The sequence below is a fragment of the Streptomyces griseocarneus genome, assembly GCF_014655595.1.
Classification (GTDB): Bacteria; Actinomycetota; Actinomycetes; order Streptomycetales; family Streptomycetaceae; genus Streptomyces; species Streptomyces griseocarneus.
The window spans coordinates 458,958-515,285 of sequence record NZ_BNBL01000003.1; the positions used below are offsets into that span (position 1 = coordinate 458,958).

Below are 56,328 nucleotides of genomic sequence, written 5' to 3' on the forward strand. Positions count from 1 at the left end.
TGGTGATCACCACGCGCCCCCGGCCGGTCGAGCTCACTCGGCCGGGCTCACTCGGCCGAGGTCACTGCTTCTGGCCGAGGCGCTTGTTCATGTCGGCCTCGACCTGCTTGGCGGCCTCTTCGGGCGACTTGCCGTTCAGAACGGCCGTCATGTACGCCTTGACCGGGTTGGGGGCGTTCTCCACCGCGGCCCACTCGGCGATCAGCGGGGTGGTGCCGCCGCCCTTGGCGGCGGGGGCCGCGGCCTCGGCGGCGGCCTGGCCCTTGAGGTTGCCGAGCAGCGAGTCCTTGTTGGGGATCGAGCCGACCTCCTTGGCCAGCGCGCCCTCGTGCTTGTCGGACAGCGCGATCTTCAGGAACTCCTTGGCGAGGTCCTTCTTCTTGCTGCCCTCGGAGACGGCGAGGTTGGAGCCGCCGAGGAAGACGCCCTCGGGCTTGCCCGCGCTCTCGCCGGGGATGGTGAAGTAGCCCAGGTCCTTCTCGATCTCCGGGTTCGCCTTGATCGCGGTGTTGGCCTCCCAGCCCATGCCGATGAACGCGCCGGTCTTCCCCTTGGCGAAGACGTCGGCCTGCTGCGGGGTGGCCTCGTCCTTGTCCTTGGGGGCCTTGGAGAAGGACTGGTACTTCTTGTAGGTCTCCATGGCCTTGGCGACCTTGGGGTCGGCCAGGTTGGAGACCCACTTCTTGCCGTCCTTCTTCACCAGGTCGGCACCGGTGCCGATGGTCAGGCCGTCGAAGAAGTACCAGTTCTGGCCGGGCAGGTAGAGCGGCTCGGCGTCGCCCTTGCTCTGAATGGCCTCGAGGTCCTTGAAGAACTCGTCCCGGGTCTTGGGGGTGTCCTTGATGCCCGCGTCCGCCCAGATCTTCTTGTTGTAGATGACCACGCGGTTGGCCGCGTACCAGGGGGCGGCGTACTGCTTGCCCTCGAAGACGGCCGGCTTGTTCAGGGACTCGGTCCAGTCCCCGCCGATCTCCTTCTTCAGGTCCTCGAGCTCGGCGAGGCCGCCGGTCTGGGCGTAGGAGGGCGTCTGGGTGTTGCCGATCTCGACGACGTCCGGCGGGCTGGACTCGGAGAGGGCGGTGGTGAGCTTCTGCTGGATGCCGTCCCACTTCTGGATCTGGATGTTGAGCTTGGCCCCGGTCTTCTGTTCGAACTCGGCCTGGACGGCCTTCGTCCAACCGGGCGGATTCGAGCCATCCATGAACCAGACGGTCAGACTCTTGGCCCCGGAACCGCCGTCGCCGGATTCCTTGTCACTGTCGCTGGACCCACAGGCAGCAACACTCACCAGCATGGCCGCGACACCCGTCGCCGCTATGAGCCCTCGCTTCACAGCACTCTCCTCAAGGACCGAATGTGGTCTTTAATGGTTTAGACCAGTGCCCGCAGCTTGGCCTAGACCTTTTGGGGTGTCAAGGGTGTATAAGAGTCGCTGTCGGCTCCGTTACCGGACCGACACCTCGAGGTCGACCCGGGTATCTCCGGGCCCCTCGGGCTCGGCCCGTGCCACCATGTGACCGCTATAGACGGAGGAGCCGGTGACGGCAGCAGGATCATCGGAGTCGGGAAGGCACGCCATGGCGACCGAGGGCGGTACGGAGAGCGGCGGCGCCGCGGGCGGGGCGCGGACCGCGCGCGTGCCCAAGTATTACCGGCTCAAACGGCACTTGCTGGAAATGACCGAAACCATGCCTCCCGGCACTCCGGTGCCCCCGGAGCGGACGCTGGCGGCCGAGTTCGACACCTCGCGCACCACGGTGCGCCAGGCCCTGCAGGAGCTGGTCGTCGAGGGCCGCCTGGAACGCATCCAGGGCAAGGGGACGTTCGTCGCCAAACCCAAGGTCTCCCAGGCACTGCAACTCACCTCCTACACGGAGGACATGCGGGCCCAGGGCCTCGAGCCCACCTCCCAGCTGCTGGACATCGGCTACGTCACCGCCGACGACCGGCTCGCCGGGCTCCTCGACATCGCGACGGGCGGGCGCGTCCTGCGCATCGAGCGGCTGCGGCTGGCCAGCGGCGAGCCGATGGCGATCGAGACCACCCACCTGTCGGCGAAGCGCTTCCCCGCCCTGCGCCGGAGCCTGGCGAAGTACACCTCGCTCTACACCGCCCTGGCCGAGGTCTACGACGTCCGCCTGGCCGAGGCGGAGGAGACCATCGAGACCTCCCTGGCCACCCCCCGCGAGGCCGGTCTGCTCGGTACGGACGTGGGCCTGCCGATGCTGATGCTCTCCCGCCACTCACTGGACGCACAGGGCAACCCGGTCGAATGGGTGCGCTCGGTGTACCGGGGGGACCGCTACAAGTTCGTGGCGAGGCTGCGGCGGCCGGCGGACTGAGACGGCCGGAGCCAGGCCCGGCCGGGGGTCCGGGGGTTGCCCCCGGAACAGCACAGTGTGGCAAGGCTGCGGCGGCCGGCGGACTGACGGCGTCGGCCTGCGGATCGGGCCCTGGTCCCGGGCGGATTGAAGGCCCTGGCACCCCCGCTGACCAGGGGTCACGTACGGTGGCGGGATGAGCCAAGCTGTCGATGCGGTCGAGGCCGCCGCCATCGCCCTGACCGAGGGTTCCTGGATTCCGTCCGACTACGAACTGGGCCTCGCCCAGGAGTTCCTCACCCGTCGTGAGCAGCTGGAACAACGTCTGCTGCCGGGCATGCCCGCCTGCCCCCAGGCCCAGGGCTGGGTGTCCCAGCACGTGCTGTGGCTGGAGGACGTGGCCCACCTCGCCGACGAGCTGCTGGCGACCTGGCGGGACTGGCTGCCGGGCAGCCCCATGCTCGCGGTGATCGGCGCCTACAGCGGCCTGGCCCGCTCGGTGGCCCCCCTCTCGGCCCAGCTCGGGCGGGCGTGGGAGGAGGAGTGGTCGGGCCCCTGTTCGCAGGAGGAGGCCGTGTGGTGGGAGGACTGGCACCTGCCGCCGGAGCAGCGCCGGCAGCTCGACGCGCTGACGGAACGGCTGGTGATCGTGGGGTCGGTCGTGGTCATGGCCCTCAACCGGGGCCAGGGCGCCCGCTGACCGTCCGCCGACGGGCCGGCCGGGGCCGGACGTACGAAACGGCCGCACCCGGGGTTGCCGGGTGCGGCCGTCGTCGTCAGGCGGGGCCGGCTAGGCCACGGTGGTCAGCCGGTCGTGCCGCAGCCGCACCGGTTCGGTGTCCGCGTCGTTGTGACGGGCGGCCCAGGTCTCCAGGGCCGTGCGGCACGCGTGGTCCACGTGGCGCAGGGGGGACAGGTCGAGCTCGATGGGCCGGTCCTGCGGGAGCGCCTCCAGGGTCTCCAGGATGCGGGGCAGCCGCAGGAACGTGGCGTTGCCGGTGAGGGTCACCGTCATCCGGCCGTCGTCCTCGCGGACCTCGAGGTTGACCTTCGAGGTCTCCCACGCCGACTTCACCACCGCCAGCAGGAGCCCGAGCACCACGCCCTCGAACATGCTGGTCGTCACGATGGCGACGGCCGTGACCGCGAGGATCACCGCCTCGCCCCGGTGGTCGCGCCACAGCGGGACGATCTCCTTCACCGGGACCAGCTTGCAGCCGGCGTGCACCAGCACGCCCGCCAGCGCGGCGAGCGGGATGATGCCGATCGCCGCGGGCAGCAGCACGGCGAACAGCAGCAGCCACGCGCCGTGCAGCACCCGGGAGAGCGGGGTCCTCGCGCCCGCCTGGACGTTGGCCGCGCTGCGGACGATGACGGCCGTCATCGGCAGGGCGCCGAGCACGCCGCACACCGTGTTGCCCACGCCCTGGGCGAGCAGTTCCTTGTCGTAGTGGGTGCGCGGGCCGTCGTGCATCCGGTCCACGGCGGCCGCGCTGAACAGGGATTCGGCCGAGGCGATGAGGGTGAAGGCGAGGACCGTGCCGAGCACGGCGACGCTGGCGAGCGAGGTGAGGTCGTTCAGTCCGGGCGGCTGGATGGCGTCCAGCAGTCCCTTGACCTCGACGTTGGCGATGTCCAGGCCGCCCGCGGCGGTGACGGCCGTGGCGAGCGCGACGGCGACCAGCGGCGCGGGCACCAGCTGGGCCTTGCCCGGGAGCTTCTTCCACAGGACCAGCACCGCGATGGTCGCCGCGCCGACCGCGAAGGCGGTCAGGGCGTCGCCGTCGGTGACGATGTCCACGGCGAGCCCGGGGACGCCCGCTATCTTCTCCACGCCCGACCGCGGCTGCTTGACACCGGCCATGGTGTAGAGCTGGCCGAAGAGCAGGACGAGTCCGATGCCGGCGAGCATGCCGTGGACGACGGCGACGGAGATCGCCCGGAACCACCTGCCGAAGCGCAGCGCGCCCAGGGCGAGTTGGAGCAGTCCGGTGACCAGGACGATGGCGCCGAGCATGCCGAGGCCGAACTCGCGGACGGCCTCGAACACCAGCACCGTCAGGCCTGCGGCGGGGCCGCTGACCTGGAAGGTGCTGCCGGGCATGGCGCCGACGACGAGGCCGCCGACTATGCCCGTGATCAGGCCGAGTTCGGCCGGTACCCCGGATGCCACGGCCACGCCGACGCACAACGGCAGGGCCACGAGGAAGACGACGAGCGAGGCGAGCGCGTCCTGGCGCAGGACGGCCGGTTTCTTGACGGAGAACATGGGTGAGGGCCCCTCGGGTGGTGCGGCCGGGTGGTTCACAGAGGTCCGAACGGCCCGTGGCCGTTCTCGGGCCGGTGCACGGTGACCGAGCCGGTGTGCACCTCGTAGTACCAGGCGTGCAGGGTGAGCAGCCCTTCCTCGAGGCGCTCGCGGACGCAGGGGTAGTCCCGCAGGGTCTGGAGCTGGGTGACGGCGTGGGCCTGTACGGCCGCGGCCATGTCGGGGGAGTCCGCGGGGGCGGTCCGGGTGTTCGCGTCCGCGGGCACGGCGCGGTCGAGCCAGCCCTGGACGGCGGGTGCGGAGGAGAGGTCGTCGCCCCGGACGACGGCGCTCACGGCGCCGCAGTGGGAGTGTCCGCAGACGATGATGTCGCGGACGCCCAGCACGCGGACCGCGTACTCGATGGTGGCGGTCTCACCGGAGGGGTGGTCGCTGCGGTACTCGGGGACGATGTTGCCCGCGGTACGGAGCTCGAAGAGTTCGCCTGGTTGCGCGCCGGTGATGAGGGACGGCACCACGCGCGAGTCGGAGCATGTGATGAACAGGGTCTCCGGCGACTGGCCGGCTTCGAAAGCGCGGAAGCTCTCGGCGTTCTCGGCCACGTGGGTTGCGAACGATCGGGCGTTGTCGATGAGCGACTTCATGTTGGCCTGCCTCCTGCGCCCCGTGGGTTCCCGTTGGGGGCGCGGTGTGTTCAAGTCAGCATTACGGGTGTGAGCGCGCCAGTGCATGGCTGCGCCGGCCGTCGTGCAGTCAATCCTGCACGGCGGACGAGACCATTACTTTACCTGCACGTTACCCTTCGATGACAGGTAAATATTTCATCAAATAGGGCTCGCGGTTGGGCACTTGGGGCGCACACTCCGCACATCACCACCGTGACTACGCCCACATACGCCCCAAGCGTCAAGTGGACTCTTTACTTCCTATTGATGCGCCCGTTGCGCCCACAGCAGGGGTTCCCACAAGGGTTTCTGACGAACCGTCGGGGCGTTGCCATTCCGATATGCGGATAGGGGGTGACGTCCGGAGGCGGCCTCCCTTAGATTTCCCCGACATTACGCATGTGATCGCACAGGGGACGGAGCCACCGATGTCGGAACCACCGGAGCAGCCCGCAAAGGGATCGAGAAGGCCGGTCGTCACCGTGCCGTTGATCGTCGCCGGGGTGTGCCTGGCCGTACCCTTCGCGGCGATGCTGTGGGTCGGCTCCTATTCCCGGCTCACGCCCGCCCTCGCCGGCGTCCCGTTCTTCTACTGGTACCAGATGCTGTGGGTCCTCATCTCGACGATGCTCACCGTCGTCGCCTACGTCATCGTCCGCCGCCACGAGCGGAAGCACCGGGGCGGTGAGGTCCGGTGAAGGACGGCGTGAACGGCGTGGCACTCGCCGTGTTCGTGTTCTTCTTCCTCGCCGTGACCGTCATGGGCTTCATGGCGTCGAAGTGGCGGCGGGCGGAGAACGCCAACAACCTCGACGAATGGGGACTGGGCGGCCGCTCGTTCGGCACCTGGGTCACCTGGTTCCTGCTCGGCGGCGACCTCTACACCGCCTACACCTTCGTCGCCGTCCCGGCGGCCATCTACGCGGGCGGCGCGGCGGGCTTCTTCGCGGTGCCCTACACCATCCTCTGCTACCCGCTGGTCTTCACCTTCCTGCCGCGCCTGTGGTCGGTGTCGCACAAGCACGGGTACGTGACCTCGTCGGACTTCGTCCGGGGCCGGTTCGGCTCCCGGGGCCTGTCCCTGGCGCTCGCGCTGACCGGCATCCTCGCCACCATGCCGTACATCGCCCTGCAGCTGGTCGGCATACAGGCCGTCCTCGACGTGCTGGGCGTCGGCGGCGGCGAGGGCACCAACTGGTTCGTCAAGGACCTGCCGCTGCTGATCGCCTTCGGCGTGCTCGCGGCCTACACCTACTCCTCGGGCCTGCGGGCGCCGGCGATGATCGCCTTCGTCAAGGACGCACTGGTCTACATCGTCATCATCGTGGCGATCATCTACATCCCGATCAGGCTCGGCGGCTTCGACGACATCTTCGCCAAGGCCGGTCACGCGTTCGCTGCCGAAAACCCGGCAACGGGCAAGCCGCGCGGCGCGCTCGTCACCGGCCCGCAGGCGCAGTGGTCGTACGCGACGCTCGCGCTGGGTTCGGCGATGGCGCTGTTCCTCTATCCCCACTCGGTGACGGCGGTGCTCTCCAGCAAGGGCCGCAACGTCATCCGCCGCAACACCACCATCCTTCCCCTCTACTCCCTGATGCTGGGCCTGCTGGCGATGCTGGGCTTCATGGCGCTGGCCGCCGGGGTGAAGGTCAAGAACGGCCAGCTGGCGATCCCGCAGCTGTTCGAGGACATGTTCCCGGACTGGTTCACGGGCGTGGCCTTCGCCGCGATCGGCATCGGGGCGCTCGTCCCGGCGGCCATCATGTCGATCGCCGCCGCAAATCTGTTCACCCGGAACATCTACAAGGACTTCCTCAAGCCGGACGCCTCGCCCGAACACGAGGCGAAGGTGTCCAAGCTCGCCTCCCTGCTCGTCAAGGTCGGAGCGCTCGTTTTCGTCCTCACCATGGACAAAACGGTCGCCATCAACTTCCAGCTGCTCGGCGGCATCTGGATCCTGCAGACGGTCCCGGCGCTCGTCGGCGGGCTCTTCACCCGCTGGTTCCACCGCTGGGCGCTGCTGGCCGGCTGGGCGGCCGGCATGGGGTACGGGACCTGGCGGGCGTACGCCACGCCGAGCGCCACCCAGTCCCACTTCGGGAACACCAACCTCATCCCCCTCATCGGGGAGAAGGGCTACATCGGCCTCACCGCGTTCGCCCTCAATGTGATCGTCGTCATCGTGGCGACCGTCATCCTGAAGGCGGTCAAGGCTCCCGACGGGATCGACCGGACGAAGCCGTCGGACTACACCGCCGACGCCGGCGACCCGGGCGTCGCGGCGGAGCTCCCCCCGGCCACGGCGGGGGCCCCTGGCGGCCACTGACCGCGCCCTGAAGGGCCCGCCGGACCCACCCCGGCACCCAGGGCCGCCACACCCCCGTCCAGGGGGCGTGGCGGCCCTTTCGCATGCGCTTCCGTAACCTTGTGGAGCCCTTGCGCGGCCCGTCCGTTAGCACATTCCGCGACCGCGTCATGACGCGACGACACAACATGTGGGGGCGCGTACGAGGGGCGGCACTAGATGTATGCTCGTCCTCGCTGACGTCGCAGGGGAATCCGGTGAAAGTCCGGAACTGTCCCGCAACGGTGTATGTGTGCGCATATACCCAGCGCACCTGTAGTCCGAGGACCTGCCGCCAGCACGCCCACCACCGAGTCCTGCCATGGGCTCGGCTTTAGGCGTTGAATTCGTCCGGGCCCCGCGGGTTGGGCCGACGGACGCCTACGAGGCATGCCCCGGTGCATTCGGCATGTCCGCGTACGCGACCGTCGCGCGCTCCCGCCCGGCCCACCCAGCCGAGCGAGGGAGAGCCACACGTGACCATCGCGCCCGCAGATCCGGTCTCAGCGAACGCGGAAGCGACCGGCGGCCCCGGGACCGCGCTGCTGCGCACCCTGACCGATCTCACCGCCGATCTGCCCGCCACCGACCCGGGCAAGGTCGCCGCCGCCGCGCTGCGCGGCCGGCACCCCGGCTCGGACGAGGCAGAGCTGCGCTCCCTCGCCACCGAGGCCGCCGCCGGCCTGATCGCCGAGGAGCCGGAGTACTCCCGCCTCGCCGCCCGGCTGCTCACCCGCGCCATCGCCGACGAGGCGGCCGGCGAGGGTGCGACCTCCTTCTCCGCCTCGGTGGCCGTCGGCCACCGCGAGGGCCTGATCGCGGACGAGACCGCCGCGTTCGTCAAGGAGCACGCCGAGCGCCTGGACGCGCTGGTCGAGGGCGCGCTGTCCGACGGCGCCGACGACCGCTTCGGCTACTTCGGCCTCCGCACCCTGCACAGCCGCTACCTGCTGCGCCACCCGATCACCCGCAACGTGATCGAGACCCCGCAGCACTTCCTGCTGCGCGTGGCCTGCGGCCTGGCCGAGGACCACTCCGTGCGGGCCCTGGAGGACGTCGCCGAGCTCTACGCGCTCACCAGCACGCTCTCCTACCTGCCGTCCTCCCCCACGCTCTTCAACTCCGGCACCCGCCACCCGCAGATGTCGTCCTGCTACCTGCTGGACTCGCCGCTGGACGAGCTGGACTCGATCTACGACCGCTACCACCAGGTGGCGCGCCTGTCGAAGCACGCGGGCGGCATCGGCCTGTCGTACTCGCGCATCCGCTCCCGCGGCTCGCTGATCCGCGGCACCAACGGCCACTCCAACGGCATCGTGCCGTTCCTGCGCACCCTCGACGCCTCCGTCGCCGCCGTGAACCAGGGCGGCCGCCGCAAGGGCGCGGCCTGCGTCTACCTCGAGACGTGGCACGCCGACATCGAGGAGTTCCTGGAGCTCCGCGACAACACCGGTGAGGAGGCCCGCCGCACCCACAACCTCAACATCGCGCACTGGATCCCGGACGAGTTCATGCGTCGCGTCGAGGCCGACGCCGACTGGTCGCTCTTCTCCCCCGCCGACACGCCGGACCTGGTCGACCTCTACGGCGACGAGTTCGACGCCGCGTACCGCCGGTACGAGGCCGAGGGCAAGGCCGTCAAGCAGATCCCGGCCCGCGTGCTGTACGCCCGCATGATGCGCACCCTCGCGCAGACCGGCAACGGCTGGATGACGTTCAAGGACGCCGCCAACCGCACCGCCAACCAGACGGCCGAAAAGGGCAAGGTCGTCCACTCCTCGAACCTCTGCACCGAGATCCTCGAGGTCACCGACGACGGCGAGACCGCGGTCTGCAACCTGGGCTCGGTCAACCTCGCGCAGCACCTCGGTGCCGACGGCGAGATGGACTGGGAGAAGCTCGACCGTACGGTCCGTACGGCCGTGACGTTCCTCGACCGCGTCGTGGACATCAACTTCTACCCGACCGAGCAGGCCGGCAACTCCAACAGCCGCTGGCGCCCGGTGGGCCTGGGCCTGATGGGTCTGCAGGACGTCTTCTTCCGCCTGCGCCTGTCCTTCGACTCGGCCGAGGCGAAGGCGCTGTCCACCAAGATCTCCGAGCGGATCATGCTCGCGGCGTACGAGGCCTCGGCCGACCTCGCCGAGCGGCACGGCCCGCACCCGGCCTGGTCCGCGACCCGCACCGCCCGCGGCGTGCTGCACCCGGACCACTACCCCAACGCCGTCGCCGCGTGGGAGGACCGCTGGGAGGCGCTGCGCGCCCGCATCGCCGCGGTCGGCATGCGCAACTCGCTGCTGCTGGCGATCGCCCCGACGGCCACCATCGCCTCCATCGCGGGCGTCTACGAGTGCATCGAGCCGCAGGTCTCCAACCTGTTCAAGCGCGAGACGCTCTCCGGTGAGTTCCTGCAGGTCAACACCTACCTGGTGGAGGACCTCAAGAAGCTCGGCGTGTGGGACCGCACGACCCGCGACGCCATGACGGACGCCAACGGCTCGATCCAGGACATGAAGTGGATCCCGCAGGAGGTGCGCGACCTCTACCGCACCGCCTGGGAGATCCCGCAGCGCGCCCTGATCGACATGGCCGCGGCCCGTACGCCGTACCTGGACCAGAGCCAGTCGCTGAACCTCTTCATGGCCTCGCCCACCATCGGCAAGCTCAGCTCGATGTACGCGTACGCCTGGAAGCAGGGCATCAAGACGACGTACTACCTGCGCTCCCGCCCGGCGACCCGCATCGCCCGCGCCGCCTCCGGCGGTGCCGCGGCCCCCGCCACCATCCCCGTGCAGCAGGCCGCGCCCGACGCGGACGCCATCGCCTGCTCCCTTGAGAACCCCGAGTCCTGCGAGGCATGCCAGTGACCGCCCCCGTCCAGAAGAACCTGCTCGACCCGGGCTTCGAGCTGACCCTGCGTCCCATGCGGTACCCGGACTTCTACGACCGCTACCGCGACGCGATCAAGAACACCTGGACCGTCGAGGAGGTCGACCTCCACTCGGACGTCGCCGACCTCGCCAAGCTGTCCCCGGGCGAGCAGCACATGATCGGCCGCCTGGTCGCGTTCTTCGCGACCGGCGACTCGATCGTGGCCAACAACCTCGTGCTGACGCTGTACAAGCACATCAACTCCCCCGAGGCGCGGCTGTACCTGTCGCGGCAGCTCTTCGAGGAGGCCGTGCACGTCCAGTTCTACTTGACGCTGCTCGACACCTACCTGCCCGACCCGGAGGAGCGCTCCGCCGCGTTCGCGGCCGTGGAGAACATCCCCTCCATCCGTGACAAGGCGCAGTTCTGCTTCAAGTGGATCAACGAGGTCGAGAAGCTCGACCGGCTGGAGACGAAGGCCGACCGCCGTCGCTTCCTGCTCAACCTGATCTGCTTCGCCGCCTGCATCGAGGGCCTGTTCTTCTACGGCGCCTTCGCCTACGTGTACTGGTTCCGCAGCCGCGGCCTGCTGCACGGCCTGGCGACCGGCACCAACTGGGTCTTCCGCGACGAGACCATGCACATGAACTTCGCGTTCGAGGTCGTGGACACGGTCCGCCAGGAGGAGCCCGACCTCTTCGACGACGAGCTCCAGCAGCAGGTCACCGACATGCTGAAGGAGGCCGTGGAGGCGGAGCTGCAGTTCGGCCGCGACCTGTGCGGCGAGGGCCTGCCGGGCATGAACACCGAGTCCATGCGCGAGTACCTGCAGTGCGTCGCCGACCAGCGGCTCCAGCGCCTGGGCTTCAAGCCGGTCTTCGGCTCGGAGAACCCTTTCTCCTTCATGGAGCTGCAGAACGTCCAGGAGCTGACCAACTTCTTCGAGCGCCGCGCGTCCGCGTACCAGGTGGCGGTCGAGGGCACGGTCGCCTTCGACGACGAGTTCTAGGCCTCTGACCCGGCCGGAGGGCCCGCACGGAATACTTCCTTCCGTGCGGGCCCTCCGTCGTTCCGCTCAGTACCCGTCGCCGTCCTCGTCGTCGTGGTCCTCCTCGTACGCGTTCGCGTCCTCGTAGGCCTCCTCGTCCTCCTGCCCAGGCGCCTCCGGCGCATGGTTGAACAGGATGTTCTGCACCTCGATCGCCGTGGTGTGGAGCTTCGTCCAGTCCTCGTAGGTCCCCATGGGGTGCCAGGTCCCCGCGTCGGCCCCCAGCGCCACCAGCCGGTCCAGGCTCTGCCGGGCCAGGTCCAGCCGGGTGGCGAGCGAGCGGCGCTCGTCCGCCAGCTGCTCCGGCAGCGACTTCTGCGCCTCGGCCTCGGGGTCCGAAGCCTTGCGCTGGTCCTCCTCCAGGGCCGCGCGTACGGGATCCGAGACGAACACGACCTCGTACTGGCTCAGGAGCACGGGCGCGTTGGCGCCGTCCCGGCTGACGCGGTCCGGCGCGGCCAGGTCCACGGCCACCACCTCGTAGCGGTCGCCGGAGGCCGAGTCGTCGGTTCGCCTCTCGAACTGCTTGTCCGTCAGGGCGTTGAGCGGCAGACGCCCGGCGTCGAAGCGGTTGGCCGCCAGCGCCAGGGTCCACAACCCCTTCTCGTTGTCCGCTGCGGCCAGACCACCCACGACCTTGTGGACATCGGCACGGAAGGGGACCGTGACGCCGACGGCCGAGCCGACGTTGCGGGTGATCAACTTGTCGGCGATCAGCGCCACTCCGCCGGCCACCGCCAGCGTGTTGAGCGCGTCGGCGTCACCTGCCGCCGCGGGGCCGACGAGCGTGGTGAAGTCCTCCGTCGGCAGAGGCTCCCATTCGCGCTCCAGCACGTCGGGGCAGAGCACTCCGCCGTTGGCCCAGGCGTTCCTGGCCTGCTTGAGCACGCGTTGCTTGGCGGCACGCCACGGCAGGTCGACCATGGGGCCCAGGAGCCCGGCGAACCCGGGCACGCCCATGCGCTTGTCCCCCTTGATCTCCTTGGCGTGGTGCTTGAGCGCCGCGAAGAATCCGGGCCGGGTCAGGGCGTGAACGAGGTACACGGCCCGCCACAGCGATGTTCCCGGGATCCGGTCGTCGCGGAAGACATCGGGCGTGGCCGACGGGCGCTTGCGGCCCACCGCCAGATCGTAGAGATCCTGCAGCTCCGCTCCTGGCCAGCCGCCGACGCCGCCCTGGACCACGCGCTTGAGCGCCCTGGTGCCGACCTCGACGTTCTGCGCGGCGGGATCCCAGGCCTTGAACTCGACGTGGACGGAGGCCAGGATGCTGCGCACCGCGTCGTCGAACAGGTCCGGACCGCGGAGCGCTCCGCCGTGGTGCGCGGCTATGCCCACCGCGATCTGGGCCGGCAGGACACAGGCCTGCGCGATCTGGATGGCCTTCAGCGACACCTGGTCGCCGGCCACGCCCTTGAGGAACTCGCCCCGCAGCTCCGCCAGGGCCTCCTCCCTCCCCTGCGCCAGCCGCTGGCTCAAGGGGCGCTCGGCCGCCCCCCGGCGCTGCGGGCGCTCGGCGAACAGCAGGCGCACCGCCTCCCGCGCCACCTCCTCGTGGCCGGCCTCGGGGCCCGCGAGCACCTTCCAGGCGCTGGCGAGCCGGGTGATGCCGTCGCGCACGGCCAAGGCGTGAACCGGCTCGCTCCCGTCCGCGAACTCGAAGATCACGGGGTGGGCTATGACCGCCCTGGTCACCCTCCGGGCCAGGATCGACTCGTCGTACCTGTTGAGCTTCAGGGTCGCCGCGATCGTCTGCAGGACGTGATCACGCAGGTGACCACGGTCGCGGTAGCGATAGCGGACCGCCGCCTGGGGCCCCTGTTCGGTCTCGACCCCGATGACCTCGGGGTCTTGGGTGGGATGGTCCTCCTGGCCGGTACGGGGCTGCAGTCCGGGGAAGAGCTCGGTGAGCCACACCCGGGCGTGCACGGACCTGAGCGTCGCCCCGTCGACGTGCTCCTCGACGAGCATGCTCGCGGCCGCGCCGGACTGCTGCTGGCGCAGCTGGGACGCGAGCGCCTCGGGGTGGACCACGGCCCGTGCCACCGCGTGCCAGGCGTCTTCGGACAGGGCGGTGTAGGGGTTGTTCAGCCCCGCGCGGATCGCCTTGGAGCGCTCTCCGGCACTGGACTGGTCCGGGATGAACCGCTCGAAGCCGGTGACGGTGATCTCGGCGTCACCCCACTCGACCTTGAGCGTCTCTCCGGGGGCTCGCTCCGGCGTGGACGGGCGCGCGGGCGTCGCACCGCCGTCCCGGGCGTGCGAGAAGCGTGGCTCGCGCGATCCCTGGAAGTCCTCCTGCACCTCAGTATCCCCCTCTTATGATCACTGTGTGTAGCTGAGTACGGGCTTGTTGCGCACAGATTGTTGATCTGGGAGACTGGTGAAGCGGTCCCGGCCCGAGTATTCGGGGTTCCGGGTCCAGCTTCTCCGAGCCCCGGCCATCGGCCGGGGCTCTGCGTTTGCTCCAGGCCTCCCTCACAGCGCCGCCGGCCCCTGGGCCAGGGGCAGCCTGGAACCGAACCAATCCCACATGAACCGCTTGCCCGGGTGCCTGACCACGCTCTGGTAGGCGGTGTAGGCGACCAGGTCCGCGCACTGCAGGAAGTGGCTCTCTCCAGCCGGCTGGAAGAGCGAGTCCTCGATGACGCGTCGACCGGCCCCGGCGAGCTCCCGGTGGACGCGGCGGTAGGCGTGCTCCGTACCGTCCCCGTCGACGATCACCAACGCGTAGGAATCCGATGCCCTGAGCTCGTCGTTGAGGCGGCGGAGCCACGTCCGGTACAGGTCGATCCGGTCGTGCGCGTAGTCGCCGGTCCTGCGGTAGACGGCCCCCGCCCGCGTGCCGGGCATGCCCGCGATCACCTCGAGCGCCCTGAGTGCCACGGGACCGCGGTGGCGCTTCTGCCGGTTCCAGGACTCCAGCAGCGACGGGTTCCCGCGGCCGGGGATGAACTTCACCGCGTGGAACTCGTAGTCCACCGGAATCCGCGTCTTCTCGTCCTCGTACAGATCGGTGCGGAACCGTCTCCAGTCCTCCATGGCGGCGTTCCACCGGCGCACGTCGACCTCGAGCCAGCCCAGGGCCGCGACGTCACGGGCGTTGCCCGAGTCATCGACGTAGAAGACCCGTAAGTTCCCTCGTTCGGCGATCAGTTCGATCAGCCCCCAGCGGAGACCTGTTCCGGCCGCACTCGGCAGGGATGCCGGGCCGTTCCCCGCTCACCGGCAGGGCGCTGGAGTCTCCATCACCACGCGCAACGGCACATGGACGGCACGCGCGCGGATACCGCTCAACCGGCGATTCCGCCCCCTATGAGCTTCCTCGCCCCGCCAGCAGCAGCTCTCCATGGAGAGCCTCCAGGACAATTCCCGACCCCTACGACACACCACCACCACGTGGCACGTACGCAACCACGGTAAGCGGAAGAGGAATTGACGGACAAGCGGATGATGCAAAAAAGCCGCCCGTGGCCTGAAAGATCGCACGACACGGCTCCCGGACCCATGGGCCGCCCCGGGCCCGGCGAGAGGCTGGACGCACGGTCCGGCGGCGAGGAGAGGCATGCCATGCGTTTCATGATGATCGTCAAGGCGAGCGAGGACTCCGAGGCCGGCGTGATGCCGACCAGGGAGATGATCGCCGAGATGGGGCAGTACAACGACCGGCTGGCCGAGGCCGGCATGATGCTCGCCGGCGACGGGCTGCACCCGACCTCCAGGGGCGCCCGCGTGACGTACTCGGACGGCCCGCCCGTCGTCACGGAAGGGCCCTTCGGGGGGAGGGCGAAGGACCTGATCGCCGGCTTCTGGATCATCCGGGCCGGCTCGATGGACGAGGCCCTCGAGTGGGCCCGGAAGATCCCCTTCCAGGAGGGCGAGGTCGAGGTGCGCCCGCTCTTCGAGGCCTCCGACTTCCCGGCGGAGTAACAGCAGGAACGCGTGTGGCGGGCACTCCCCCGAGGGGAGCGCCCGCCACACGTGCGTCGTGCGCGAGGTCAGTCGTTGGCGACGACGGGGTAGCGCGGGGTGCCCTCGGCCATCTGCCGCAGCGCGTCCTTGCGGTCACGCTTGGAGAGGCGGTCGATGTACAGGTAGCCGTTCAGGTGGTCCGTCTCGTGCTGCAGGCAGCGGGCGAAGTAGCCGGTGCCCTCGATGGCGATCGGGTTGCCGTGCATGTCCTGGCCGCGGACGACCGCGTAGTCGGGGCGGGCCAGGGCGGCGTAGGCCGTCGGGACGGACAGGCAGCCCTCGTTGGAGTCGTCGAGGATGCGGCGGTCGGCCGGCAGCTCGTCGAGGACGGGGTTGACCACGTGGCCGACGTGGCGCACGCCCTCGTCGTCCGGGCAGTCGTAGACGAAGACCTTCAGGTCGACGCCGATCTGGTTGGCCGCCAGGCCCACGCCCTCCGCGGTGCGCTGGCTGGCGAACATGTCGTCGATCAGCTGCGCGAGCTTCTCGTCGAACTCGGTGACGTCCTTGCACTCCTTGTGGAGCACCGGGTTGCCGACGACGGTGATCGGGCGGGAGGTGCCGCGCTCGCGGTGCGCGAGCTCACGCGCCTCGCAGTCCTCGGTGTCCACGATGAACTCGCCGGAAGCGGTCGACTCGTTCGACTCGTCGTTCACGGGCTGGTCCGTGTCTTGCTGCGCCATGTCCGCCGTATGCCTCTCTCACAACCCGAAAGCAATATCTTGCCCTGAATCCACTGGGTCTCTACAGGGTACGGGGGCCACGGCGGCCGCTCAGCAGACCTCTTCCAGATCCCGCCATTCACGGGTGTCCGGGCTGTCGGCCACCCAGCCGTCGAGCAGGCCCCTGACCAGCCCCGCGGGCGCCGCGATGCCGCACTCGCGCTCGGGCACCCACAGGGAGCCCGAGCCGGAGCCGGCCGTGCGGTGGCCCAGCGGGCCGGGGTGGCCGGGCTCGCTGTGATCGTGCGGGTCGAGGTGCTCGCCGTCGCCCTCGTCGCTGGGCATCCGGCTCTCGGAGCACGTGCGGCACAGCAGGCGCACGGACGAGGACCAGTCCTCGGCGGCGAAGCCCGCGTCGGCCGCGAGCCGCTCGAGCGCGTCCCGGTCGGCCTCGGTGGCGGCCTCCAGCAGGACGACCCAGGTGGGCACGGGCGAAGGGGCCCACAGCTCGATCTCGTCGAAGACCGGGTACGAGGGCCCGGCGGCGGTCACCCGCTCGCCGTGCGGGACGCCGTCGTGCAGCACGACCTCGCCCCAGCGGCGGCCGGAGGAGGGCAGCGGAATGGACAGCACCTCGATGCGCGCCGGGTCGAGCCGGCGGCCCCAGACGACCTCCGCCTCGCCCTCCGGCGAGAGCCGCACGGCCGCGCTGCCCAGCTCCATCCCGGTCGGCTCACCGGCCGGGCCGCCCTCGCCGGGCACCCGCAGCCCGTACGCCTGCCAGGCGCGGCGGGCCAGCGGCCAGTCCTGCAGGGCGGTGGCGGCGATGCCGACGTTCCACCAGTCGGGCGCGCCGGTCTCGCGGTCCAGCAGCGCCACCGCGCGCAGCCCCGCGGCGCGGGCCTGCTCCCAGTCGTGCCGGAACTTGTGCAGCAGCGCGAGGTTGAACCACGACTCGGACAGCCATGGCTCCATGTCGGCCGCGCGCGTCAGCAGCGCTCCCGCGTCCTCGTACCGGCCGTCGCCGATGAGCGTGAAGGCACGGTCGGTCGCCTGCCGCCACGAGGCGGAAGGCCGGTGCCGTACCTTGCCGAAGATCCTCACGATTCCCGCCTGCCGGTTTCTGCGTGTTCTGCGTGCCACCACGCCGGATGGACCGGGCGGTGAAAGCCGCCCTGTCGGACCTCCTTGCCGACGACCCCGCGCACGACACCCCCCGGTTTCCGCTTTCTCGCCATTCTCTTCGTCTCTTCGCATCCAACCATGCCCCTTCGGACGCCCGCTCATTACCCGTGGGTTCGGCGGGCCAGTCCCCCTTCACCCCCGTTGTCACGGGCCGGATGGAGCGGGGCCGCCGCGCGCGAGCACCGCCGCGAGCGCCTCCACCACCCGGGGCTCGTGGTCGTGCGCGGTGGCCAGACGGAGGCGCTCGAGGGCGCGCAGCGGGCCGCACGCCGGGTCGCCGGCGAGGTCGTCGTAGGCGTTGACGGTCCGGACGATACGGGCGGTGAGCGGCTGGTCCCGGTACGGGTCCGCCTGCCGCTCGACCGCCAGGACGACGTCCGCCGGTACGCCGGTCCGGCGGACCACGGCGCCGCCCAGCAGCGCGATGCGGCGGCGCTCCTCGGGCGGCAGCGGCTCGGTCGCCCCGGCGGGGACCGGCACCGGGAGGGAGAGCTGGCCGATGTCGTGCATCAGCGCGGCGTGCTCCACCACGGTGAGGTCGGCCCCCGACAGGCCCAGCTCGCGGCCGACGGCGCGGCCCAGCGTGGCGACCCGCCGGGCGTGTCCCGGCCGGGTGTAGCCGGCGATCTCGGTGGCGCGGGCCAGGGAGGCGACGGTCTGGCGGCGGGTGGCGCGCACGGCCTCGTAGCGGTGCGCGGACAGCTGCGTGACCAGCAGCGGAAGGCAGAACACCGGCAGGGCCCACAGCCCCGCCGCGGCCACGGCCAGCGTCATGACGACGCCGCCGGCGCCGATGGCCGAGCCGACGCCGGGGAGCGCCCTGAGCTCCTCGAGCAGGAGGACCCCGTACGGCCCGCCGCCGGCGCGGGAGCGGGTGATCGCCGCGGCCAGGACCGCGTCGCACAGGGCGGTCAGGGCCAGGAGCAGCAGGAGGAAGAGGGGGTAGTACGGGCTGGGGGCGCAGCCGTGCAGCGGCTGGAAACAGACGGCGGCGAAGGCGGCGTTGAGCACCCGGCGCGCGAGCCGGTCGAGCGCGGGCGGGCGGCCCACGGCTCCGGCGAGGGTGGCGCCGAGCACGACGGCGACGACCTGGGCGGCGCCGTGCGAGGCCGGCTCGCCGCCGACCTCGCCGAGCAGGGCGTACGCGAGGGTGCCGGCGGACCCCACGGGCGCGGTCTCCCGCGCTCCGGCGCCCGCCCGCGGCGTGCGCCGGGCGGCCTCGCCGAGCGCGATCAGCACGCCGTAGGCCAGGGCCACGTGCGGCTGGGCCACTCCCCGCCACGCCGTCCACGCCAGGGCGAGGACCGCCGTGACCCCGGCGAGGGCGTGCACCCCCCGCGCGAGCCCCCCGGCGGGGAGCCGGCCGCGCCCGCCGGAGCCGCCGGGAGCGCCGGCAGTGCCGGGAGCGCTCCACTCCGGCGTGTCGGGCGCGGCGCGGCGCGGACCGCGGTCGCCCGCTTCCGCCGGCGTGCCGGGCCGGTAGGGCGCGGCCGGAGCGGAGGGCCCGCCGTCCGGGCCGGGCCGGGGTGCCTGGGGGGCCGTGCCCCGGGCGCCACCGGGCCCACCGGCCGTCGGCTCCGAGGCTCCCGGACCGGGCCACGGTGCGTGGGGGGCCGTGCCCCGCGTCCCGCCACCGGCCGGTGGCTCCGGTGCGCGCCGGCCGGGCGGGGCCGGGGCGGGCCCGCGGCCACGTACGCCGGCGCACGGCGAGACGCCGCCCGCCTCCGGAGCGCCGCCGCCCCACCCCCGGGCGGACCGCTCCCCGGGGGGCGCCTGCGCGCCGGGCCGCTCGGGGCCGGACTGGGCCGTCGAGGCGGCCGGGCAGGCGCCCGGGGGCCCGGCCCCGGGCGCGGCGGCCGCGGACGGGTCCGCGGCCGCCCGGCAGGCCGGTGCGTCACAGCAGGTCAGGCCCTGCGGCGGTCGTGTTCTCATCCGGGACCACCCCGGTCCGTACGGTCGCCCGCCGCAGGCGGACCCACGGGGGCACCCGGGACGGAACAGTGATCAACAGGGACGTTTCGGCTGGACGGAATGACAGCTTCCGGTCGCCAGCCATGGCGGTCGAGGGCGCGCACCAGCGCGTCGACCATGCGGGGGTCGAAATGGGAACCGGAGCAGCGGTCGAGCTCCGCCAGGGCCACCGGCACGGGCCGGGCGCGGCTGTAGCTGCGGGTGGAGGTCATCGCGTCGAAGGCGTCGGCCACGGCCACCACCCGGGCGAACTCGGGGATCTGACGGCCCGCCAGGCCGTAGGGGTAGCCGGTGCCGTCCAGCCGCTCGTGGTGGTGGAGGATCGCGGCGCGGGCCTCGTCGAGGAAGCCGATGCCCCGGACCATCTCATGGCCGTACTCGGGATGGAGCTCGATGATCCGGCGCTCCTCGGGCGTGAGCGGGCCGTCCTTGCGCAACACCCCGGTGGGCACGGCCAGTTTGCCGACGTCGTGCAGCGTGCCGGCGAAGCGCAGTGCCTCGAGGCGGTCGCCGCCGATGCCCAGCTCGCGGGCGATCAGCACGGACGCCCGGCCGACGCGCTCGCTGTGGCCCCGGGTGTAGCGGTCCTTGAGGTCGACGGCCTGCACCAGCGCGCGCACCGTGGCCTGGTGGGCCGCCCGCTCGCGGCGGCAGCGGCCCTGGACCCAGGAGGCGACCGACACCGGCAGCAGGGCCAGCAGGGCCGCCGGGGCCCCGTAGGGGCTGTGCCACAGCAGCGCCGTCATCAGCCCCGTCGGCCCGTGGGCCAGCGCCGGCAGGAGCGCCGCCGGCACCGGCCCCCGCCAGGCCGTCCGCGGTGAGCGGCCCTCGGCGGTGACCAGCACGCCGCCGTCCAGGACGGCGGCGACGAGGGCGAGGACGAGTCCGGCGGCGACGGCCGGAACCAGCGCGGCGGGGACGCCGGCCGCGTCGGGCACGCGGGGGGCGCCCGGCCCGGGACCGTAGACGTACGAGGCCGCGGCGGTCGCCAGCGAGGACTGCGCCGCGTGCCACAGCCGCCGCACCCACACGGGGCGCCGGCCCACCCGTCCCATGAGCGCCCCGGGCACCGGCACGAGGGCGGCGGCCGCGGGCGGAAGCAGCACCGCCGCGGCGACCAGCACCGGCGGCGTCAGGGGGCGGCGCGGCAGCCGCTCGGCCACGGCGCAGACGGCGGCGAGGAGAACCACCTCGCCCCAGGGCACGGCCGGGCCGCCGCGTACGGCGGGCGCGGCGCACACCGCGGCGGCGAGCACGGCGCACGCGATATACGCGCGCGCCGCCGCCGGAAGTGCCCACATGGCGCGTCCTCCCCGACCCTTGGACATGGCGTCTGGATGGGGAGAATAGGCTCAGGAAAGCCCGGAAAACCGCGCACGGGGAATCCGCCGTCCGTTCGGGTGACGTTCCCCGGTGCGGTGGTTTGGATCACTGCCGTCGCAGGATCCGGCCCGCGCCGCGAGCGCGGCGCGCGGACGTCAGTCCTGCTGCGCGGCCTCGGCGGCCCTGGCCTCGGCCACCACGTCCTGCTCGGGCACCGCGTGCCCGGCCCGGATGAGGTCGATGCGGCCCATCACCTTCGAGCGGAGGTCGGCCGGCACGTCGTCATGGCCGCAGCAGCGCTTGACCAGCTTCTTCACCGCCTGCTCGAGCCCGTACTTCTCCAGGCACGGCGAGCACTCGTCGATGTGCACCTCGAACTTGGCGCAGTCGCCTTCGGGCATCTCGTGATCGAGGTACTCGTAGAGGTGGTCGAGGACTTCAGAGCAGTCCGTCTCGTGCGGGTCTCCGCAGCTCATGAGTCCGAGCCTTTCCGATTGTGCGACTCGTCGGAACCGTTCTGCGCGGGAGCGGTCCCGGCCGGGACCAGACCGCGCTCGCGTGCGTAGTCCTCCAGCAGTCCGCGCAGCTGCCGGCGACCCCGGTGCAGCCGGGACATCACCGTGCCGATGGGGGTACCCATGATGTCCGCGATCTCCTTGTAGGCAAAGCCCTCCACGTCCGCGAGGTAGACCGCTATGCGGAACTCCTCGGGAATGGCCTGAAGGGCCTCCTTGACGTCGGAGTCGGGAAGGTGGTCGAGCGCCTGGGACTCGGCGGAGCGCAGTCCGGTCGACATGTGCGACTCGGCGCGCGCCAGCTGCCAGTCCTCGATCTCCTCGGACGCGCTGCGCAGCGGCTCGCGCTGCTTCTTGCGGTACGAGTTGATGAAGGTGTTGGTCAGGATGCGGTAGAGCCACGCCTTGAGGTTCGTACCGTCACGGAACTGGTGGAAGGACGCGTAGGCCTTGGCATACGTCTCCTGCACCAGGTCCTCGGCGTCCGCCGCGTTGCGCGTCATGCGCAGGGCGGCCGAGTACATCTGGTCGAGGAAGGTCAGGGCGTCGCGCTCGAAGCGCGCGTTGCGCTCCGCCGCGCTCTCGGCAGGCTCCCGCTTGCGGTTGTCGTCGGCCCCCGCGTCGATCCCAGTGACCGGACCCACCTCCTCCAACAACACGGCGGCGCCCGGACCGGACCCGCTCGAATCGGAGAATAGACGACGATCCGGTGCGCTCGCCGCTCCGGCCAGGGCCGACTGGGCCACACCCATGACCGCCCAACCCGGGTCGGCCGTCTGCGGGCGGGACGGGCATGCGATCGAACCCATGCGGGGAGCTCCCATTCCTTCGTCTGTGCCGGTACGTGATACAGAGACCACAACAGCGGCACCCGGTGGATCATTCCCGCCCGGACGAAGGCCGCCCAAGGGGCCCTTGCGGACCGCCCTTGACCGCCCCGGACCCGCGCTAGATCGCCTTCAGCCACATCCCGGCCGCACGGGTGATCACTTCCAGCGCCTCCTCCTGGGTGACGTCCGCCTTCTTCGGCACCGCGAAGCCGTGGTCGCCGTGCGGCACGACGACGGGCTCGGTGCCGGCCGGGAACTCCTCGGGGCGGCCGAACGGGTCGCGCTCGCCCTGCACCACGAGCACCGGCACCCCGGCGCCGGCCAGCTCGTCCGCGCGGGAGCGCTCCGGCTTGCCCGGCGGGTGCAGGGGGAAGCTCAGCGCGAGCACGGCCGCGGCGCCGAGCTCCGCCGCCGTGCGGCAGGCGACGCGGGCGCCCGCGCTGCGGCCGCCGGCCACGACCGGCACCCCCGGTGCGGCGAGGGCGGGCCACACGGCCCGCCAGGCCGCGTCGAGTGCCGCCGGCGCGGGGGCGACCTTCTTGCCGGCCACCCGCCAGGGCTGTTCGACCAGGGCGACGCTCACCCCGTCGGGCGGCAGGGCGGCCGCGAGCGCCCGCAGGTCGCGGGCCTCGACGCCGCCGCCCGCGCCGTGCCCGAGGGCGAGCACGAGCCGCGCACGGGGGGCGAGGTGCCAGTGGACGCGGGCGTCGCCGGCGGGGGTGGGCACGTCCTGGACGGTCTGCTCGATGGCTGGAGTCACGCCTCCATCCTGCCGGGCGGTCCGCCCGGAGCGGCGAGCGCCGCTCAGAACAGCGTCGACTCCTCCGGCGCGGGCAGTTCCTTCAGCAGCTCGGGCCCGTTGTTGCGGACGTCGCTGACGGCGGTGGCGACGGGGTACGCCCGCAGCAGCCCGGAGGGCGGGGGCGCCAGCAGCGGCAGCAGCTCCTCCGGTTCGGTGCGCGCCGGGTCGAGCCACGTCGCCCACCGCTCGGGCGGCAGCACCAGCGGCATCCGCGGGTGGATCTCCGACAGCGAGCGCGGTCCGGGCTCCGGCGACTCCCCCGCCCCCGCGAACGGCTCCCTGTCGGCCTCGGTGGTGATCACCGAGCACGTCGCCCACCAGGCCCGGGGGTGGTCGGGCGGCAGCGTCGGGTCGCGCCAGAACTCGTACACCCCGGCCATCGCCATGACCGAGCCGTCGGCCGGGGTGACGAAGTACGGCTGCTTGCGGGCGCGCTTGCGGCGCCCCTTCTCCTCCAGCTCGCGCTCCGCCTCGCCGGTGACCCACTCGTAATAGCCGTCCGCCGGGAGCAGGCAGCGCCGCGCCCCGAAGGCCCGCCGGAAGGACGGCTTCTCATGGACCGTCTCCGCGCGAGCGTTGATCATCCGCGCCGCGCCCTCCGGGGTCTTCGCCCACGACGGCACCAGCCCCCAGCGCAGGGCACGAAGCTGACGAACCGGACGCCGGTCCGCTGCGTCTTTCACAGGACGCTCGAGCACCGCGTAGACGCTCTTCGTCGGCGCCACGTTCCAGTCCGGAGCCAGCGTCTCCTCCGGTTCCCACTTCTCCACCCCGAAGAGCCCGGCCAGGTCCTCCGGCCGCCGGCTCGCCGCATATCGACCGCACATGAGTGCCACACTGCCACGAAGACGCTAGGAGCGGCTCAGAAATGGACAACAGCACCACCGCCACCGACCTGTGGGACCGTTCCTCGAGCGTCTTCGGCACCCAGCCGCACCCCTCGGTCTGGCTCATAGCCGCCACCGCCGTCGTCGCGCTGGCCGCGGTGACCCCGCACGCGGTGTGGCGGATCACGCGCAACGCCGTCACCATCGCCCATGAGGGCGGTCACGCCCTGGTGGCCCTGCTCAGCGGGCGGCGCCTGGACGGCATCCGGCTGCACTCCGACACCTCGGGGCTGACCGTCTCCCGGGGCCGGCCGACCGGCATCGGGATGATCCTCACCGCGGCCGCCGGCTACACCGCCCCCTCCCTGCTCGGCCTGGGCGGGGCCTGGCTGCTGGCCGCCGGGCACATCACCGCCCTGCTGTGGGGGGCGGCGGCGCTGCTGGCCGCGATGCTGGTGATGATCCGCAACGCCTACGGCGCGCTGACCGTGGTGCTCGCGGGGGCCGCGTTCGTGCTGGTGTCGTGGCTGACGGGGCCCGCCGTGCAGGCGGCGTTCGCCTACGGGGTGGTGTGGTTCCTGCTGCTGGGCGGCGTCCGGCCGCCCTTCGAGCTGCAGGGCAAGCGCCGGCACGGCGGTGCCCGGGACTCCGACGCGGACCAGCTGGCGCGGCTGACGAACCTGCCCGCGGCGGTGTGGCTGGGGCTGTTCCACGTGGTGACCCTGTGCTGCCTGAGCGGGGGCGGGCGCTGGCTGCTGGGGCTGTGACCGGGCTTCTCGTACCGAACCACGACGAGAACGTCAGTAAGGTAAGGGCATGACCGAGAGCCCCGTGCACCCCGACCTCTGGCCCGCTCCGTTCGCCACCGGAGCGGTCGACGCGACCGTCACCGTACCCGGCTCGAAGTCGGTCACCAACCGCGCGCTGGTCCTGGCCGCGCTCGCCGCCGAGCCGGGCTGGGTGCGCCGCCCGCTGCGCTCGCGCGACACCGTGCTGATGGCGGACGCCCTGCGCGCCCTGGGCGTCGGCATCGAGGAGACCGTCTCCTCCAGCTCCACCGTCGCGGACAGCTCCGACACCACCGGCGAGGCCTGGCGGATCATCCCCGCCCGGCTGCACGGCCCGGCCACCGTCGACGTCGGCAACGCCGGCACCGTCATGCGCTTCGTGCCGCCCGTCGCGGCCCTCGCCGACGGCCCGGTGCGCTTCGACGGCGACCCCCGCAGCTACGAGCGCCCCCTGCACGGCGTGATCGACGCGCTGCGCGCCCTGGGCGCCCGCATCGACGACAACGACCGCGGCGCGCTCCCCCTGACCGTGCACGGCGCGGGCGCGCTGGACGGCGGCCCGGTGGAGATCGACGCCTCCTCGTCCTCCCAGTTCGTCAGCGCGCTGCTGCTCTCCGGCCCGCGCTTCAACCAGGGCGTCGAGGTCCGCCACGTCGGCTCCGTCCTGCCGTCGATGCCGCACATCCGCATGACCGTGGACATGCTGCGCTCGGCCGGCGCCCAGGTCGACACCCCCGAGTCCGGGGGCGAGCCCAACGTCTGGCGCGTCTCCCCCAGCGCCCTGCTGGGCCGCGACCTGGTCGTGGAGCCCGACCTGTCCAACGCCGCGCCGTTCCTGGCCGCGGCCCTGGTCACCGGCGGCCGGGTCACCATCCCGGACTGGCCCGAGCGCACCACCCAGCCGGGCGACGCGCTGCGCGAGATCTTCACCGCCATGGGCGGCAGCTGCGAGCTCACCGAGGCCGGCCTGACCTTCACCGGCACCGGCCGCATCACCGGCATCGACGCCGACCTCAACGAGGTCGGCGAGCTCACCCCGGTCATCGCGGCCGTGGCCGCCCTGGCCGACTCCGAGTCCGTCCTGCGCGGCATCGCCCACCTGCGACTGCACGAGACCGACCGGCTGGCCGCCCTGGCCAAGGAGATCAACGAGCTCGGCGGCGACGTCACCGAGACCGAGGACGGGCTGCGCATCCGCCCGCGCACCCTGCACGGCGGTGTCTTCCACACCTACGACGACCACCGGCTGGCCACCGCCGCCGCCGTCATCGGCCTGGCCGTCGACGGCGTGGAGGTGGAGAACGTGGCGACCACCGCCAAGACCCTTCCCGACTTCCCGGAGCTGTGGACCGGGATGCTCGGCTCCGTCGCGGGGGCGACGTCGGTGCCGAGAAGCTGAGAGACCTGGAAGCACCATGCGCCGCTACGGCAAGCACACCGACGAGGACGACGTCCGCGTCCGCCCCAACCGCAAGGGCAACCGCCCCCGTACCAACATCCGGCCCAAGCACGAGGATGCCTCCGAGGGCTTCGTCCTGACCGTGGACCGCGGCCGGCTGCACGTCCTCATCGAGGGCCGCACCGTCGTGGCGATGAAGGCCCGCGAGCTGGGCCGCAAGAGCGCCGTGGTGGGCGACCGGGTCTCGGTCGTCGGCGACCTCAGCGGCGCCAAGGACACCCTCGCCCGCATCGTCCGCGTCGAGGAGCGCAGCTCGGTGCTGCGCCGCACCGCCGACGACGACGATCCCTACGAGCGCGTGGTCGTCGCCAACGCCGACCAGCTGGCGATCGTCACCGCCCTCGCCGACCCCGAGCCCCGTCCCCGGCTGATCGACCGCTGTCTGGTCGCGGCGTACGACGCGGGCCTCGAGCCGCTGCTGGTGCTGACGAAGTCGGACCTGGCGTCGGCGGAGACGCTGATGGAGTCCTACGGGGCCCTGGGCATCAACTACGTGGTGACCAGCCGCGAGGAGCTGGCCGACGGGGACGCCGCGCACCGGGTCCGCGAGAAGCTGGAGGGGCGGATCACCGCCTTCGTCGGGCACTCCGGCGTCGGCAAGACCACGCTCGTCAACGCGCTGGTGGAACGTCAGCGGGCGACCGGCCACGTCAACGCGGTCACCGGCCGGGGCCGGCACACCACCACGTCCGCGCTGGCCCTGCCGCTGCCGGACGGCACGGGCTGGGTCATCGACACCCCGGGCGTACGGTCGTTCGGCCTGCACCACGTGGACCCCTCGCGCGTCATCCACGCCTTCCCCGACCTCGAGCCCGGCACCGAGGGCTGCCCGCGCGCGTGCAGCCACGACGAGCAGGACTGCGCGCTCGACCAGTGGGTCGCCGACGGCCACGCCGACCCGCAGCGGCTGTACTCGCTGCGCCGGCTGCTCGCGACGAGGGAGCGGCGCGAAGGCGACTGATCGCCTACGTTTGCGAATGGCCGCGGGCGGCAAGTGCATGAAGAGCGCCGAAGCCCACGGGGCGGTCCACGAAACGGGAGGCAATCTGATGGCGTGGCTGCTGGTCGTGGTCGCCGGACTGTTGGAAACCGGCTTCGCCGTCTGCCTCAAGCTCTCCCACGGCTTCACCCGGCTGTGGCCCACGATCGCCTTCGCCTGCTTCGCGCTGGGCAGCTTCGGCCTGTTGACGCTCGCCCTGCGCAAGCTCGACGTGGGCCCGGCCTACGCGGTGTGGACGGGCATCGGCGCGGCCGGGACCGCGATCTACGGCATGGTCTTCCTGGGCGACCTGGTCTCCACGCTCAAGATCGTCTCGATCACGTTCGTGATCGTCGGCGTCATCGGGCTGCAGCTGTCGGGATCGGCGCACTAGGCCGGCGCACCGGCCCCGGGACGCGCCGGCCTTTCGGTGCGCCCACCTCAGGCGACGGGGCCGCCCAGCAGGATCCGTACGAGCCGGGCGACCTCGCCCGCCGCCTCCTCGTCCGAGCCGGCCGGGGCGACGACGTACGACAGCGTCAGCCGCACCGCCGCCTCACAGGCCCGCCGCACGCCCTCCGGACCGGGCTCCGCGTCCTGGGGGGCGCCGAGCGCGCCGAGCGCCCCGGCCGCGCTGTCGCGGATCCGTTCCGCCAGCGCGACGGGTGAGGGCGTGCCACGGGCCGGCCGCACGCCGAACGGGGTGCGGGGGGCCGGCAGGGGCGGGGCGGCGGCGGGCGGCAGGCGGTCGCCCCGGCAGCCGGTCAGGGCGGCGCGGACGAGCGGGTTCGCCCGGGCCGTGCGCAGCGTCCAGACGGCGGCCGCGGCGCAGCAGTCCCCGGCGTCGGCCCCGCCGCGGGCGGCGGTGTCGGCGAGGGAACGTTCCACCCCGGCCAGGAAGGCCTCCGACTCGCGGCGCACGAGGGCGCGGGCGAGTCCGTCCTTGCTGCCGAATTCGTTGTAGAGGGTCTGCCGGGACACCCCGGCGGCGGCTGCGACGTCGACCATCCGGACCCCGTTCCAGGGCCGGGCGCCGAGCGCCGTGAACGCCGCGTCCAGCAAGAGCTCTCGTGCCGCGGGCATCGTCGCCTCCCCGGCCGGACGGCCGCACGAAGGTTGGGGGCCAGGCACAGGATTGACGCGCCGCCAGACGGTGTCAAGAGTCCCGGCAGGTCGCGCCGCGCGTGACCTGGCGTTGGCCAGGGGTAATGTGCGGAGCATGTCGGACTACCACGATGATCTGCGCTTGGCCCACGTCCTGGCGGACGCCGCCGACGCGACCACCATGGACCGGTTCAAGGCCCTCGACCTGAAGGTCGAGACCAAACCGGACATGACTCCGGTGAGCGAGGCGGACAAGGCCGCCGAGGAGCTGATCCGGGGTCACCTCCATCGCGCCCGGCCGCGCGACGCCGTGCTGGGCGAGGAGTTCGGCAGCGAGGGCATGGGGCCGCGCCGCTGGGTCATCGACCCGATCGACGGCACCAAGAACTACGTCCGCGGGGTGCCCGTGTGGGCCACCCTGATCTCCTTGATGGTGCAGGGCGAGGGCGGCTTCCACCCGGTCGTGGGGGTGGTGTCGGCGCCGGCGCTGGGCCGCCGGTGGTGGGCGGCGAAGGACTCGGGCGCCTACACCGGCCGGAGCCTGCTGTCGGCCACGCGGCTGCAGGCCTCGCAGGTGGGCCGGATCGAGGACGCGTCGTTCGCGTACTCCTCGCTGTCCGGCTGGGAGGAGCGCGGCATGCTGCCGGGCTTCCTGGACCTGACCCGGGACTGCTGGCGGACGCGCGGCTACGGCGACTTCTGGCCGTACATGATGGTCGCGGAGGGCTCGGTGGACATCTGCGCCGAGCCGGAGCTGTCGCTGTGGGACATGGCGGCGAACGCCGTCATCGTGGAGGAGGCCGGCGGCCGCTTCACCGGCCTCGACGGGATTCCGGGGCCGCACAGCGGCAACGCCGCCGCGTCCAACGGGCTGCTGCACGACGAACTGCTCGGCTATCTGCGGACGTAACGGCTTCAAACCCACAAGGCAGTCGTAAAAATTAGGCAAAATATCATGCCTCGCGGACCTTGTCGGCCCACGCGACGGCGTGCCACTCTGGCACTCCCGACGCTTGTGAACTTGTGAACTCCGGCCGGAAGTCGACGGCCTCCGGTTCAGCGTTCCGGGACCGACCCGCAGTCCATGAAGGAGGTGGCGCAAGCCATGCTCGTCCGCGACGCCATGAGCACGGTGGTCCTCACCATCGGCCCGGCACACACCCTCCGGCAGGCAGCGCGGCTGATGTCCGCGCGCGGCATCGGTGCGGCGGTCGTCCTCGACCCCGAGGCCGGCGGCCTCGGCATCCTCACCGAGCGCGACATACTCAACGCGGTCGGGGCGGGCCAGGACCCCGACCGCGAGACCGCCCACGGGCACACCACCACCGACGTCGTCTTCGCGGCCCCCGAGTGGACCCTGGAGGAGGCGGCCGCGGCCATGTCGCGCGGCGAGTTCCGGCACCTGATCGTCCTCGAGGGCCACGAGGCCGTCGGCGTGGTGTCGGTGCGCGACATCATCCGCTGCTGGCTGCGCGGCGCGCGACGGGACCAGGAGCGGGACCAGGAGCGGCAACGCGAACGGGCCGACGCGCTGGCCGGGTGAGGCCGTTCGCGCGCCGGCCGTCCGGGCGTGAGGGAAGGCCGGAGAGGCCGGAGCCCTTTGGCGTCCGGCCTCTCCGGTTTGTACGGCAAGCGTCCAGTTGGCCTATCAGCCGCGCAGGGCCTGGACCGCGGCTTCGAGCCGCTTGCCGTAGTCGGTGTCCGCTTGGCGGAAGTTGTTGACCGCCCGCTCGACGATGTCGTCGCGCGAGACCTTGGCGATGAAGCCCGCCAGGTTGGCGATCAGGCGCTCCCTCTCCTCCTCCGACATCAGCCGGTAGAGGTTGCCCGCCTGGACGAAGTCGTTGTCCTCGGCGTGCGAAGGAGCCTCGGTGTTGCCCGTCGCCCCGGTGACCGCGAGCGGCTGCCACAGCGGGCGGCCGGTCTCGACGGGCCCGCCGAAGCTGTTGGGCTCGTAGTTCTTGGAGCGGCCGTGGCGGCCGTCGTAGGCGTAGCCGTCGCGGCTGTTGGTGCGGGCCACGGTGGCGTGCGGGCGGTTCACCGGCAGGTGGTCGGCGTTGATGCCGACGCGGTAGCGGTGGGCGTCGCCGTAGGCGAAGAGCCGGCCCTGCAGCATCTTGTCGGGGGACGGGCCGATGCCCGGCACGAAGTGCGCCGGCGAGAAGATCGACTGCTCGACCTCGGCGAAGACGTTGTCGGGGTTGCGGTTGAGCTCCAGCTTGCCGATCTCGATCGGCGGGTAGTCCTCGTGCGGCCACACCTTGGTGAGGTCGAACGGGTTGAAGCGGTAGTTCGCCGCCTCGTCCGCCGGCATGATCTGCACCTGCACGGTCCAGGTCGGGAAGTCACCGCGCTCGATGGCCTCGCGCAGGTCGCGGTGGTGGCTGTCGGGGTCCATGCCGGAGACCCGCACGGCCTCGTCGGTGGTGAGGTTCTTGATGCCCTGGTCGGTCTTGAAGTGGTACTTGACCCAGAAGACCTCGCCGGCCTCGTTGCTCCACTGGTAGGTGTGGGAGCCGTAGCCGTTCATGTGGCGGTACGAGGCGGGGATGCCGCGGTCGCCGAACAGCCAGGTCACCTGGTGGGTGGACTCGGGCGACAGGCCCCAGAAGTCCCAGACGTTGTCCGCCTCCTGCGAGCCGGTGTACGGGTCGCGCTTCTGGGTGTGGATGAAGTCGGGGAACTTGATGGCGTCCTTGATGAAGAACACCGGGGTGTTGTTGCCGACGAGGTCGTAGTTGCCCTCTTCGGTGTAGAACTTCAGCGCGAAGCCGCGGGGGTCGCGGACCGCGTCGGCGGAGCCGAGGTTCCCGGCGACGGTGGAGAAGCGCAGGAACGTTTCGGTCTGCTTGCCGACCTGGGAGAGGAACGCCGCCCGGGTCCAGCGGCTGACATCGGCGGTCACCGTGAAGGTGCCGTAGGCGCCCGCACCGCGGGCGTGCACGACGCGCTCCGGGATCCGCTCGCGGTTGAAGTGCGCGAGCTTCTCCAGCAGCAGCTGGTCCTGCACCAGGACCGGACCGCCGAGCCCGGCCGTCTCGCTGTTCTGGTTGTCCGCGACCGGAGCTCCGGACTCCGTGGTCAGCGGGCCCGTCGTGGTTGCCGCCTCGCCGTTCGCCGTGGTCACGTGCGCCTCCGTCGTCAGATGTCTGTGCCAGGCCCAAGCCCCTGGCCTCGACCGAGATCGATCCTACATTGGACTCTGTCTAAGTCAAGATGCGAACCATAGAAATACGCATTCCATGGGTGGACAGGGCCCGCTGCTACGCTGGTCCTATCTGACTGATAGGTGAATGGCATGAGTGACCTGCTGGAACGACTCCGGGGACGCGGCTGGCGGCTGACCGCGCAGCGACGCGTCGTCGCCGAAGTGCTCGACGGGGACCACGTGCACTACACCGCCGACGAAGTCCACGCCAAGGCGGCCGACCTGCTGCCGGAGATCTCGCGCGCGACGGTGTACAACACGCTGGGCGAGCTCGTCTCGCTGGGCGAGGTCCTCGAGGTGTGCACGGACGGCCGCGCCAAGCGCTACGACCCCAACGCGCACCACGCCCATCAGCACCTGGTGTGCTCCCGCTGCGGGACCATCCGCGACGTCCACCCCGCCGGCGACCTGGTGGCCAACCTCCCGGCCGAGGAGCGCTTCGGCTTCCAGGTGTCCGCGGTCGACGTGACCTTCCGGGGGATCTGCCCCGACTGCGCCGCCGCGTGAGGCACGGCGCCCCGGCCCGGGGCGCGCCCGGAACCACGGGAACGACGAAGACCCGGATCCTTGGAGGATCCGGGTCTTCGTGTCAGTAGCGGGGACAGGATTTGAACCTGCGACCTCTGGGTTATGAGCCCAGCGAGCTACCGAGCTGCTCCACCCCGCGTCGGTAGTGCCACTTTAACCCGTCCGTGACTCCCCAGGCAAATGTCGTGACATCCGGCCTTGCTCCGCGGGCCCCCGCTACGCCGTGAGCTCCTGCTGCAGCGCGTCGCGCAGCCGCGCGGCCCGCTCGGCGACCTCCGCCGGGCCCAGCTCGACCGCCTGCGCGCACCACAGCCGTCCCTCGGCCAGATCGCCGCGGCGCGCCGCCAGCAGCGCCAGGCGCAGCGCGGCCCGGCCGTGCCCGGCCTCGGCGGCCCGCGCCCACCACAGCGCCGCCTCCTGCTCGCTGCCCTCGCGGGCCAGCAGCAGCCCGAGGTTGAAGGCGCCGTTGCGGCTGCCGGCCTGGGCGGCCGCGCGGTACCAGTGGGCGGCCGCGACCACGTCGCCCCGCTCGGCGACCAGCATGCCCAGGCGCACCTGGGCCCGCCGGTGGCCCTGCCGGGCGGCCCGCTCGTACCACTCCTCGCAGCCGGGGCGGCTCTCGTCGTCGCGGTCGAGCAGCGCGCCCAGCCGGAAGGCGGCCTCGGCGCTGCCGCCGCGCACGGCGACGCGCAGGTGGTGCTCGGCCGCCTCGGCGTCCTCGGCGCCGCCGTCGCGCAGCAGCGCCATCGCGACCTGCAGGGCCGCGTCCGTGTGCCCGGCGGCGGCGGCGCGCTCGTACCACTGGAAGGCCAGCTGCTCCTCGTCGCGCCCGGCGTAGAGGATGCCCAGGTTGAAGGCGGCGTCGACGCTGCCGGCCTCGGCGGCCTTGGAGAACCACGGCTCGGCGCCGGCGGAGTCGCCGCCCTGCAGCAGCAGGACGGCCAGCGCGTTGGCGGCCTCCTTGTGCCCGGCGTAGGCGGCGCGGCGGTACCACTGCTCGGCCTGGGCGGTGCGGCCCTGCTCGGCGCAGAGCAGGCCGAGGTTGTAGGCGCCGTTGATGTCGCCGGCGTCCAGGGCCGCGCGGTACCAGCGCTCGGCCTGCTGGGACTCGCCGCGGTCGGCGTGCAGGGCGCCCAGGGCGTTGGCGGCGTTGCCGTCGCCCTCCTGGGCGGCCCTCCGCCACCAGACGGCGGCGCTGTCGGTGTCCCCGGCGTCGCGCAGCAGGAAGCCGAGGGCGCAGGCGGCGCGCGGCTCGCCGTCCTTGGCGGAGGTCAGGTACCAGCGCGCGGCCTCCTGGGTCTCGCCCCGGGCCTCGAGCAGGGTGCCCAGGTGGAGGGCCGCGCGGCGGTGGCCGCGGGCCGCGGCCTGGCGGTACCACTGCTCGGCCTCGCCCGCCGGGCCGTCCTGGCGGCGGCCGTTGGCGGCCGCGGCCCGCAGCTCGCGCACCGAGGTGTCGGGGCCTCCGGAGGCCTGCCGGGCGGCGACGGGACCGAGGGCCTCGGCGAGGCCCTCGGACAGGGACGACGCCTTGGGCGCCCGGCCGTCGAGTATCCGGGCCAGGCGGTACGCGGCCTCGCGGTGGCCGCGCTCGGCGGCGCTGCGGAACCACCGCTCGGCGCCCACGTCGCTGCGGTGCTCCAGCAGGTCGGCGAGGGCGTACGCGCCGAGGGCGTGGCCGGATTCGGCGGACTGGCGCAGCCAGTACTCGGCGGCGGGCTCGTCGCCGCGCTCGCGGTGGTAGCGGCCGAGGGCGTGCGCGGCGGGGGCGGAGCCGGCCACGGCGGCGACCCGCCACCAGCTCGCGGCCTCGTCGGCGTAGCCGCGCTGGTGCAGCAGCACGCCGAGGTTGTTGGCGGCGGAGCGGTCGCCCTCGGCGGTCGCGGCGCGCAGGTGGCGCTCGGCGCCGTCGAGGTCGCCGCGGCGCAGCAGCAGCGCCCCGAGCATGCTCAGGGAGGCGGGGTCACCGGACTCGGCGGCACGGCGGCGGGCTGTCTCGAGCTCCAGGTCTGCCGCGTCGGTGGCACAGTCGGCGTCGGGGGAGCCCTCCCCCGGTCCGTACGACGACGGGTCCTGGTCGTCCTGATCGCTCCCGTCACCGGGAGCCGCTACAAGCCGACGTGTTTCCAACAGCCTCGCCTTGTCCCCCATAAGTCCCATCGTCGCACTCCCGCAACCTGCGTACACCTGGAATACCGCAGCCAGTGAGGTCACTTCAGCGTTTTGTCGACTTCCCGACTTCCCGACACGGCGGTGCTCCAAACTCTAATCAAAGGCCCCGCACATAACCCGCACAGACCACGCGTGCCGGGCGGCGGACGCATGTTCTGCCGCCCCGTCGCGGGCCTCGTCGGCTCCCGGGTACACGACAAGGCCCGGAGTCCGAGAACTCCGGGCCTTGTCTTTGAGTAGCGGGGACAGGATTTGAACCTGCGACCTCTGGGTTATGAGCCCAGCGAGCTACCGAGCTGCTCCACCCCGCGCCGTTGTGGAACAACCGTACCACGGCGCGGGGCGGGCCCCGGCTAGCTGCCGGGCTTGGTGCCCTCGCCGCCGGTCTTGGCCTCGGCCTTGGCCACCCGGTCCAGCGCCTCCTTCAGCTCCTTCTGGGCCTTGCCGTAGGCCGCCCAGTCCTTGCTGTCGAGCGCCTTCTGGCTCGCCTCGTACGCGTCCAGGGCGTCCTTGACGGCCTGCTTGACCGTCGCGTCCTGGGCCGGCGGCTTGGTGGGCTCGCCGGACGGCGGCTGGGTGCCGGTGTCCGGGCCCTTCTCGCCGAAGATCTCGTTCAGGGCCTCGTCGAGGGTGTCCTTGAACGCGATCTTCTCGCCGTAGTTGACCAGGACCTTCTTGAGCAGCGGGTAATTCGAGCCCGTGCCGCGCATGTAGACCGGCTCGACGTACAGCAGGCCGCCCGCCAGCGGAACGGTCAGCAGATTGCCGTACTCGACCTTGGAATCGCCCCTCTTCCAGATATTGATCTGGTCGGCGACGCGGGTGTCTCCGTTGAACTTGCTCTGGGCCTGTTCCGGACCCCAGACCGTGGTCTCGGAAGGCAGTTTGAGAATTCTGATGCTGCCGTATCCCGCGCTCTTGGCATCGGCGTCGACGGCCATGAAGGCGCCGAGGTTCGGCCGGTTCTTGGGCGTGAAGGTCGTCGTCAGCGAGAAGGTCTGCTTCTGCTGGTCCGGCATCTTCATGCTCAGGTAGTACGGCGGTACCGCGTTGCCCTCTTCGTTGGTCGGGTCGTCCGGCACCTGCCAGCGCTCGCTGCCGGTGTAGAACGTGCCCGGGTCGGTGACGTGGTAACGGGTGAGCAGTTCGCGCTGGACCTTGAACAGGTCCTGCGGGTAGCGAAGATGGTCCATCAGCGCGGGGCTGATGCTGCTCTTCGCCTTCACCGTGCCGGGGAAGGCCTTCATCCAGGTCTTGAGCACCGGGTCCTTGGTGTCCCACTGGTACAGCTTGACCGTGCCGTCGAAGGCGTCGACCGTCGCCTTCACGGAGTTGCGGATGTAGTTGACCTGGTTCTGCTGGGCGACGACCGCGCGCTGGCCGGTGGTCAGCGAGTCGGCCGTGGTGTCACCGAGGGTGGTGCGCGAGGCGTACGGGTAGCCGTTGCTCGTGGTGTAGGCGTCCACGATCCACTGGATGCGCCCGTCGACCACGGCCGGATAGGCGTCGCCGTCGATGGTCAGCCACGGAGCGACCGATTCGACGCGCTCCTTGGGGGTGCGGTTGTACAGAATCCGCGAGCCCTCGCCGATGGCGCCGGAATAGAGGATCTGCGGCTCGCCGAAGGCCACCGCATAAGCCGCGCGGTTGACCGGGTTGGAGAGGTTGACGCCGCTCTTGCCCTTGTAGCTGTAGCTCGTCTCGCCCTGGTCGCTGGGGTGGTCGAGCTCCTTCTGCGGACCGCCCACGATCGAATACTGGGTGGTCTTCTCACCGTAGTAGACACGCTGTTCGTAGCGGCCGAGCATGCCCTCGGTCGGCAGCTTCTTCTCGGTGAAGTCCGGGGCACCGGCCTTGTCGGTGGAGGTGCCCTTCGCCGTAATGGCGCCGTACCCGTGGGTGTACTTGAAGTGGTCGTTGATCCAATTGTGCTCGGGGATGCCCTTGAGGTTCAGCTCGCGCAGACCGATGACCGTGTCCTGCTCCTTGCCGTCCGCCTTGTAGCGGTCGACGTCCAGGGTGGAGGGGAACTGGTAGTACCCGCGGACCTGCTGCTCCTGCTGGAAGGCCGGAGAGACGACGTTCGGGTCGAGCAGGCGCAGGCTGGCCGTGGCGTTGGCGTCGGCGCGCAGCTTCTCCTTGTCCTTGCCCTTCAGGTCGCTCGTGCCCGCGTAGTCCTTCACCTTCGAGCCGTCGATGCCGTACGCCTCGCGGGTCGCCGCGATGTTCTTCTTGATGTACGGCGCCTCCTTGGCCTGCTCGTTCGGCTGGACCTGGAACTTCTGCACGATCGCCGGGTAGAGCCCGCCGATCAGCACCGCCGAGAGGACCATCAGGCCGAAGCCGATCACCGGCAGCTGCCAGGTGCGCCGCCAGAGCGTCGCGAAGAACAGCACGGCGCAGATCAGCGCGATGATGAAGAGGATGGTCTTGGCCGGCAGGTAGGCGTTGGCGTCGACGTAGCGCAGGCCCGTCCAGCCGTCGGCCGACCGCAGCCCGCTGGACTTCACCGCGAGGCCGTACCGGTCGAGCCAGTAGGCGACGGCCTTGAGCGTGACGAAGACGCCCAGGAGGACCGACAGATGGCCCGTGGCGGCCTTGGTGGCCCGCCCGCCGGGGCTGGTCAGCCGCAGCCCGCCGTACAGGTAGTGCACGAGGGCGGCGGCGATCAGCGACAGGATCGTCGCCGCGAAGCCGAAGCTCAGCAGGAAGCGGTACCAGGGCAGGTCGAAGGTGTAGAACGAGATGTCCTTGTGGAACTGCGGGTCCGTCCGGCCGAAGGGGACGGCGTTGACCCACTGCAGCCACGTGCGCCACTGCCCGGCGGCCGAGGCGCCGGCGACGAGCCCGACGAGCGCGGTGACCGCCAGCAGCACCCACTTCTTGTACGGGGCGACGCTCATCCGGTAGCGGTCGAGGCTCTGCTGCTCCATCGACATCGCGCTCAGCGGCGGCCGCAGCTTGTGGGCGAGCCAGATGTTGATCCCCACCGCCACGGCCATCAGCAGGCCGAAGACGGCGAACAGGCCGATCTTGGTGCCGAGGGTGGTGGTGAAGACCGAGGAATAGTCCACCGAGCGGTACCAGAGCCAGTCCGTCCAGAACCCGGCGAACATGACGAAGAGCATGGCGAGCACCGCCAGCACGCCCAAGGTCATCAGCAGGGTCCGGACACGCCGGGACGGTCGGCCGACTCTGATCCGTGGCCCGGACGGGCCTCCGCCGCGGTCCGGCATCTGGAAAGCCAAGGTGCGCACCTCGAAGTTCGCTGTTGATGAAGCTGTGGGTCGTGCTGGGGTGGTACTGCGGGTTTGTGCTGCAGATGAGGCCCACGTGATGGTAGGACCCACTGTGGCAACTTACCGAGGCTTTACTCGGTTCCCGTTTTCGGGCTCTCTCAGGGCACGATATTGACCATGTCCAGCAATACCGGTTCGAACCTTCCCGGCTCCCACGAGCCCAGCACGCCCATGGCGGCCAGTCCGCTGACCCGCGCCGTCCTCGAGATCGACGACTACGCGTCGACTCTCGGCTGGGACCAGCCCGCCCGCCTCTTCGCCCTGGTCGACACGGCCCGGCTCCGCACCCAGGAGCCCGGCCTGGCCGCCCAGCTCGGCCTCGACGACGACGCCGCCGCCCAGGCCGCGTCGTCCTACACCCCCATCGAACAGGAGGAGCTGCCGGCCGGCACCGCCCTCGACAAGTTCCTCGGCACGATCGCCTGGCCGGAGGCCGTGGTGGGGTGCGCCCTGACCGTGGAGCGGCTGATGCTCCCGCCGTCCGCCGAGGGGTCCGTGCCCCACGGCATGAGCGACAAGCAGCTCGCCGCGTGGGTCGCCAAGCACCCGGACCGCCAGGAGGTCCGGATGACGGTGGCCGTGCTGCGCGACGGCGCCCGCGAGTCGGCCGTGCGGCTGCGCGAGAAGGACTCGCCGACCGAGGTCCTCACCGGCGCCGACCTGGTGCCCGGCCTGGCGGACGCCCTGGCGGCGACGTTCGAGGACTGACCCCACGCGACCCTGGAGGGGGGCGTGGCTAGCGTGCCGAGCACTGCGGCAGGCCGGCCGCGTCCCCCTTGCGGATCTTCTCCAGGGACTGCAGGGCGTCCTTGATCGTGTCGACCTTCACCAGGGTGAGGCCCGAGGGGGCGTCCTTGGCCGCGGCCGCGCAGTTGTCCTTGGGCGTCAGGAAATAGCGCGCGCCCTTCGCGCGCGCCCCGACCGTCTTCATCTGCACGCCGCCGATCGGCCCGACCTTGCCGGTGTCGTCGATGGTGCCCGTGCCCGCGACGAACTTCCCGCCGGTCAGGTCCTCCGGGGTGAGCTTGTCGACTATCCCGAGGGCGAACATCAGGCCCGCGCTCGGCCCGCCGACGTCCGCCAGCTTGATGTTGATCGTGAACGGGAAGGTGTGGTCCCGGCCGGCCTGGATGCCGACGATCGCCCGGCCGTCCTCGGGGGCCTTGCCGGTGACGAGGGTGACCGTGTCCTCGGTCCTGGGCTGCCGCTTCTCCTTCTCCGCCGCGGCCGCCTCCTTGGCCGGGACGACCAGGAACGTGACCTTCTGGCCCGGCTTGTGCCGGGTGACCAGCTTGGCCACGTCGCCGTGCTCCTTGACCGCCGTGCCGTCCACGGCCTTGATCACGTCGCCGGCGTGCAGGGCGCCCTCGGCGGGGCTGCCCTTGACGACGGAGGAGACGACCACGCGCGTGCCGACGGGGATGTCCAGCTGCTTCAGCGCGGCGACCTTGGCGCTCTCCTGGGACTGCGTGAACTCCTCCGCCGTCTCCTGGTTGAGCTCGTCCGGGGACTTGTCGTCCGGGTAGAGCGTGGTGTGCGGAACGACCAGGTTGTCGTGCGCGATCCAGCCGTAGACCGCCTCGACCAGATTCATCCGGTACTGCGAGCCGGTCACGCGGACCGTCGTCATGTTGAGGTGGCCGGAGGTGGGATAGGTCTTGTGCCCGGAGATCTGCAGCACCGGCTCGCCGCCGTGCTCACCGAGCGTGTTGACCGTCGGCCCCGGGGACATCTCCGAGTAGGGCACGGGGATCAGCACGCCCGCGCACAGCAGCGCGATCAGCATCAGGAGGGAGGCGAGCATCGTCGCGGTGCGGCGGGGCATGGAACGACAGTACGGGACGGGTCCGACAGTCCACTCCCGGGGCGGTCCGTCCGGGGCAGATACGGGACGCTCCGCTAGCTCGCCGAGCCGGAACCGGACTCGGTCCGCTCCATCGCCTCACGGAACCTGGCATACCCCGCCAGTTCCGCGACGTCTCCAGCCTTCCGGTTCCGGGCCGCCCAGCTTCCCCACAGGGCTGCGGCAACCGCCGCGGCAACCGGAATCAGCAACCACGCGAGCGCCGCCATGCCGGCCTCCGACCCCTTACGCAACCGCACTGACCGATGAGAACAATCATGAGAACAACTGATGAGCAGATTAGTCGTCTTCGGTCTCAACGCTTACGTCAGGGGGACGGTTACGCAACCGGGAGCGGCCCATAAGTGGACGGTTTCGGACAGCCGGGTGTCACCGTTCACCCCGCCGGCTCCTCGAAGCCTTCCGGGCGCTCCGGGGCGTTACGCCCCCACCCTCCCCCAGCTACCGCTGGGAGGTGCCCCCAGGCTTCCTGCTCGACGGCGCTAAGCGCCGACCCACTCCTCTGACCCGTCGGCGAAGGTCTGGTGCTTCCAGATCGGCACCTCGAGCTTGAGGTCGTCGATCAGCCTGCGGCACGCCTCGAACGCCTCTGCCCGGTGCGGGCAGGAGACGGCCACGACGACCGCCAGGTCGCCGACGGCCAGCTCGCCCACGCGGTGCACGGCGGCCAGGGCCCGTACCGGGAAGTCCGCCGCCACCTTCTCCGCGACCCGGCGCAGCTCCGCCTCGGCGCTGGGGTGGGCGGAGTAGCCGAGGGCGGTGACGTCCGCGCCGCCGTCGTGGTCGCGCACCGTGCCGACGAAGAGGGCGGTGCCGCCCGCGGCGTCGTCGCCGACCGCCGCGAAGACCTCGTCCAGGGACAGCGGGGTGTCCCTGACCGCGAGGAGGCGTACCGGGTCCTGGGCGGCGCGCTCGCCGGGGTGGTCGTAGCTGCTCATGTGCCCCATCGTGCCGCACGGCGGCGGGCGCGGGACATGGCGGTCCGGCCAGGGCCGCCCGGGGCGCTCCGTACGGTCCTACAGGCGCCGGCGGGCCTTGCGGGCCCTGCGGACCAGGGCGGCGGTGCCGAGCAGGGCGACGGTCGCGCCCGCGGCGCCGGCGGCGGTGGCGTCCTTGCGGCCCAGGCGGCGGCCCGCGACCGTGTGCCGGCCGGCGACCTCCTCCAGCAGCTCGGCGAGGACCTCCTCGTTGGTCCAGCGGGGCCGCCAGCCCGCGTCGTGCAGCCGGTGGCCGCTGACGACCCACGGGTGCATCGTGTATTCCAGGTCGCCCGCCGGGGACGGGGTCAGCCCCAGGCGGTGCAGCCGGGAGGCCGCGCCCAGCGCGACGGCCGAGGGCAGCTCCATGCGCCGGATGCCGGTGAGCTCCTCGACCTCTTCCTGCTCCAGCCATCCGTCGCAGCCGACGGCCAGCTCCCCCTCCGCCTTCTCCAGGGCGGCGAACTCCAGCGCGCTCACCAGGTCCTCCACGTGGCAGAACTGCCAGGTGGGCCGGGATCCGGCGACCACCAGGAGGCGGGGCGACTCGAAGTAGCGGGTCAGAGCGGTGTCGGTGCCGCCGACCAGGACGGCGGGCCGCAGCACGGTCACGTTCAGGCCGGGGTGCGCCCGGGGCGCACGCCTGGCCAGCCGCTCTATCTCGAGCAGGTCGCCGACGCCGGTGGCCTCGGCGGTCGCCCGCAGCTCCGCGTCCTCGGCGAGCGGCACGTCGTTGTCGGGGTGAGCGCCGTAGACCATGGCCGAGGTGCACAGCACCACCCGGTGCACGCCCGCGGCCGCGGCGGCGGTCAGCACGGTCTGGGTGCCGCGGACGTTGTACGCCGTGCGCGCCGCCGCGTCGGTCTCCAGGTCGAGGTCGAGCGCGAGGTGGACCACCACGTCGGCGCCGCGCAGCTTCTCGGCGATCGCCGGGTCGCGCACGTCCAGCACGTGCCACTGGGCCTCGGTGACGTCGCCACGGCGTTCGTCGATGGCCACGACGTGCTTGATCTCCTCGGACGCGGCGAGCCGCCGCGTGAGCAGCGCCCCGACGCCGCGCGCGGCACCGGTGACGGCCACGACGGGTCGCCGGCCGCGCACGGCAGGGCCGTGCGGGGTCGTGGTCTCGCGCGCGGAACCGTTTCGCGCTGCGCGAACTTCTCGGTCGGGGGAACTCACCGGGCGTCTCCAGCGGTTGTCTTCAGTACGTATGTGCCATCACCGTTGTCATGACACGTACGTACCAGGTGACGTCCATCCTGCCGCAGGCCCCGGGCGCGTGGAGCACCAAGCCCGGATAGCGGCGAGGTGTCTACGCTTGGTGGTGTTGTCGGGCATTCGCCGCCGGTCCACGCCGGCGGCCCTACGAGCCGAGGAAACCCGTGAGTGACACCCCATTCGGATTCGGTCTTCCGCCGGAGGAGCCGGAGAACGGCGACGACGGCAAGAAGAAGGGCGGTGGCCAGGGCGGCCAGGGGCCTGCGAATCCGTTCGGGTTCGGCGGGCCCGCCGGCGGTGGGGACAACCCCTTCGCCGCGATGTTCGGGTCCATGAACCCGGGCGACCTCGGCGCCGCCTTCCAGCAGCTCGGGCAGATGCTCTCGTACGAGGGCGGCCCGGTGAACTGGGACATGGCCAAGCAGATCGCCCGCCAGACGGTCGCGCAGGGCACCGCCGACGGCACGAAGGACGCCAGCGTCACCTCCGGCGAGCGGGCGGCGGTCGAGGAGGCCGTGCGCCTGGCCGACCTGTGGCTGGACGGCGTGACGTCGCTGCCCTCGGGCTCCGGCACCGCCGTCGCCTGGAGCCGCGCGGAGTGGGTCGAGGCGACCCTGCCGGTGTGGAAGGACCTCGTCGACCCGGTCGCGGAGCGCGTCGGGGCGGCCATGAGCGGCGTGCTGCCCGAGGAGATGCAGGCCATGGCGGGCCCGCTGCTCGGCATGATGCGCAGCATGGGCGGCGCGATGTTCGGCACCCAGATCGGCCAGGCCGTGGGCGTGCTGGCGGGCGAGGTGGTCGGTTCCACCGACATCGGCCTGCCGCTGGGCCCGGCCGGCAAGGCCGCGCTGCTGCCGGTGAACATCGAGACGTTCGGCTCCGGCCTGGGCGTTCCGCAGGACGAGGTGCGGCTGTACCTGGCCCTGCGCGAGGCCGCCCACCAGCGCCTCTTCGCACACGTGCCGTGGCTGCGCTCGCATCTGTTCGGTGCCGTCGAGGGCTACGCCCGCGGCATCAAGGTCGACACGGCCAAGCTGGAGGACGTGGTCGGCCAGCTCGACCCCACGCACCCGGAGCAGCTGCAGGACGCTCTGCAGCAGGGCATGTTCCAGCCGGAGGACACCCCGGAGCAGAAGGCCGCCCTGGCCCGCCTGGAGACCGCTCTCGCCCTCGTCGAGGGCTGGGTGGACGCCGTCGTGCACGCGGCGGCCGCGCCGCACCTGCCGTCGGCCGGGGCCCTGCGCGAGACGCTGCGCCGGCGCCGCGCCTCGGGCGGTCCGGCCGAGCAGACGTTCGCCACGCTGATCGGCCTCGAGCTGCGGCCCCGCCGCCTGCGGGACGCCTCCCGGCTGTGGGCCTCGCTGACGGACGCGCGGGGCGTGGAGGGGCGCGACGACCTCTGGGAGCACCCGGACATGCTGCCGACGGCCGCCGACCTGGACGACCCGGACGGCTTCGTCCACCGCGAGCAGCTGGACTTCTCCGAGCTCGACAAGATGCTGGGCGAGGCGGCGAAGGGCTCCGCGGGCGCCCAGGGGGCCGAGGGCCCGAAGGGCACCGACGGCACGAAGGGCACCGGGCCGGGCGCTTCGGACGAATCCGGCGAAGGTGACGACAAGAAGTGAGCCTCCACGAGAACGCGGTCCTCGTCCTGAAGGAGTACGAGGACCAGCAGGAGCTGCGCGCGCTCTACCTGGATCATCTGGCCGCCCACCCGGACGGCATGTGGAAGCCCTGTGAGGCCGGACACGTGACGGCCAGCGCGCTGGTGATCGACCCCGCGCGCGGCCGGGTCCTGCTCACCCTGCACCGCAAGCTGCGGATGTGGCTGCAGATGGGCGGCCACTGCGAGCCCGGCGACGCCACGCTCGAGGCGGCGGCCCTGCGGGAGGCCACCGAGGAGTCCGGGATCGCCGGCCTGACGCTGCTGCCGGGCGGCCCGGTGCGCCTGGACCGGCACCCGATCCCGGCGCCCTGCAACTGGCACCTGGACGTGCAGTACGCCGCCCTGGTGCCGGACGGCGCCGTGGAGGCCATCAGCGACGAGTCGCTGGACCTGCGCTGGTTCCCCTACGCCGAGGTGGCCGACGTCGCGGACGAGTCGGTCGCCCGGCTGGTGCAGCGGACGCTCGCGCGCCTGTAGCAAGCGCTCGGGTAAGGGGCGGTCACCGTGGTGACCGCCCCTTACCTGTGACCTGTGACGCTCAGTTCGACCAGATGTTGCCCTGGTTCTGCCCCCGGGCGCCCTGCTGGCCGAAGCCGTACTGGGCGGCGACTCCCTGGCCGATCTGCGCGCCCTGCGGCGGCAGCATCTCGCTGGGCTGCACGAGCGCGTACCCCTGGCCGAGGAAGCTGAGCTCCCATCCCTCGCCCGTGCCGCCGCGGCGCCGCCACACGCCCGAGGAGGACGTCTGCGCCTGCATCTGCACGCGCAGCGACGAGGACCAGGCGACGACGGCGTCCGCGTCGGCGAACGCGTACTTCTCCGGCGTGACCTGGAGCATCAGCGGCTGCCCGGAGGTCATCAGCGCGACCTTGCCCCGCCCGCTGATGGTGAGCTGGTACGCGCCGGTGCCGGAGATCCCGAACTGGCTGTCCACCGCGACCGCCTCCCAGTGCAGGGTGGAGTCCAGCGCCAGCACGTAGGAGCTGTCGACGGTCAGGCCCTCGTGGTCCACGTCCACGACGTGGACGTGCTGGGCGAGGTTGGCGAGGTAGACGGTGCCCTGCCCGGAGCAGCGCATCAGGTCCAGGCCCTCGCCGGTGCGCGCCTGGGCGTGCTGCTGGCCCTGCGTGCGGTACTCCGGGTCGAACTCGATCAGGCCCTGGTAGGCCACCATCGAGCCCTTGCGGGCGAGGACGTCCTCGTGGCCGGTGAGGGCCACGCGCAGCATCTGGGGGTTCTGCAGGGCGTAGCGGTCCTGCGTCTGGGCCTCGGTGAAGCCGAAAAGCGGGCTCTGCATGGTCTCCTCGTCCCCCTCAGCCCCGGGCCCGGAGCCGGTCGGTGCTGTCCTCGCTGGGCTGTACGACCACGAATCCCTGGCCGGAGAAGCCCAGTTGGTACGCCTCGCCGCTGCCGCGGCCGATCATCGAGGAAGCCTTGAAGCTGCGCTTCCCCTTCATCCGCAGGTTGGTGGACCAGGCGACGAGCGCGTCGGGGTCCACATAGGTCTCGTCCTCGCCGCCGCCGCAGTCCACGACGATGGGCGTGCCGCGCGAGGTCAGCGCGACCCAGCCGCTGCCGCTGACCACGACGTTGAACAGACCCTGCCCGGCGAACTTCGCCATGCCCTTGACCCGCTCCACGCCCCACTGCAGGTGCGCGTCGAAGGCCAGCAGGTTGGTGCCGTTGACGGAGACCGACTCGCCGTTGAGGTTGAGGCAGACGACGTCGGCGCCGTAGTCGGCGAGGTAGAGCAGCCCGTCGCCGCTGCACTTCATCAGCGGGGTGCCCTCGCCGGTGAGCCACTGGGAGGCCATCTGGCGGATGGCGGGGGCGTTCGGCTCGTACTGGATGAATCCCTCGTAGGCGACCATCGAGCCGGTGCGGGCGAACAGGTCGTGGCCGCTTTGCATCGCCACCTTGAGCATGCTGCTGCCGTGGTTCTCCATGCGGGCGGCGGGCGGGGTCGGGGCGTGGCCCGCGATCAGTGACTGGTCCATGACGGGCTCCCTCAGACCTCGTAGGGCTGGACGACGATGAAGTTGCCGGGCGCGCCGCGGAACTGGAGGTTCACGGCCTCTCCGCTGTGGCCCGGGTAGGAGGTGCGGCGCAGCCGCACCTGGCTGGAGACGATCACCTGGGACGCGGCGGACCAGGCGACGATGGCGTTGCTGTCGGCGAAGGTGGTCGGGGTGACCGGCAGCACCACGGGGGTGCCGTGCGTCTTGACGACGACGGTGCCCGTGCCGTGGAACTGCATGGTGAACAGCGCGCCGCCGGGGATGCCGTGCCCCTCGATGCGGCGGACCTCGTGGTGCAGCGACTCGTCGAAGGCGAGCACCGCGTCGGCGGAGACGCAGATCGCGTCGTTCTCCAGCTGGATGGGGTGCACGTGCGAGGAGTCGTCGGCGAGGAAGACCTGGCCGCGGCCGGTGCAGCGCATCAGCTGCATCTCCTGGCCGGTGGCGTTGCCGACGATGCGCCCCATGAAGCCGGCGCCCTTGTAGCTGAAGTCGACCTTGCCCTGGTACAGGACCATGCTGCCCTGCCGGGCGAGCACCGGCTGCGGGTCGGCGCCGAGGTCGACGCGGACGAGCTTGGGGTTCTGCAGGGTCCAGCGCTGCCCGTTGGGGGCCTCGCGGTACCGCTCGAACGCCGCCTGGACGCCGGGCGCGGCAGGCGCGACGGGCCCGCCGCCCTGCGGGGGCATGCCGGGCGCGGGTGCGCCGTACGGGGCCTGGTGGGGCTGCTGCGCCGGGTAGGGCTGGGCGGGCACGGCGGGCTGGCCGTAGGGCTGCTGGGCCGGGAACGCCTGGGTGGGCGCGCCGGGCTGGGCGTACGGGGCGGGCTGCCCGGGAACGCCGGGCTGGCCCGGGGCGCCGGGCGGGCCGGGCGGGGGCGGGACGACGCCGCCGGGCGGCGTCTGGCCGCCGGAGAAGTAGCCGGGGGGTGCGATGGGCGCCGCCATGGTGGCGGCCGCGTGCACCTGGGGGGCGGGCGGGGCCACCGGGGGCGGGGTGCTGCCGGGCGGGGGCGGGAAGCCCTGCGCGGGCGGCGGCGTCGGGGCCTGGGGGGCGGGCGGTGCCTGGGCGGGCTGCGGGGCGGCGGGCGGCGCGAAGGCCGGGGGCGCGCTCGCCTGCTGCGGGGGCGCGAAGGCGGGGGCCGCGCCCTGCTCGGGCGCCGGGGGCGCCTCCTCTTCCAGCACCTCGCCGCCGAAGTGCTTCAGCAGCGCCTCCAGGCCGCCGTCGAAGCCCTGGCCCACGGCGGCGAACCGCCAGACGTCCTTGAGGTAGAAGTCGCCGAGCATCACCGCGCGCTCGGTGCTGAACTCCGCGCCCGTGAAGGAGTAGCGGGCCACCTCGACGCCGCCCGCGACGATGCGGAGGTAGCCCGGGCCGGTCTGCGACATCTGTCCGGCGCCGTCGAGGGTGGCGGTGAAGCTGAGCCGGTTGATGTGCGCCGGGACCCGGTCGAGGGTGACCCGGAAGGAGTCCGTGTCCCCGGCCTGCGCCCCGAGCTGCTGGATGGCGCCTTCCGGCGACTGCGGCTGGTTGAAGAAGACGAAGTACCGGTCGTCGGAGAGCCGCTCCCGGGCGTCCAGCCCGAAGCAGCTGATGTCGAAGGTCAGGCCGGAGCCGCCGATCTGCACTCCCACGTACAGATCGGTCCCGGCCGTCAGGTCACTGATCTTGGCCTTGTGGCCGCGCTGGAATTCCCTGGACATGCGTGACGACCGTCCCCCATCCGAACCTGCAGTGAAATGCGTTGCGCCAGGCTAACGGCTGAGGCGGGCGGGGAGTGCCTCCGGGGAGGTCCGCTCACTCGCTCCGGGCGGCAGGGAGGTGGGGCAGCCGGTCCGCGGCCACCACTCCCTCGAGGTAGCCCCGGGCCCGCTCGGTGCGCGGGTACGACTCCAGCAGCCGCCAGAACTCCGGTCCGTGACCGGGGACCAGCAGATGCGCCAGCTCGTGCAGCAGCACGTAGTCCACCACGTACTCGGGCATGCCCTGCAGGCGGTGCGAGAGGCGGATGCTGCCCTCGGCGGGGGTGCACGAGCCCCAGCGGGTGTTCTGGTTGGTGACCCAGCGGACCGAGGCGGGGCGCGCCCGGCCGTTCAGGTACTGCTCGGAGAGGCGGCGGGCCCGCTCGGCCAGCTCGCCGTCGCCGAGCATGCGCCGGCTCTCCTGCGCCGCGAGCTTGTCGAGCATCACGCGGACCCAGCGCTTCTCCTCCGCCTCCGACATCCGGGCCGGAATGAGGACGACGGTCCGGTCCCCCTCGCGGTAGGCGGAGACCGTCCTGCGGCGGCGCGTGCTCCGCCGGACCTCGACGGCGCCGGTCTCCTGCCCTCCCGCGAGCGGGCTCGGGGCACTGCGCGGTGGGCGTGCGGCACTGTGCAGAGGGTCGACGGGCACGGGCCCGACGTTACCCGCTGGCGGTGCGTGAAGTCCCGCCCCTCGGGTCGCTTGTCGGGTCGCTTGTCGGGGAAACGCCGACTTCGGCGCAGGCTTGTACGACAATCACCCCGCACCTGTGGACAACGTCACGCGGGGACCGGGCGGGACGGGCATGCTGAAGGCCGACCGAGGGGGACACATGCCGACGCAGCCCGTACGCACCTCACCGCCTGGACACACGGTTCCGGACTCCGCGCATCCGATGGTCAAGCCCGCGCTGCGCCGGGCCTGGCGCAACCGCGAGATGGTGCAGTTCGGCACCGCTCCCGCGCACGCGGTGCTCCTGGGGCCGGTGGACACCGCGACGGGCAGCTTCCTGGGCCTGCTCGACGGGACGCGCGGCATGCCCCTGCTCCGCGAGGAGGCCACCGGCTTCGGGCTGCCGGACGGCCGGGCGGACGCGCTGGTGGAGCGGCTGGCGGCGGCCGGGCTGCTGGACGATCCGCGCGCGGGCGGGGAGGCGGCGGCCGCGCTGCGCGCCCGGGGCGGTTCGCTGGAGCGGCTGCGGCCGGACCTGGCCTCGCTGTCGGTGCTCCATCCGGAGCCGGGGGCCGCGATGCGGCTGATGGCGGCGCGGCAGGCGGTGCGGGTGCAGGTGCGGGGCGCCGGACGGGTGGGGGCGGCCGTCGCGTCGCTGCTGGCGGCCTCGGGAGTGGGACGGGTCGACGTCCTGGACGGGGGCCGGGTCGAGCCCTGGGACGTGGCGCCCGGCGGGGTGGGGGCCGAGCGGACCGGCGAGCGGCGGGACGCCGCCGCCCGGCAGGCGGTGCGTCAGGCCGCGCCCCTGCCCCGGCCGAGGGCGAGAGCCGGTGGCACGGGCAGCGACGACGGCTCCCCGCCGTCCCTGGTGGTGTTCGCGCCCCGCGACGGCCTCGCGGCCTACGCGCCGGACGTCCCGGCGTCCCAGGAGCTCGTCTCCTCCGGGACCCCGCACCTGTACGCGGGAGTCCTGGAGGCCACGGGCGTGGTGGGGCCGCTGGTGCTGCCGGGAGAGTCGGCGTGCGCGGGCTGCGTCGAGAGGGAACGGGCCGAGCGGGATCCGGCCTGGCCCCGGATGCTCGCCCAGTGGCGATCCGGCCGCGGCCCGGGGGTACCGTCTTGCGACATGGCACTGGCCACGGTCGTGGCGGGGCTGACCGTGGCGAGGGCGCTGGCCTTTCTCGACGGTGGGTCCACGTCGGGCGCGGGGGAACGGCTGGAGCTGGCCCTGCCGGGGCCCTCCTGGTCCTCCCTGCCCGTGGAGCCGCATCCGCGGTGCCCGTGCGGCGCGGCGGACTCCGGGCGACCGGAGCACGCCGGGTCCGCGCGGTCCCGCACGGGACAATGACCCGGTAACCGCCGTCCGCGGCGTGGCTGTTCAGCTAGTTGGAGGGGCGCATGTCTGATCTACCCCGCAAGGCGGTCACCCGTACCGCCAAGTTGGCCGCGCTGCCCTTGGGGTTCGCGGGGCGCACGGCGCTCGGGCTGGGGAAGCGCATCGGCGGACGGCCGGCGGAGATCATCGCCGCGGAGCTGCAGCAACGCACCGCCGAGCAGCTCTTCGCGACCCTCGGCCAGCTCAAGGGAGGTGCCATGAAGCTCGGTCAGGCACTGTCCGTCTTCGAATCGGCCCTGCCCGAGCAGGTCGCCGGCCCCTACCGGGCCGCGCTGACGAAGCTTCAGGAGGCGGCGCCGCCGATGCCGACGAAGTCGGTGCACGCGGCGCTCGCCCAGCGGCTGGGGCCGAACTGGCGGGAGCTGTTCGAGGAGTTCGAGGACCGGCCGGCGGCCGCAGCGTCGATCGGGCAGGTCCACCGGGCCGTCTGGCACGACGGGCGCGAGGTCGCGGTCAAGGTCCAGTACCCGGGGGCGGGTGAGGCGCTGCTCTCCGATCTGACGCAGCTGGGGCGGTTCGCCAAGCTGCTGGGTCCGCTGGTGCCCGGGATGGACATCAAGCCGCTGATCACCGAGCTGCGCGACCGGGTGTCCGAGGAGCTGGACTACGAGCTGGAGGCGCGGGCCCAGGCCGCGCACGCACGGGAGTTCACCGGTGACGCCGATGTGACCGTGCCGGACGTGGTGCACCGGAGCGACCAGGTGCTGGTGACGGAGTGGCTGGAGGGGGTGCCGCTGTCCGAGGTGATCACCAGCGGCACCCAGGAGCAGCGGGACCGGGCCGGGCAGTTGCTGGCGCGCTTCCTCTTCTCGGGCGCGGCCCGCACGGGGCTGCTCCACGCCGATCCGCACCCCGGCAACTTCCGGCTGCTGACCGGGGACGCCCCCGACGGGCCGCCGGAGAAGTGGCGCCTGGGGGTGCTGGACTTCGGCACGGTCGACCGGCTTCCGCAGGGGCTGCCCGTGGAGATCGGGACGGCGCTGCGGCTGACCCTGGACGGCGAGGCGGACGCGGTTCACGAACTGCTGCGCGATGAGGGCTTCGTCAAGCCGGAGATCGAGCTGGACCCCGGGGCGGTGCTGGACTATCTGCTGCCGATCATCGAGCCGGCCCAGGTGGCGGAGTTCACCTTCACCCGGGACTGGATGCGCGCACAGGCGACCCGGATCGCCGATCCCCGCTCCCCCGCGTACCAGCTGGCCCGGCAGCTCAATCTGCCTCCGGCGTACCTGCTGATCCACCGGGTGACGATGAGCACCATAGGGGTGCTGTGCCAGCTGGGTGCCACGGTGCGGCTGCGTGAGGAGATGGAGGCGTGGGTGCCCGGGTTCGCGGCGGAGAGCCGGAGCCAGGACACCCCCGCCTGAGGGCGCCGGGGCGCCCGCTCACCACCAGGAGGAGTCGAGTCTGCCCTCGATCGATCTGAGGTTGGCGCGGGAGCAGTCGTCGCAGAAGTACCGGCGGCTGCCGTTCTCGACGGAGCAGATCCAGGTCGGGGGCGGCGTGCCCCCGGGGGCCTCGGTGCCGCAGCGAGCACAGGCGATGGGCTCGGGGGTCTCGGTGGCCTCAGGGTTCAACTGCACTGGCTTATGCGTCTTCCGGTCCACTCCCAGACGATATCCCCGGGAGCGGGCCGGGCGCGGGTGACGCACCCGAACGTGGCGCGGGGGCGGTCCGTTCGGCCCGGCCCCGCGGCGGTTCACTGCATGACGGCCATGGCCAGGGCGCGGCGGGCGCGCAGCGAGGCGCGCTCGGCGCGGCGCTGCATGCGGCGGGCGGCGACCAGCCGCACGGCGGTCCGTTGGGACTCGGCCTCCCTCCGGAGCTCTTGCATATGGGCCCGGGCCAGGGCTTCTGGGATGAGTTGCATTTCGAGGTTCCTGTTCTGCCGCGACTCGGTCGCGGAGGTGTGACGGGGGGTGTGGGAGCCGAATGGCTCGGACGGGTGCCGCATGATCGGGGCCTGCTTCGTGGGGTCGTACGTGGTGGGGCGGTCGATGGTGCCGGCGGTGCTCATGCGGTGACCGGGTTCTTGCGCGGGCGACCACGCGGACGCTTGCGGGCCACGACCACGCCCTGGACGAAGAGCTCGCCGCCCCAGACGCCCCACGGCTCGCGGCGGTCCATGGCGCCGGCCAGGCAGGCCGCGCGCAGCGGACAGGTCTGGCAGAGCGACTTGGCGTACTCCACGTCGGCCGGGGACTCGGCGAAGAAGACCTCGGGGTCATAGCTGCGGCAGGGCACGGAGCCACCCAGGTTCTCGATGGCGTCATCGAGGTCGGTGAGGGTGGTCAGTGACGTGAGGGGGGTCAAGGTGTCCTCCGTGGGGACAGGCGGCGGGATCAGGTCGGTCGCTACTGACGGGGTGTGCGCCTTGAGTTGCACGGTGTTCATTTCCTCGTCTGTTGTTCCGGCTGGTGGCCGGGCTGGTTTCCCCGGGCTTGGGGGCAAACAAAAGGGCCGCGGATCCCGGTGTGGGTTCCGCGGCCCTGGAAGGTGCCGACCTGATCGCGATCAGGCTGGATCTCTCCAGGGTTTGAGCCCACGGAAGGCCCACGTCTTGGGAAGGTGGTGCTGCGGTGCGTTCGGGGATCCGGCGCCATTGGCCACGGCGGCGACGGCATAGGCCTGGGCCTGTGCCACCGCTGCTGCCTTTACCTCGGACGCCTTGGTCGGTCGCTGTTCCAGCAGGGCCGGAGCGGCGCCGGACAGACCGGTGCCCTGGAACATGCCGAAGGAGGAGCCGAGCATGGCGGCGGAGCCGATACGGCGATCGGTCATTTTGTTGCTGGCGATAAAGCTGATCATTTTCTCCGCCTCCTCTCGGCGTCTCGGGGACCGGTCGAAACCGGTCCTGGTCTTCGGTTCAGTACAGCACGGATCCAACGAATCCCGGTAGTACCGCAGAGCCGTCGTCTCCCTGCTCGGAAGGCTATGGGTATGCCGTCCGCGCGCGCAAACTATTTTTCCGGAGATTCTTCGGACGTGTCCTGGGACACGTCTTCCGAGGCCGGCTCGTCGCCTGCGCACAGGGCGAGGACGTCGGCTCCGAACCTGCCGAGCTTGCGTCCTCCGACTCCAGAGATGCTCGCCAGCTCCGATTCGGTTCCCGGTACGGCCTCGGCGATCGCGAGGAGCGTCTTGTCGGTGAAGACGCAGAAGGCGGGCTGGCCCAGCAGCTGGGCCTGGGTGGCCCGCCAGTCGCGCAGGCGTTCGTAGAGCGCCTCGTCCAGCTCCGAGGGGCAGTCCTCGCACCGCATGAGCTTGATCTCACCGGCGTCGGTCAGGGTCCGCCCGCAGACCCTGCAGCGCACCGGACCGCGCCGCGCCCGGGTGCCGCCGCGCTCGATGCCGCCCCGCCCGGGGCCCGCGCCCGCGGCAGAGCCGGCCGAGCCGGGGCGCGGGGCGGCCGAGCCCGGCCGCAGTCCGTTGAGGAAGCGCGTGGGCCGCCGGGAGGCCCGGCCGCCGGGGGTCCGGGACAGCGCCCAGGACAGGGACAGGTGCTTCCTGGCGCGGGTGACGCCGACATAGAGGAGCCGGCGCTCCTCCTCCACCTGCTCGTCGGTCTTGGCGTAGGTGATCGGCATCATGCCCTCGGCCAGCCCGACCAGGAAGACGGCGTCCCACTCCAGGCCCTTGGCGGCGTGCAGTGAGGCCAGCGTCACACCCTCGACGGTCGGCGCGTGCTGGGCGCTCGCCCGCTCGTCCAGCTCCGCGACGAGGTCGGCGAGCGTGGCCTCGGGGCGGGCCCGCACGAAGTCCTCGGCCAGCCGCACCAGGGCCGCCAGCGACTCCCAGCGGTCCCGCACCGCGCCCGACCCGGCCGGCGGCTCCGGCGTCCAGCCCCGGGTGCTGAGCACGGCCCGCACCTGGGCCGGCACGTCCTCGGCACCGGCCAGCTGGGGGTCGGAGTGGTGGCCGGCGCGGGCGGCGCCGCGCAGCAGCAGCCCGGCCTCGCGCACCTCGGGCCGCTCGAAGAACCGCTCGGCGCCGCGCAGCTGGTAGGGCACCCCGGCGTCGGCGAGGGCCTGTTCGTACACCTCGGACTGGGCGTTGATGCGGTAGAGGATGGCGATCTCGCTGGCGGGCACGCCGGAGTCGATGAGGTCCTTCACGCGCCGGGCGGTGCCCTCGGCCTCGGCGGGCTCGTCGACGTACTCGGCGTAGACCGGCTCGGGGCCCGGGTCGCGCTGGGAGATCAGCTCCAGCCTGCTCTCGGCGGCCCGGCCGCGGGCGGCCGAGAGCAGGCCGTTGGCCAGGTGGACCACCTGGGGGGTGGAGCGGTAGTCCCGGACGAGCTTGATCACCGTGGCGTGCGGATGGCGGACGCGGAAGTTGAGCAGGTGGTCGGGGGTGGCGCCGGTGAAGGAGTAAATCGTCTGGCTGGCGTCGCCGACGACGCACAGGGTGTCGCGGTCGCCCAGCCAGAGCTCGAGCAGCCGCTGCTGCAGGGGGCTGACGTCCTGGTACTCGTCGACCACGAAGTGCTGGTACTGGCGGCGCACGGTCTCGGCGATGTCGTGCCGGTCCTGGAGCACGCCCACCGTCAGCAGCAGGACGTCCTCGAAGTCGATCGTGCCGCGCTCGCGCTTGAGCTGTTCGTACATGCCGTAGACCCGGGCGATCTCGGCGGGGTCGCGCGGGACCTCCCGGCCGCACTTGGCGGCGGCGGCCGGATAGTCCTCAGGGACGGTCTGGGTGACCTTCGCCCACTCGATCTCGCCGGTCACGTCGCGCAGCTCGTTGCGGTCGAGGCGGATACGGCAGCGGGCCGCCGCCTCCGCGACGACCTGCACCTTGCGCTCCAGCAGCCGGGGCAGGTCACCGCCGACGGCCTTGGGCCAGAAGTACTGCAGCTGGCGCAGGGCGGCGGAGTGGAACGTACGGGCCTGGACGCCGCCCGCGCCGAGCTGGCGCAGCCGGCCGCGCATCTCGCCCGCCGCGCGGTTGGTGAACGTGACCGCGAGGACGCTCGCGGGCTGCAGCACCCCGGACCGCACGCCGTAGGCGATACGGTGGGTGATCGCCCGGGTCTTGCCCGTACCGGCGCCGGCCAGCACGCACACCGGCCCGCTCAGGGCCGTGGCCACCTCGCGCTGCTCGGGGTCGAGCCCGTCGAGCACCGCGTCGGCGGAGGCCGGCACCTGAGGGAAGAGGGTGGAGTGCGTTGCTGCTGTCACCCCGCCATGCTGCCAGGTCCACGGCGGCGACCGGGAATGTCGTCCACAGCCGAGCCCGTATTGTCGTACTGATACGACTGGCGGGAATGACAGCGACCGAGTGCGCGTTCTCCTTCCGGAATTACACCGCGGAAACACAAGGAAAAGGAGCGCGGGTCGCATGTCGAGCAGCGTGACGATGTACAGCACGACGTGGTGCGGCTACTGCCGTCGTCTGAAGAGCCAGATGGACCGCGAGGGCATCACGTACAACGAGATCAACATCGAGCTCGACGCCGACTCGGCGGCCTTCGTGGAGAAGGCGAACGGTGGCAACCAGACGGTCCCCACCGTTCTCTTCGCGGACGGCTCCACGCTCACCAACCCCTCGCTGGCCCAGGTCAAGGCCAAGATCGGGGTCTGAGCACCCGCTACGGCAGTTGCTCGCCGTACCAGAGTTCGATCAGCCGGGCCGCGATCGAGATGCCGGTGGGAGGTAGGACCTCCCCGGTCTTGAACGCGGCCCGCAGCTCGTCCCGCGAGAACCAGCGCGCCTCGTGGATCTCCTCGCCGTCCACCTGGATGTCCGCGGAGGTGGCGCGCGCCATGAAGCCCAGCATCAGGCTGGACGGGAAGGGCCAGGGCTGGCTGGCGACGTACTCCACGTCGCCGACGGTCACGCCCGCCTCCTCGGCGACCTCGCGGCGCACCGCCTGCTCGATGGACTCGCCCGGCTCGACGAAGCCCGCGAGCGTCGAGAAGCGGCCCTCCGGCCAGTGCATCTGCCGGCCCAGCAGCGCACGGTCCCGCTCGTCGGTCACCAGCATGATCACGGCCGGGTCGGTACGGGGGTAGTGCTCGGCGCCGCAGGCCGGGCAGCGGCGGATGTGGCCCGCCGCCGCGATCACCGTGCGCTCGCCGCAGCGGGAGCAGAAGCGGTGCAGCCGCTGCCAGTTCTCCAGGGCGACGGCGTGCACGAGCAGGCCCGCGTCGCGCGGGGACAGCAGCAGGCCCGCCTCGCGCAGCCCCGCCGGGCGCGCCGACTGGTCCATGCGGCCGGGCAGGGCGTCCTTCTGCAGGGCGAAGTAGGCGACGCCGTCCTCATCCTGGCCCAGGAAGTAGCGGTGCGTCTCGGTGACGGGCGCCTCGAATGCGGGCGTCATCACCAGCTCGGTGCGGCCGTCGGGGGTGTCGTCGATCAGCGCCTGGCCGCCGGAGACCACGAAGACCCGCGTCGAGGGGTGGCTCCACGCCGCGGAGAGCCAGGCCTCGTCCAGGCGGTGGTGCGCGGCGCGGTCGATGCCGCTCGCCCCGCTGAGCGTGATCGGCCGTTCGGCTGCGAATTCGGTCCAGGTGGTCACGGCTGCTTCCAACTCCCCCTACGGAATGGTGTCTTGCCTCTGACTGCCGGCGCGCACGCGTGCCCGCCGGCGCGTACTAGCGGGCGGGCGCGTTCCCGGCCAGGTCGCCCCACAGGTACGCGGCGGTCTCCACGCCCTTCATGAGGAGATCCAGTTCGACCTTCTCGTTCGGCGCGTGCCAGCCGTCCGACGGCACCGAGATGCCCAGGAACAGCACCGGGACGCCGAGCACGTCCTGCAGGTCGGCTGCGGGGCCGGAGCCGCCCTCGCGCGTGAAGCGGATCTTCTGCCCGAAGGCGCGGCCCATGGCGCGCGCGACCGAGCGCAGGTACGGGTGGTCGAGGGGTGTGAGGCAGGGGCGGGTCGCGCCCCAGAACGTCACCTCGTGCCGGATGCCCTCCGGCAGGCGGGCCGCCACCCAGTCGCGGACGTCCTGCTGGATGCGGTCCGCGTCCTGCCCGGCCACCAGCCGGAAGGAGAGCTTGAGCTGGGCGGAGGAGGGAACGATCGTCTTGCCGCCGGGGCCCTGGTAGCCCCCGCCCAGGCCGTTCACCTCGGCCGTCGGGCGGGCCCAGATCCGCTCGAGCGTGCTGTAGCCGGCCTCGCCGAGCGCGCCGTGCGAGTGGGCCGTGCGCAGCCAGCGCTCCTCGTCGAACGGGAGCTCGGCGAAGAGCTCGCGCTCGGCGTCCGTCAGCTCGACTATGCCGTCGTAGAAGCCGGGGATCGCCACGCGGCGGTCCTCGTCGTGCAGCGCGGCGGCCAGGCGCGCCGCCTCGAGCGCCGGGTTGGGCACGGCGCCGCCGAACGAGCCGGAGTGGATGTCCTGGTCCGGGCCGTGGAGGTCGATCTGGCAGTCGGTGAGGCCGCGCATGCCCGTGCACACCGTCGGGGTGTCCTCGGACCACATGCCGGTGTCCGAGACGATCACGGCATCGCAGGCCAGGCGGTCGGCGCGGGCCTTGATCAGGGCGGGGAAGCTCGGCGAGCCGGACTCCTCCTCGCCCTCGATCAGGAGCTTCAGATTGACGGCGGGGGCGGTGCGGCCGGTGGCCGCGAGGTGGGCCCGCACGCCCAGGGTGTGGAAGAACACCTGGCCCTTGTCGTCGGCGGCGCCG

52 protein-coding genes, 2 tRNA genes and 1 riboswitch (1 of these 55 cut by a window edge) are annotated in these 56,328 nt (G+C 72.1%); of the genes, 20 read left to right on the top strand and 34 right to left on the bottom strand.

All coding sequences use genetic code 11. The features are described 5' to 3' along the window. Positions 1-61 precede the first annotated feature (61 nt). Entirely contained in the window at positions 62-1,333 is a 1,272-nt protein-coding gene (locus IE295_RS10785) for an extracellular solute-binding protein (RefSeq protein ID WP_190063329.1), read from the bottom strand. A gap of 244 nt (positions 1,334-1,577) precedes the next feature. On the opposite strand from IE295_RS10785, the gene IE295_RS10790 reads away from it, so the two are divergent. Together IE295_RS10790 and IE295_RS10795 are read left to right on the top strand one after the other, a co-directional pair. Further along, the gene (locus IE295_RS10790) at positions 1,578-2,342 is read left to right on the top strand and encodes a GntR family transcriptional regulator (protein ID WP_190063330.1); all 765 of its coding nucleotides are present in this window, start codon (positions 1,578-1,580) and stop codon (positions 2,340-2,342) included. A 175-nt stretch (positions 2,343-2,517) separates the two neighbouring features. Continuing rightward, positions 2,518-3,021, top strand: a complete 504-nt coding sequence (locus IE295_RS10795) for a hypothetical protein (RefSeq protein WP_190063331.1) — start codon at positions 2,518-2,520, stop codon at positions 3,019-3,021. Positions 3,022-3,111: 90 nt separating this feature from the next. On the opposite strand, the gene IE295_RS10800 is transcribed toward IE295_RS10795, so the two are convergent. Both IE295_RS10800 and IE295_RS10805 read right to left on the bottom strand, forming a co-directional pair. Further along, entirely contained in the window at positions 3,112-4,590 is a 1,479-nt protein-coding gene (locus IE295_RS10800; protein ID WP_190063332.1) for a SulP family inorganic anion transporter, read from the bottom strand. A gap of 35 nt (positions 4,591-4,625) precedes the next feature. Then, positions 4,626-5,234, bottom strand: coding sequence for a carbonic anhydrase (locus IE295_RS10805; protein WP_190063333.1), 609 nt, complete (start codon positions 5,232-5,234; stop codon positions 4,626-4,628). A 449-nt stretch (positions 5,235-5,683) separates the two neighbouring features. On the opposite strand from IE295_RS10805, the gene IE295_RS10810 reads away from it, so the two are divergent. The 4 genes from IE295_RS10810 (at position 5,684) to IE295_RS10825 (ending at position 11,479) form a co-directional block, all read left to right on the top strand. Then, positions 5,684-5,953: a DUF3311 domain-containing protein gene (locus IE295_RS10810; RefSeq protein WP_190063334.1), complete on the top strand. Its 270-nt coding sequence runs from the start codon at positions 5,684-5,686 to the stop codon at positions 5,951-5,953. Beyond that, the gene (mctP, locus tag IE295_RS10815; RefSeq protein ID WP_190063335.1) at positions 5,950-7,581 is read left to right on the top strand and encodes a monocarboxylate uptake permease MctP; all 1,632 of its coding nucleotides are present in this window, start codon (positions 5,950-5,952) and stop codon (positions 7,579-7,581) included. The genes IE295_RS10810 and mctP overlap by 4 nt, the downstream gene beginning before the upstream one ends. 198 nt (positions 7,582-7,779) lie before the next feature. Further along, positions 7,780-7,910, top strand: a riboswitch (cobalamin riboswitch). A gap of 165 nt (positions 7,911-8,075) precedes the next feature. Further along, positions 8,076-10,466: a ribonucleoside-diphosphate reductase subunit alpha gene (locus IE295_RS10820; RefSeq protein ID WP_190063336.1), complete on the top strand. Its 2,391-nt coding sequence runs from the start codon at positions 8,076-8,078 to the stop codon at positions 10,464-10,466. After that, positions 10,457-11,479, top strand: a complete 1,023-nt coding sequence (locus tag IE295_RS10825) for a ribonucleotide-diphosphate reductase subunit beta (protein ID WP_190063337.1) — start codon at positions 10,457-10,459, stop codon at positions 11,477-11,479. The genes IE295_RS10820 and IE295_RS10825 overlap by 10 nt, the downstream gene beginning before the upstream one ends. 66 nt (positions 11,480-11,545) lie before the next feature. On the opposite strand, the gene IE295_RS10830 is transcribed toward IE295_RS10825, so the two are convergent. After that, a complete protein-coding gene (locus tag IE295_RS10830; protein WP_190063338.1) occupies positions 11,546-13,822 on the bottom strand; it encodes a hypothetical protein in 2,277 nt (758 codons plus the stop codon). A gap of 174 nt (positions 13,823-13,996) precedes the next feature. Continuing rightward, the gene (locus tag IE295_RS10835) at positions 13,997-14,719 is read right to left on the bottom strand and encodes a DUF3800 domain-containing protein (RefSeq protein ID WP_190063480.1); all 723 of its coding nucleotides are present in this window, start codon (positions 14,717-14,719) and stop codon (positions 13,997-13,999) included. A 369-nt stretch (positions 14,720-15,088) separates the two neighbouring features. On the opposite strand from IE295_RS10835, the gene IE295_RS10840 reads away from it, so the two are divergent. Next, positions 15,089-15,448, top strand: a complete 360-nt coding sequence (locus tag IE295_RS10840; RefSeq protein ID WP_190063339.1) for a YciI family protein — start codon at positions 15,089-15,091, stop codon at positions 15,446-15,448. 68 nt (positions 15,449-15,516) lie between these two features. Here IE295_RS10840 and def read toward each other — a convergent pair whose 3' ends face one another. The 8 genes from def to IE295_RS10880 all read right to left on the bottom strand — a co-directional run bounded on the left by def (position 15,517) and on the right by IE295_RS10880 (position 23,605). Further along, positions 15,517-16,173, bottom strand: coding sequence for a peptide deformylase (def, locus tag IE295_RS10845; RefSeq protein WP_190063340.1), 657 nt, complete (start codon positions 16,171-16,173; stop codon positions 15,517-15,519). A gap of 90 nt (positions 16,174-16,263) precedes the next feature. Next, positions 16,264-17,256, bottom strand: a complete 993-nt coding sequence (locus tag IE295_RS10850; protein ID WP_086572405.1) for a tetratricopeptide repeat protein — start codon at positions 17,254-17,256, stop codon at positions 16,264-16,266. A 225-nt stretch (positions 17,257-17,481) separates the two neighbouring features. After that, positions 17,482-18,669, bottom strand: coding sequence for an HD-GYP domain-containing protein (locus tag IE295_RS10855; protein ID WP_190063481.1), 1,188 nt, complete (start codon positions 18,667-18,669; stop codon positions 17,482-17,484). A gap of 596 nt (positions 18,670-19,265) precedes the next feature. After that, positions 19,266-20,609: an HD-GYP domain-containing protein gene (locus tag IE295_RS10860; protein WP_190063341.1), complete on the bottom strand. Its 1,344-nt coding sequence runs from the start codon at positions 20,607-20,609 to the stop codon at positions 19,266-19,268. A gap of 177 nt (positions 20,610-20,786) precedes the next feature. Further along, positions 20,787-21,107 carry a mycothiol system anti-sigma-R factor gene (rsrA, locus tag IE295_RS10865; RefSeq protein WP_190063342.1) on the bottom strand — a complete coding sequence of 107 codons (321 nt, stop codon included), beginning with the start codon at positions 21,105-21,107 and terminating at the stop codon, positions 20,787-20,789. Next, positions 21,104-21,790 (bottom strand): sigma-70 family RNA polymerase sigma factor, encoded by a 687-nt coding sequence (locus tag IE295_RS10870; protein ID WP_224323048.1) that lies wholly within the window; start codon positions 21,788-21,790, stop codon positions 21,104-21,106. The genes rsrA and IE295_RS10870 overlap by 4 nt, the downstream gene beginning before the upstream one ends. A gap of 304 nt (positions 21,791-22,094) precedes the next feature. Then, complete coding sequence (locus IE295_RS10875) at positions 22,095-22,736, bottom strand: alpha/beta hydrolase family protein (RefSeq protein WP_224323047.1); 642 nt, start codon at positions 22,734-22,736, stop codon at positions 22,095-22,097. Positions 22,737-22,780: 44 nt separating this feature from the next. Beyond that, positions 22,781-23,605: an SOS response-associated peptidase gene (locus tag IE295_RS10880; protein ID WP_190063344.1), complete on the bottom strand. Its 825-nt coding sequence runs from the start codon at positions 23,603-23,605 to the stop codon at positions 22,781-22,783. 41 nt (positions 23,606-23,646) lie between these two features. On the opposite strand from IE295_RS10880, the gene IE295_RS10885 reads away from it, so the two are divergent. From IE295_RS10885 to IE295_RS10900, 4 genes are all read left to right on the top strand, one after another. After that, a complete protein-coding gene (locus IE295_RS10885) occupies positions 23,647-24,372 on the top strand; it encodes a M50 family metallopeptidase (protein ID WP_190063345.1) in 726 nt (241 codons plus the stop codon). 49 nt (positions 24,373-24,421) lie between these two features. Next, on the top strand, positions 24,422-25,792 hold the full coding sequence (gene aroA, locus IE295_RS10890; protein ID WP_190063346.1) for a 3-phosphoshikimate 1-carboxyvinyltransferase: 1,371 nt from the start codon (positions 24,422-24,424) through the stop codon (positions 25,790-25,792). A gap of 16 nt (positions 25,793-25,808) precedes the next feature. Continuing rightward, on the top strand, positions 25,809-26,813 hold the full coding sequence (gene rsgA, locus IE295_RS10895) for a ribosome small subunit-dependent GTPase A (RefSeq protein WP_190063347.1): 1,005 nt from the start codon (positions 25,809-25,811) through the stop codon (positions 26,811-26,813). Positions 26,814-26,901: 88 nt separating this feature from the next. Beyond that, positions 26,902-27,225: a DMT family transporter gene (locus tag IE295_RS10900; RefSeq protein ID WP_190063483.1), complete on the top strand. Its 324-nt coding sequence runs from the start codon at positions 26,902-26,904 to the stop codon at positions 27,223-27,225. Between the two features lie 47 nt (positions 27,226-27,272). On the opposite strand, the gene IE295_RS10905 is transcribed toward IE295_RS10900, so the two are convergent. After that, positions 27,273-27,914, bottom strand: coding sequence for a TetR/AcrR family transcriptional regulator (locus tag IE295_RS10905; protein WP_190063348.1), 642 nt, complete (start codon positions 27,912-27,914; stop codon positions 27,273-27,275). A 136-nt stretch (positions 27,915-28,050) separates the two neighbouring features. Between IE295_RS10905 and hisN the strand changes: the two genes are divergently transcribed. Both hisN and IE295_RS10915 read left to right on the top strand, forming a co-directional pair. After that, positions 28,051-28,845 (top strand): histidinol-phosphatase, encoded by a 795-nt coding sequence (hisN, locus tag IE295_RS10910; protein WP_190063349.1) that lies wholly within the window; start codon positions 28,051-28,053, stop codon positions 28,843-28,845. Between the two features lie 195 nt (positions 28,846-29,040). Beyond that, the gene (locus IE295_RS10915; RefSeq protein WP_190063350.1) at positions 29,041-29,478 is read left to right on the top strand and encodes a CBS domain-containing protein; all 438 of its coding nucleotides are present in this window, start codon (positions 29,041-29,043) and stop codon (positions 29,476-29,478) included. A 105-nt stretch (positions 29,479-29,583) separates the two neighbouring features. Here IE295_RS10915 and IE295_RS10920 read toward each other — a convergent pair whose 3' ends face one another. Further along, positions 29,584-31,080 (bottom strand): catalase, encoded by a 1,497-nt coding sequence (locus tag IE295_RS10920; RefSeq protein ID WP_372478817.1) that lies wholly within the window; start codon positions 31,078-31,080, stop codon positions 29,584-29,586. A gap of 153 nt (positions 31,081-31,233) precedes the next feature. Between IE295_RS10920 and IE295_RS10925 the strand changes: the two genes are divergently transcribed. After that, positions 31,234-31,650: a Fur family transcriptional regulator gene (locus tag IE295_RS10925; RefSeq protein WP_190063352.1), complete on the top strand. Its 417-nt coding sequence runs from the start codon at positions 31,234-31,236 to the stop codon at positions 31,648-31,650. Between the two features lie 86 nt (positions 31,651-31,736). Here the strand turns inward: IE295_RS10925 and IE295_RS10930 are convergent. From IE295_RS10930 to IE295_RS10945, 4 genes are all read right to left on the bottom strand, one after another. Beyond that, a tRNA-Met gene (locus tag IE295_RS10930) sits at positions 31,737-31,810 on the bottom strand. 77 nt (positions 31,811-31,887) lie between these two features. Beyond that, positions 31,888-33,828, bottom strand: a complete 1,941-nt coding sequence (locus IE295_RS10935) for a tetratricopeptide repeat protein (protein ID WP_190063353.1) — start codon at positions 33,826-33,828, stop codon at positions 31,888-31,890. A 249-nt stretch (positions 33,829-34,077) separates the two neighbouring features. Beyond that, positions 34,078-34,151 (bottom strand) — tRNA-Met (locus tag IE295_RS10940). A 42-nt stretch (positions 34,152-34,193) separates the two neighbouring features. Continuing rightward, a complete protein-coding gene (locus IE295_RS10945; RefSeq protein ID WP_190063484.1) occupies positions 34,194-37,076 on the bottom strand; it encodes a UPF0182 family membrane protein in 2,883 nt (960 codons plus the stop codon). 180 nt (positions 37,077-37,256) lie between these two features. Here IE295_RS10945 and IE295_RS10950 point away from each other — a divergent pair, with 180 nt between their 5' ends. Beyond that, positions 37,257-37,847 carry a PPA1309 family protein gene (locus IE295_RS10950; protein ID WP_224323046.1) on the top strand — a complete coding sequence of 197 codons (591 nt, stop codon included), beginning with the start codon at positions 37,257-37,259 and terminating at the stop codon, positions 37,845-37,847. Between the two features lie 28 nt (positions 37,848-37,875). Here the strand turns inward: IE295_RS10950 and IE295_RS10955 are convergent, their stop codons facing one another. The 4 genes from IE295_RS10955 to IE295_RS10965 form a co-directional block, all read right to left on the bottom strand. After that, positions 37,876-38,964, bottom strand: coding sequence for a YlbL family protein (locus tag IE295_RS10955; protein ID WP_190063354.1), 1,089 nt, complete (start codon positions 38,962-38,964; stop codon positions 37,876-37,878). Between the two features lie 74 nt (positions 38,965-39,038). Then, on the bottom strand, positions 39,039-39,212 hold the full coding sequence (locus IE295_RS33400; protein ID WP_179198745.1) for a hypothetical protein: 174 nt from the start codon (positions 39,210-39,212) through the stop codon (positions 39,039-39,041). A gap of 273 nt (positions 39,213-39,485) precedes the next feature. After that, the gene (locus IE295_RS10960) at positions 39,486-39,950 is read right to left on the bottom strand and encodes a molybdenum cofactor biosynthesis protein MoaE (protein WP_190063355.1); all 465 of its coding nucleotides are present in this window, start codon (positions 39,948-39,950) and stop codon (positions 39,486-39,488) included. A gap of 69 nt (positions 39,951-40,019) precedes the next feature. Further along, positions 40,020-41,159, bottom strand: coding sequence for an SDR family oxidoreductase (locus tag IE295_RS10965; protein WP_190063356.1), 1,140 nt, complete (start codon positions 41,157-41,159; stop codon positions 40,020-40,022). Between the two features lie 203 nt (positions 41,160-41,362). Between IE295_RS10965 and IE295_RS10970 the strand changes: the two genes are divergently transcribed. Further along, positions 41,363-42,823 (top strand): zinc-dependent metalloprotease, encoded by a 1,461-nt coding sequence (locus tag IE295_RS10970; RefSeq protein ID WP_190063357.1) that lies wholly within the window; start codon positions 41,363-41,365, stop codon positions 42,821-42,823. Further along, entirely contained in the window at positions 42,820-43,341 is a 522-nt protein-coding gene (locus IE295_RS10975) for an NUDIX hydrolase (RefSeq protein ID WP_190063358.1), read from the top strand. The genes IE295_RS10970 and IE295_RS10975 overlap by 4 nt, the downstream gene beginning before the upstream one ends. A 61-nt stretch (positions 43,342-43,402) precedes the next feature. Here the strand turns inward: IE295_RS10975 and IE295_RS10980 are convergent, their stop codons facing one another. The 4 genes from IE295_RS10980 to IE295_RS10995 form a co-directional block, all read right to left on the bottom strand. Then, positions 43,403-44,161: an AIM24 family protein gene (locus IE295_RS10980; RefSeq protein WP_190063359.1), complete on the bottom strand. Its 759-nt coding sequence runs from the start codon at positions 44,159-44,161 to the stop codon at positions 43,403-43,405. Positions 44,162-44,177: 16 nt separating this feature from the next. After that, positions 44,178-44,861 carry an AIM24 family protein gene (locus IE295_RS10985; protein WP_190063360.1) on the bottom strand — a complete coding sequence of 228 codons (684 nt, stop codon included), beginning with the start codon at positions 44,859-44,861 and terminating at the stop codon, positions 44,178-44,180. Between the two features lie 11 nt (positions 44,862-44,872). Then, entirely contained in the window at positions 44,873-46,585 is a 1,713-nt protein-coding gene (locus IE295_RS10990; RefSeq protein ID WP_190063361.1) for a TerD family protein, read from the bottom strand. A gap of 94 nt (positions 46,586-46,679) precedes the next feature. Further along, a complete protein-coding gene (locus IE295_RS10995; protein ID WP_190063362.1) occupies positions 46,680-47,276 on the bottom strand; it encodes a M48 metallopeptidase family protein in 597 nt (198 codons plus the stop codon). Between the two features lie 181 nt (positions 47,277-47,457). On the opposite strand from IE295_RS10995, the gene IE295_RS11000 reads away from it, so the two are divergent. Further along, complete coding sequence (locus IE295_RS11000; RefSeq protein ID WP_224323045.1) at positions 47,458-48,645, top strand: TOMM precursor leader peptide-binding protein; 1,188 nt, start codon at positions 47,458-47,460, stop codon at positions 48,643-48,645. 50 nt (positions 48,646-48,695) lie between these two features. Further along, positions 48,696-50,060 carry an ABC1 kinase family protein gene (locus tag IE295_RS11005; RefSeq protein ID WP_190063363.1) on the top strand — a complete coding sequence of 455 codons (1,365 nt, stop codon included), beginning with the start codon at positions 48,696-48,698 and terminating at the stop codon, positions 50,058-50,060. A gap of 18 nt (positions 50,061-50,078) precedes the next feature. Here IE295_RS11005 and IE295_RS11010 read toward each other — a convergent pair whose 3' ends face one another. The 5 genes from IE295_RS11010 to IE295_RS11030 all read right to left on the bottom strand — a co-directional run bounded on the left by IE295_RS11010 (position 50,079) and on the right by IE295_RS11030 (position 53,873). Next, a complete protein-coding gene (locus tag IE295_RS11010; protein WP_372478811.1) occupies positions 50,079-50,276 on the bottom strand; it encodes a hypothetical protein in 198 nt (65 codons plus the stop codon). A 116-nt stretch (positions 50,277-50,392) separates the two neighbouring features. After that, entirely contained in the window at positions 50,393-50,710 is a 318-nt protein-coding gene (locus IE295_RS11015; RefSeq protein ID WP_190063364.1) for a putative WhiB-interacting protein, read from the bottom strand. Beyond that, a complete protein-coding gene (locus IE295_RS11020; RefSeq protein WP_190063488.1) occupies positions 50,707-51,078 on the bottom strand; it encodes a WhiB family transcriptional regulator in 372 nt (123 codons plus the stop codon). The genes IE295_RS11015 and IE295_RS11020 overlap by 4 nt, the downstream gene beginning before the upstream one ends. A 129-nt stretch (positions 51,079-51,207) precedes the next feature. Further along, on the bottom strand, positions 51,208-51,501 hold the full coding sequence (locus tag IE295_RS11025) for a hypothetical protein (RefSeq protein ID WP_190063365.1): 294 nt from the start codon (positions 51,499-51,501) through the stop codon (positions 51,208-51,210). Positions 51,502-51,653: 152 nt separating this feature from the next. After that, complete coding sequence (locus IE295_RS11030; protein ID WP_308013105.1) at positions 51,654-53,873, bottom strand: ATP-dependent DNA helicase UvrD2; 2,220 nt, start codon at positions 53,871-53,873, stop codon at positions 51,654-51,656. A 160-nt stretch (positions 53,874-54,033) separates the two neighbouring features. Here IE295_RS11030 and IE295_RS11035 point away from each other — a divergent pair, with 160 nt between their 5' ends. Further along, positions 54,034-54,276, top strand: a complete 243-nt coding sequence (locus IE295_RS11035; protein ID WP_190063366.1) for a mycoredoxin — start codon at positions 54,034-54,036, stop codon at positions 54,274-54,276. 7 nt (positions 54,277-54,283) lie between these two features. On the opposite strand, the gene nudC is transcribed toward IE295_RS11035, so the two are convergent. Then, a complete protein-coding gene (gene nudC, locus IE295_RS11040; RefSeq protein WP_190063367.1) occupies positions 54,284-55,213 on the bottom strand; it encodes an NAD(+) diphosphatase in 930 nt (309 codons plus the stop codon). A gap of 76 nt (positions 55,214-55,289) precedes the next feature. Beyond that, positions 55,290-56,328 carry the 3' portion of a dipeptidase gene (locus IE295_RS11045; protein WP_190063368.1) on the bottom strand. The gene runs 362 nt beyond the window's last position, so 1,039 of the gene's 1,401 nt are visible here — the last part of the coding sequence; the start codon falls outside the window, past its right edge; the stop codon is at positions 55,290-55,292.

Excerpts from the sequence above, each read along its gene's own strand:
- IE295_RS10790 (WP_190063330.1), top strand. The coding sequence starts at position 1,578 with ATGGCGACCGAGGGCGGTACGGAGAGCGGCGGCGCCGCGGGCGGGGCG.
- IE295_RS10795 (WP_190063331.1), top strand. The coding sequence starts at position 2,518 with ATGAGCCAAGCTGTCGATGCGGTCGAGGCCGCCGCCATCGCCCTGACC.
- IE295_RS10800 (WP_190063332.1), bottom strand. The coding sequence starts at position 4,590 with ATGTTCTCCGTCAAGAAACCGGCCGTCCTGCGCCAGGACGCGCTCGCC.
- IE295_RS10805 (WP_190063333.1), bottom strand. The coding sequence starts at position 5,234 with ATGAAGTCGCTCATCGACAACGCCCGATCGTTCGCAACCCACGTGGCC.
- IE295_RS10810 (WP_190063334.1), top strand. The coding sequence starts at position 5,684 with ATGTCGGAACCACCGGAGCAGCCCGCAAAGGGATCGAGAAGGCCGGTC.
- IE295_RS10825 (WP_190063337.1), top strand. The coding sequence starts at position 10,457 with ATGCCAGTGACCGCCCCCGTCCAGAAGAACCTGCTCGACCCGGGCTTC.
- IE295_RS10840 (WP_190063339.1), top strand. The coding sequence starts at position 15,089 with ATGCGTTTCATGATGATCGTCAAGGCGAGCGAGGACTCCGAGGCCGGC.
- def (WP_190063340.1), bottom strand. The coding sequence starts at position 16,173 with ATGGCGCAGCAAGACACGGACCAGCCCGTGAACGACGAGTCGAACGAG.
- IE295_RS10860 (WP_190063341.1), bottom strand. The coding sequence starts at position 20,609 with ATGTGGGCACTTCCGGCGGCGGCGCGCGCGTATATCGCGTGCGCCGTG.
- rsrA (WP_190063342.1), bottom strand. The coding sequence starts at position 21,107 with ATGAGCTGCGGAGACCCGCACGAGACGGACTGCTCTGAAGTCCTCGAC.
- IE295_RS10880 (WP_190063344.1), bottom strand. The coding sequence starts at position 23,605 with ATGTGCGGTCGATATGCGGCGAGCCGGCGGCCGGAGGACCTGGCCGGG.
- IE295_RS10885 (WP_190063345.1), top strand. The coding sequence starts at position 23,647 with ATGGACAACAGCACCACCGCCACCGACCTGTGGGACCGTTCCTCGAGC.
- aroA (WP_190063346.1), top strand. The coding sequence starts at position 24,422 with ATGACCGAGAGCCCCGTGCACCCCGACCTCTGGCCCGCTCCGTTCGCC.
- rsgA (WP_190063347.1), top strand. The coding sequence starts at position 25,809 with ATGCGCCGCTACGGCAAGCACACCGACGAGGACGACGTCCGCGTCCGC.
- IE295_RS10900 (WP_190063483.1), top strand. The coding sequence starts at position 26,902 with ATGGCGTGGCTGCTGGTCGTGGTCGCCGGACTGTTGGAAACCGGCTTC.
- IE295_RS10905 (WP_190063348.1), bottom strand. The coding sequence starts at position 27,914 with ATGCCCGCGGCACGAGAGCTCTTGCTGGACGCGGCGTTCACGGCGCTC.
- hisN (WP_190063349.1), top strand. The coding sequence starts at position 28,051 with ATGTCGGACTACCACGATGATCTGCGCTTGGCCCACGTCCTGGCGGAC.
- IE295_RS10915 (WP_190063350.1), top strand. The coding sequence starts at position 29,041 with ATGCTCGTCCGCGACGCCATGAGCACGGTGGTCCTCACCATCGGCCCG.
- IE295_RS10925 (WP_190063352.1), top strand. The coding sequence starts at position 31,234 with ATGAGTGACCTGCTGGAACGACTCCGGGGACGCGGCTGGCGGCTGACC.
- IE295_RS10935 (WP_190063353.1), bottom strand. The coding sequence starts at position 33,828 with ATGGGACTTATGGGGGACAAGGCGAGGCTGTTGGAAACACGTCGGCTT.
- IE295_RS10945 (WP_190063484.1), bottom strand. The coding sequence starts at position 37,076 with ATGCCGGACCGCGGCGGAGGCCCGTCCGGGCCACGGATCAGAGTCGGC.
- IE295_RS10950 (WP_224323046.1), top strand. The coding sequence starts at position 37,257 with ATGTCCAGCAATACCGGTTCGAACCTTCCCGGCTCCCACGAGCCCAGC.
- IE295_RS10955 (WP_190063354.1), bottom strand. The coding sequence starts at position 38,964 with ATGCCCCGCCGCACCGCGACGATGCTCGCCTCCCTCCTGATGCTGATC.
- IE295_RS33400 (WP_179198745.1), bottom strand. The coding sequence starts at position 39,212 with ATGGCGGCGCTCGCGTGGTTGCTGATTCCGGTTGCCGCGGCGGTTGCC.
- IE295_RS10960 (WP_190063355.1), bottom strand. The coding sequence starts at position 39,950 with ATGGGGCACATGAGCAGCTACGACCACCCCGGCGAGCGCGCCGCCCAG.
- IE295_RS10980 (WP_190063359.1), bottom strand. The coding sequence starts at position 44,161 with ATGCAGAGCCCGCTTTTCGGCTTCACCGAGGCCCAGACGCAGGACCGC.
- IE295_RS10985 (WP_190063360.1), bottom strand. The coding sequence starts at position 44,861 with ATGGACCAGTCACTGATCGCGGGCCACGCCCCGACCCCGCCCGCCGCC.
- IE295_RS10990 (WP_190063361.1), bottom strand. The coding sequence starts at position 46,585 with ATGTCCAGGGAATTCCAGCGCGGCCACAAGGCCAAGATCAGTGACCTG.
- IE295_RS11000 (WP_224323045.1), top strand. The coding sequence starts at position 47,458 with ATGCCGACGCAGCCCGTACGCACCTCACCGCCTGGACACACGGTTCCG.
- IE295_RS11005 (WP_190063363.1), top strand. The coding sequence starts at position 48,696 with ATGTCTGATCTACCCCGCAAGGCGGTCACCCGTACCGCCAAGTTGGCC.
- IE295_RS11015 (WP_190063364.1), bottom strand. The coding sequence starts at position 50,710 with ATGAGCACCGCCGGCACCATCGACCGCCCCACCACGTACGACCCCACG.
- IE295_RS11025 (WP_190063365.1), bottom strand. The coding sequence starts at position 51,501 with ATGATCAGCTTTATCGCCAGCAACAAAATGACCGATCGCCGTATCGGC.
- IE295_RS11035 (WP_190063366.1), top strand. The coding sequence starts at position 54,034 with ATGTCGAGCAGCGTGACGATGTACAGCACGACGTGGTGCGGCTACTGC.